The organism is Pseudomonas sp. SCT, assembly GCF_003864275.1.
Lineage (GTDB): Bacteria > Pseudomonadota > Gammaproteobacteria > Pseudomonadales > Pseudomonadaceae > Stutzerimonas > Stutzerimonas stutzeri_AE.
This window is the reverse complement of record NZ_BDJA01000001.1, coordinates 625225-681595: the sequence shown is the minus strand read 5'-3', so window position 1 is coordinate 681595 and position 56371 is coordinate 625225. Positions and strand designations below refer to the sequence as shown.

Annotated in this window: 55 protein-coding genes (2 of these 55 running past the window's edge); 43 read left to right on the top strand and 12 right to left on the bottom strand. The window is 65.1% G+C overall.

The annotated features are described in order from the left end of the window. The 5 genes from BHD08_RS03150 to dxs all read left to right on the top strand — a co-directional run. On the top strand, positions 1-265 hold the final stretch of the coding sequence (locus BHD08_RS03150; protein WP_125020782.1) for an IucA/IucC family siderophore biosynthesis protein. It extends 1544 nt beyond the left edge of the window; only the last 265 of its 1809 coding nucleotides appear in the window; its start codon lies beyond the left edge, outside the window; it ends in the stop codon at positions 263-265. Further along, positions 249-1010, top strand: coding sequence for a siderophore ferric iron reductase (locus BHD08_RS03145; protein WP_125020781.1), 762 nt, complete (start codon positions 249-251; stop codon positions 1008-1010). Before BHD08_RS03150 ends, BHD08_RS03145 begins: the two co-directional genes overlap by 17 nt. 138 nt (positions 1011-1148) lie before the next feature. Continuing rightward, entirely contained in the window at positions 1149-1391 is a 243-nt protein-coding gene (locus tag BHD08_RS03140) for an exodeoxyribonuclease VII small subunit (protein WP_003283056.1), read from the top strand. Then, positions 1391-2278: a polyprenyl synthetase family protein gene (locus BHD08_RS03135; RefSeq protein ID WP_041756883.1), complete on the top strand. Its 888-nt coding sequence runs from the start codon at positions 1391-1393 to the stop codon at positions 2276-2278. The genes BHD08_RS03140 and BHD08_RS03135 overlap by 1 nt, the downstream gene beginning before the upstream one ends. Before the next feature lie 109 nt (positions 2279-2387). After that, positions 2388-4286: a 1-deoxy-D-xylulose-5-phosphate synthase gene (gene dxs, locus BHD08_RS03130; RefSeq protein ID WP_125020780.1), complete on the top strand. Its 1899-nt coding sequence runs from the start codon at positions 2388-2390 to the stop codon at positions 4284-4286. A 203-nt stretch (positions 4287-4489) separates the two neighbouring features. Here the strand turns inward: dxs and BHD08_RS03125 are convergent, their stop codons facing one another. Then, positions 4490-4966: an NYN domain-containing protein gene (locus tag BHD08_RS03125; RefSeq protein WP_125020779.1), complete on the bottom strand. Its 477-nt coding sequence runs from the start codon at positions 4964-4966 to the stop codon at positions 4490-4492. A gap of 116 nt (positions 4967-5082) precedes the next feature. Here BHD08_RS03125 and BHD08_RS03120 point away from each other — a divergent pair, with 116 nt between their 5' ends. Continuing rightward, positions 5083-5763, top strand: a complete 681-nt coding sequence (locus tag BHD08_RS03120; RefSeq protein ID WP_125020778.1) for a YciC family protein — start codon at positions 5083-5085, stop codon at positions 5761-5763. Positions 5764-5839: 76 nt separating this feature from the next. Beyond that, positions 5840-6268, top strand: a complete 429-nt coding sequence (locus tag BHD08_RS03115) for a VOC family protein (protein ID WP_125020777.1) — start codon at positions 5840-5842, stop codon at positions 6266-6268. A 10-nt stretch (positions 6269-6278) separates the two neighbouring features. On the opposite strand, the gene BHD08_RS03110 is transcribed toward BHD08_RS03115, so the two are convergent. Next, positions 6279-7109: an SDR family oxidoreductase gene (locus tag BHD08_RS03110; RefSeq protein ID WP_015275587.1), complete on the bottom strand. Its 831-nt coding sequence runs from the start codon at positions 7107-7109 to the stop codon at positions 6279-6281. An 83-nt stretch (positions 7110-7192) separates the two neighbouring features. On the opposite strand from BHD08_RS03110, the gene BHD08_RS03105 reads away from it, so the two are divergent. Then, a complete protein-coding gene (locus BHD08_RS03105; protein ID WP_125020776.1) occupies positions 7193-8008 on the top strand; it encodes an ABC transporter substrate-binding protein in 816 nt (271 codons plus the stop codon). Positions 8009-8010: 2 nt separating this feature from the next. On the opposite strand, the gene hrpB is transcribed toward BHD08_RS03105, so the two are convergent. After that, positions 8011-10536, bottom strand: a complete 2526-nt coding sequence (gene hrpB, locus BHD08_RS03100) for an ATP-dependent helicase HrpB (protein WP_125020775.1) — start codon at positions 10534-10536, stop codon at positions 8011-8013. Between the two features lie 156 nt (positions 10537-10692). Between hrpB and BHD08_RS03095 the strand changes: the two genes are divergently transcribed. From BHD08_RS03095 to BHD08_RS03075, 5 genes are all read left to right on the top strand, one after another. Then, positions 10693-11109 (top strand): hypothetical protein, encoded by a 417-nt coding sequence (locus BHD08_RS03095; protein WP_015275562.1) that lies wholly within the window; start codon positions 10693-10695, stop codon positions 11107-11109. 25 nt (positions 11110-11134) lie between these two features. Then, a complete protein-coding gene (locus BHD08_RS03090; protein ID WP_015275561.1) occupies positions 11135-12025 on the top strand; it encodes a cation diffusion facilitator family transporter in 891 nt (296 codons plus the stop codon). A 544-nt stretch (positions 12026-12569) separates the two neighbouring features. Next, the gene (locus BHD08_RS03085) at positions 12570-13049 is read left to right on the top strand and encodes an Lrp/AsnC family transcriptional regulator (RefSeq protein ID WP_015275560.1); all 480 of its coding nucleotides are present in this window, start codon (positions 12570-12572) and stop codon (positions 13047-13049) included. 160 nt (positions 13050-13209) lie between these two features. Further along, positions 13210-13602, top strand: a complete 393-nt coding sequence (locus BHD08_RS03080; protein WP_015275559.1) for a globin — start codon at positions 13210-13212, stop codon at positions 13600-13602. Positions 13603-13776: 174 nt separating this feature from the next. Further along, a complete protein-coding gene (locus BHD08_RS03075) occupies positions 13777-13995 on the top strand; it encodes a DUF2788 domain-containing protein (RefSeq protein WP_003298283.1) in 219 nt (72 codons plus the stop codon). Between the two features lie 21 nt (positions 13996-14016). On the opposite strand, the gene BHD08_RS03070 is transcribed toward BHD08_RS03075, so the two are convergent. Then, the gene (locus tag BHD08_RS03070; protein ID WP_125020774.1) at positions 14017-14646 is read right to left on the bottom strand and encodes a pseudouridine synthase; all 630 of its coding nucleotides are present in this window, start codon (positions 14644-14646) and stop codon (positions 14017-14019) included. Between the two features lie 319 nt (positions 14647-14965). On the opposite strand from BHD08_RS03070, the gene urtA reads away from it, so the two are divergent. The 14 genes from urtA to BHD08_RS03000 all read left to right on the top strand — a co-directional run bounded on the left by urtA (position 14966) and on the right by BHD08_RS03000 (position 32737). After that, positions 14966-16234, top strand: a complete 1269-nt coding sequence (gene urtA / locus BHD08_RS03065; protein ID WP_125020773.1) for an urea ABC transporter substrate-binding protein — start codon at positions 14966-14968, stop codon at positions 16232-16234. Between the two features lie 178 nt (positions 16235-16412). Beyond that, on the top strand, positions 16413-17984 hold the full coding sequence (gene urtB / locus BHD08_RS03060) for an urea ABC transporter permease subunit UrtB (protein WP_125020772.1): 1572 nt from the start codon (positions 16413-16415) through the stop codon (positions 17982-17984). Further along, positions 17981-19060 (top strand): urea ABC transporter permease subunit UrtC, encoded by a 1080-nt coding sequence (gene urtC, locus BHD08_RS03055; protein WP_125020771.1) that lies wholly within the window; start codon positions 17981-17983, stop codon positions 19058-19060. The genes urtB and urtC overlap by 4 nt, the downstream gene beginning before the upstream one ends. After that, positions 19057-19908: an urea ABC transporter ATP-binding protein UrtD gene (urtD, locus tag BHD08_RS03050; RefSeq protein WP_125020770.1), complete on the top strand. Its 852-nt coding sequence runs from the start codon at positions 19057-19059 to the stop codon at positions 19906-19908. Before urtC ends, urtD begins: the two co-directional genes overlap by 4 nt. A 158-nt stretch (positions 19909-20066) precedes the next feature. After that, on the top strand, positions 20067-20765 hold the full coding sequence (gene urtE, locus BHD08_RS03045; protein WP_125020769.1) for an urea ABC transporter ATP-binding subunit UrtE: 699 nt from the start codon (positions 20067-20069) through the stop codon (positions 20763-20765). 105 nt (positions 20766-20870) lie between these two features. Further along, positions 20871-24419 carry a magnesium-translocating P-type ATPase gene (mgtA, locus tag BHD08_RS03040; RefSeq protein WP_125020768.1) on the top strand — a complete coding sequence of 1183 codons (3549 nt, stop codon included), beginning with the start codon at positions 20871-20873 and terminating at the stop codon, positions 24417-24419. A gap of 204 nt (positions 24420-24623) precedes the next feature. After that, a complete protein-coding gene (locus BHD08_RS03035) occupies positions 24624-25457 on the top strand; it encodes an urease accessory protein UreD (protein ID WP_125020767.1) in 834 nt (277 codons plus the stop codon). 140 nt (positions 25458-25597) lie between these two features. Continuing rightward, a complete protein-coding gene (gene ureA / locus BHD08_RS03030; RefSeq protein WP_125020766.1) occupies positions 25598-25900 on the top strand; it encodes an urease subunit gamma in 303 nt (100 codons plus the stop codon). A 1-nt stretch (position 25901) separates the two neighbouring features. Further along, positions 25902-26465, top strand: coding sequence for a GNAT family N-acetyltransferase (locus tag BHD08_RS03025; protein ID WP_177412620.1), 564 nt, complete (start codon positions 25902-25904; stop codon positions 26463-26465). Continuing rightward, positions 26462-26767: an urease subunit beta gene (locus BHD08_RS03020; RefSeq protein ID WP_015275548.1), complete on the top strand. Its 306-nt coding sequence runs from the start codon at positions 26462-26464 to the stop codon at positions 26765-26767. The genes BHD08_RS03025 and BHD08_RS03020 overlap by 4 nt, the downstream gene beginning before the upstream one ends. Positions 26768-26883: 116 nt before the next feature. Beyond that, positions 26884-28584, top strand: a complete 1701-nt coding sequence (gene ureC, locus BHD08_RS03015; RefSeq protein WP_125020764.1) for an urease subunit alpha — start codon at positions 26884-26886, stop codon at positions 28582-28584. A gap of 371 nt (positions 28585-28955) precedes the next feature. Further along, a complete protein-coding gene (locus BHD08_RS03010) occupies positions 28956-29684 on the top strand; it encodes a hypothetical protein (RefSeq protein WP_125020763.1) in 729 nt (242 codons plus the stop codon). A gap of 330 nt (positions 29685-30014) precedes the next feature. Continuing rightward, entirely contained in the window at positions 30015-31487 is a 1473-nt protein-coding gene (locus BHD08_RS03005) for an NCS1 family nucleobase:cation symporter-1 (protein WP_125020762.1), read from the top strand. 68 nt (positions 31488-31555) lie between these two features. Next, the gene (locus tag BHD08_RS03000; RefSeq protein WP_125020761.1) at positions 31556-32737 is read left to right on the top strand and encodes a GAF domain-containing sensor histidine kinase; all 1182 of its coding nucleotides are present in this window, start codon (positions 31556-31558) and stop codon (positions 32735-32737) included. Here the strand turns inward: BHD08_RS03000 and BHD08_RS02995 are convergent, their stop codons facing one another. After that, positions 32738-33004: a DksA/TraR family C4-type zinc finger protein gene (locus BHD08_RS02995; protein WP_125020760.1), complete on the bottom strand. Its 267-nt coding sequence runs from the start codon at positions 33002-33004 to the stop codon at positions 32738-32740. Positions 33005-33308: 304 nt separating this feature from the next. Here BHD08_RS02995 and BHD08_RS02990 point away from each other — a divergent pair, with 304 nt between their 5' ends. Further along, the gene (locus BHD08_RS02990; protein ID WP_125020759.1) at positions 33309-34028 is read left to right on the top strand and encodes a TorF family putative porin; all 720 of its coding nucleotides are present in this window, start codon (positions 33309-33311) and stop codon (positions 34026-34028) included. Positions 34029-34115: 87 nt separating this feature from the next. Here the strand turns inward: BHD08_RS02990 and BHD08_RS02985 are convergent, their stop codons facing one another. Together BHD08_RS02985 and BHD08_RS02980 are read right to left on the bottom strand one after the other, a co-directional pair. Further along, positions 34116-34979, bottom strand: a complete 864-nt coding sequence (locus BHD08_RS02985) for an oxaloacetate decarboxylase (RefSeq protein WP_015275541.1) — start codon at positions 34977-34979, stop codon at positions 34116-34118. Positions 34980-35079: 100 nt separating this feature from the next. Beyond that, complete coding sequence (locus BHD08_RS02980) at positions 35080-35952, bottom strand: DMT family transporter (RefSeq protein WP_015275540.1); 873 nt, start codon at positions 35950-35952, stop codon at positions 35080-35082. 277 nt (positions 35953-36229) lie between these two features. Between BHD08_RS02980 and BHD08_RS02975 the strand changes: the two genes are divergently transcribed. The 5 genes from BHD08_RS02975 to BHD08_RS02955 all read left to right on the top strand — a co-directional run bounded on the left by BHD08_RS02975 (position 36230) and on the right by BHD08_RS02955 (position 40030). After that, positions 36230-36715, top strand: a complete 486-nt coding sequence (locus BHD08_RS02975) for a GNAT family N-acetyltransferase (RefSeq protein ID WP_125020953.1) — start codon at positions 36230-36232, stop codon at positions 36713-36715. Between the two features lie 162 nt (positions 36716-36877). After that, complete coding sequence (gene ureE, locus BHD08_RS02970; protein WP_125020758.1) at positions 36878-37378, top strand: urease accessory protein UreE; 501 nt, start codon at positions 36878-36880, stop codon at positions 37376-37378. After that, the gene (locus BHD08_RS02965; protein ID WP_125020757.1) at positions 37375-38067 is read left to right on the top strand and encodes an urease accessory protein UreF; all 693 of its coding nucleotides are present in this window, start codon (positions 37375-37377) and stop codon (positions 38065-38067) included. The genes ureE and BHD08_RS02965 overlap by 4 nt, the downstream gene beginning before the upstream one ends. 670 nt (positions 38068-38737) lie before the next feature. Next, on the top strand, positions 38738-39352 hold the full coding sequence (gene ureG, locus BHD08_RS02960) for an urease accessory protein UreG (RefSeq protein ID WP_125020756.1): 615 nt from the start codon (positions 38738-38740) through the stop codon (positions 39350-39352). Positions 39353-39457: 105 nt separating this feature from the next. Next, complete coding sequence (locus BHD08_RS02955) at positions 39458-40030, top strand: HupE/UreJ family protein (RefSeq protein ID WP_125020755.1); 573 nt, start codon at positions 39458-39460, stop codon at positions 40028-40030. Between the two features lie 19 nt (positions 40031-40049). On the opposite strand, the gene BHD08_RS02950 is transcribed toward BHD08_RS02955, so the two are convergent. From BHD08_RS02950 to BHD08_RS02940, 3 genes are all read right to left on the bottom strand, one after another. Then, on the bottom strand, positions 40050-40292 hold the full coding sequence (locus BHD08_RS02950; RefSeq protein ID WP_125020754.1) for a DUF2789 domain-containing protein: 243 nt from the start codon (positions 40290-40292) through the stop codon (positions 40050-40052). A gap of 80 nt (positions 40293-40372) precedes the next feature. Then, positions 40373-41848 carry an AMP nucleosidase gene (gene amn, locus BHD08_RS02945; protein WP_106157491.1) on the bottom strand — a complete coding sequence of 492 codons (1476 nt, stop codon included), beginning with the start codon at positions 41846-41848 and terminating at the stop codon, positions 40373-40375. Between the two features lie 220 nt (positions 41849-42068). Continuing rightward, a complete protein-coding gene (locus tag BHD08_RS02940; RefSeq protein WP_125020753.1) occupies positions 42069-43580 on the bottom strand; it encodes a succinate CoA transferase in 1512 nt (503 codons plus the stop codon). Positions 43581-44103: 523 nt separating this feature from the next. Between BHD08_RS02940 and BHD08_RS02935 the strand changes: the two genes are divergently transcribed. Beyond that, positions 44104-44946, top strand: a complete 843-nt coding sequence (locus BHD08_RS02935) for an ion transporter (RefSeq protein WP_125020752.1) — start codon at positions 44104-44106, stop codon at positions 44944-44946. Positions 44947-44966: 20 nt separating this feature from the next. Here the strand turns inward: BHD08_RS02935 and BHD08_RS02930 are convergent, their stop codons facing one another. Both BHD08_RS02930 and BHD08_RS02925 read right to left on the bottom strand, forming a co-directional pair. After that, positions 44967-46613 carry an acyl-CoA dehydrogenase family protein gene (locus BHD08_RS02930; protein WP_125020751.1) on the bottom strand — a complete coding sequence of 549 codons (1647 nt, stop codon included), beginning with the start codon at positions 46611-46613 and terminating at the stop codon, positions 44967-44969. 130 nt (positions 46614-46743) lie between these two features. Further along, on the bottom strand, positions 46744-48744 hold the full coding sequence (locus BHD08_RS02925; protein ID WP_125020750.1) for a hybrid sensor histidine kinase/response regulator: 2001 nt from the start codon (positions 48742-48744) through the stop codon (positions 46744-46746). Positions 48745-48966: 222 nt separating this feature from the next. Between BHD08_RS02925 and BHD08_RS02920 the strand changes: the two genes are divergently transcribed. From BHD08_RS02920 to BHD08_RS02880, 9 genes are all read left to right on the top strand, one after another. Further along, entirely contained in the window at positions 48967-49761 is a 795-nt protein-coding gene (locus tag BHD08_RS02920; protein WP_125020749.1) for a hydroxymethylpyrimidine/phosphomethylpyrimidine kinase, read from the top strand. A gap of 14 nt (positions 49762-49775) precedes the next feature. Continuing rightward, positions 49776-50417, top strand: a complete 642-nt coding sequence (gene thiE / locus BHD08_RS02915) for a thiamine phosphate synthase (protein ID WP_015275526.1) — start codon at positions 49776-49778, stop codon at positions 50415-50417. Positions 50418-50472: 55 nt separating this feature from the next. Next, positions 50473-51756, top strand: coding sequence for a glutamate-1-semialdehyde 2,1-aminomutase (gene hemL / locus BHD08_RS02910; protein WP_125020748.1), 1284 nt, complete (start codon positions 50473-50475; stop codon positions 51754-51756). A gap of 8 nt (positions 51757-51764) precedes the next feature. After that, entirely contained in the window at positions 51765-52388 is a 624-nt protein-coding gene (locus tag BHD08_RS02905; RefSeq protein WP_125020747.1) for a hypothetical protein, read from the top strand. Between the two features lie 117 nt (positions 52389-52505). Continuing rightward, complete coding sequence (locus BHD08_RS02900) at positions 52506-53042, top strand: tetratricopeptide repeat protein (RefSeq protein ID WP_015275523.1); 537 nt, start codon at positions 52506-52508, stop codon at positions 53040-53042. A gap of 95 nt (positions 53043-53137) precedes the next feature. Further along, positions 53138-54451 carry a tRNA (N6-isopentenyl adenosine(37)-C2)-methylthiotransferase MiaB gene (gene miaB, locus BHD08_RS02895; protein ID WP_106157481.1) on the top strand — a complete coding sequence of 438 codons (1314 nt, stop codon included), beginning with the start codon at positions 53138-53140 and terminating at the stop codon, positions 54449-54451. Between the two features lie 118 nt (positions 54452-54569). Beyond that, positions 54570-55577, top strand: a complete 1008-nt coding sequence (locus BHD08_RS02890; protein WP_106157480.1) for a PhoH family protein — start codon at positions 54570-54572, stop codon at positions 55575-55577. Further along, positions 55570-56052: an rRNA maturation RNase YbeY gene (gene ybeY, locus BHD08_RS02885; protein WP_125020746.1), complete on the top strand. Its 483-nt coding sequence runs from the start codon at positions 55570-55572 to the stop codon at positions 56050-56052. The genes BHD08_RS02890 and ybeY overlap by 8 nt, the downstream gene beginning before the upstream one ends. A gap of 9 nt (positions 56053-56061) precedes the next feature. Beyond that, on the top strand, positions 56062-56371 hold the 5' portion of the coding sequence (locus BHD08_RS02880; protein WP_015275519.1) for an HlyC/CorC family transporter. Its footprint extends 533 nt past the window's final position; the window shows 310 of its 843 coding nt (coding positions 1-310); it begins with the start codon at positions 56062-56064; its stop codon lies off the right edge, out of view.

Sequence of the window (56371 nt, the reverse complement as noted above, 5' to 3'; positions counted from 1 at the left end):
TCTCGATGAGCAAGTCGGCCTGCCGGAACAGCGCTTCTGGCAACAGGTGGCCGACTGCATCGCCGACTATCAGGCCAGCCAGCCGCAGCTGCGCGACAAGTTCGCCCGCTACGACCTGTTCGCCGAGGAATTCGCCCGCTCCTGCCTGAACCGCCTGCAGCTGGGCAATAACCGGCAGATGCTGGATCTGGCCGATCCGGCCGGTGCGCTGAAATTCGCCGGCACCCTGAAAAACCCCGTCGCGCCCTATGCGCCGGAACGCTGAAACCCAATGGGCGGATGACGAGGCGCTGAACGACCTGCTGCTGCGGGTGCGCAGCGCCCTGCCCGGATTGGACGGTCGCATCGGCTCGCCAAGACCCGACGAGCTGATGCTGGATCGCCCGCAGTCGCTGGCCGCCCTGCTGGCGCACTGGCAGGCGGCGCATCCGGAAGCGGGCCGGCACTACTGGGCGGCGCGCTGCTGGACGCTGCTGGTCTGGCAGCCGATCTATCTGCAGGTGCTGGCCGTACAGCTCGATGGCCAGGCACCCGAGCTGGACGGCATGGCGCAAGGTCTGCAGCAGGGCTTCGTCGCCGGTTTCTGCCTGCCGGCGCACCAGCCGCTGCATGCCGACGCTCAACGGCTGCTGCGGCATGCCGGGCAACAGATCCGCCAGTTCTGCGCCCAGGCCCATGCGGCCTGCGGCGCGTTGCTCGGCCTGCATCCGAAGCTCGCGCAGCGTCTCGCTGCGGACTGCGTGCTGGCCGCGCTGCTGCACGCGCAACGGACCGAAGGTTGCGGCAACCTGCAGCTGTGCCGGCGCGCCGATGCCTGGCTGGACGCCTGCGGCATGCCGGGTGCCAGCGGCCTGTTGGCGGTGCAGCTGGCCAATGGCAGCACCCGCCTCGGCTTGCAGCGAAAGGCCTGCTGCCAGCATTTCCGCCGCGCCGACGGTGAGCTCTGCGACAGTTGCCCGAAGCTGCCGCTCGCCGAGCGCACTCGACGCCTGCGCGAGCAGCATGGTTAGCGCTCGCTGACCTCAGGCAGCATCCCGACACCTTACGCAGCTGGATACACATCACGCGGGCGAACCTTGTGGCTGCCGCGGGCGTTTCTTTGCTAATGTCGCGCCCGTTTCCGACTGCCGCCGACGACAGGTTCCCGCATGGCCCGCAAGAAAGCTGCCCTCGATTTCGAACAATCCCTCGCCGAGCTGCAACAGCTGGTCGAGCGCCTGGAAAGCGGCGAGTTGTCGCTGGAAGATTCGCTGACCTGCTTCGAACAGGGCATCGGCCTGACCCGCGATTGCCAGGCGGCGCTGAGCCAGGCCGAGCAGAAGGTACAGATCCTGCTGGAACGCGACGGCAGTCTGCAGGAAGCCCCCTTCGAGTCGGACCCCGAAGCATGATGATCGGCGACTACCAGAAAAGCTGTCAGCAGCGCGTCGACGGCTGCCTCGAAACGCTCTTCGTCGCGCCGCTGCCGCAGCTCGAGCGGCTCTACCAGGCCATGCGCTACAGCGTGATGAACGGCGGCAAGCGGGTCCGCCCACTGCTGGTCTACGCCGCCTGCGAAGCACTGAACGGCGACAAGGCCAGCGCTGACGGCGCGGCCTGCGCCGTCGAGCTGATCCACGCTTACTCGCTGGTGCACGACGACCTGCCGGCCATGGACGACGACGACCTGCGCCGCGGCCAACCCACCACGCACAAGGCGTTCGACGAGGCCTGCGCCATCCTCGCCGGCGACGGCCTGCAGAGTCTCGCTTTCGAGGCCATGGCCCAGGCCGCGCACAACCCGCAGGACGCCACGCTGCGCCTGCGCATGTTCGCCGTGCTGGCCCGCGCCGCCGGACCGGCCGGTATGGTCGGCGGGCAAGCCATCGACCTCGGTTCGGTCGGCCTCAAGCTCGATCGCGACGCGCTGGAGCTGATGCACCGGCACAAGACCGGCGCGCTGATCGAAGCCAGCGTGCAGCTCGGCGCCCTCGCCAGTGGCCGTGCCGATGCCGACAACCTCGCCTCGCTGAGCCAGTACGCCCGCGCCATCGGCCTGGCCTTTCAGGTCCAGGACGACATTCTCGACGTCGAAAGCGACACCGCGACCCTCGGCAAACACCAGGGCGCCGATATCGCCAGGGACAAACCGACCTACCCGGCGCTGCTCGGCATGGACGCGGCCAAGGCCTATGCGCTGGAGCTACGCGACCAGGCGCTGCACGCGCTGCGGCCATTCGATATCGCCGCCGAGCCGCTGCGCGAGCTGGCGCGCTACATCGTCGAACGACGCAACTGAGCGTTTTCGCGTCGAACGCAGTCAAACCCCTAGCGGACCCAGGGCCGTTCTTATCGAAGGGCCCATCGGGTAAACTGCCGCTCTTTTTTCAACGACAACGATCCGCCTGATGCCCAAGACTTTTCACGAGATCCCTCGGGTTCGCCCCACGACGCCCGTTCTTGACCGAGCGGCGACTCCCGAACAGCTGCGTCGACTGGGCGAAGCGGAACTCGAAGAGCTTGCCAACGAATTGCGCCAGGAGCTGCTGTACAGCGTCGGCCGCACCGGCGGGCACTTCGGTGCCGGCCTCGGCGTGATCGAGCTGACCATCGCCCTGCACTACGTCTACGACACACCGGACGACCGGCTGGTGTGGGATGTGGGCCATCAGGCCTATCCGCACAAGATCCTCACCGGCCGCCGTGAGCGCATGGGTACGCTGCGCCAGAAGGAAGGCCTGGCCGCCTTCCCGCGCCGCTCGGAGAGCGAATACGACACCTTCGGCGTCGGCCATTCCAGCACCTCGATCAGCGCCGCCCTGGGCATGGCGGTCGCCGCCCGTCTGAAAGGCGAGCAGCGCAAGTCCATCGCGGTGATCGGCGATGGCGCCCTGACCGCCGGCATGGCCTTCGAGGCGCTCAACCACGCCCCGGAAGTCGGCGCCAACATGCTGGTGGTGCTCAACGACAACGACATGTCGATCTCGCGCAACGTCGGCGGGCTGTCCAACTACCTGGCCAAGATTCTCTCCAGCCGCACCTATTCGAGCATGCGCGAAGGCAGCAAGAAGATCCTCTCGCGCCTGCCGGGCGCCTGGGAAATCGCCCGCCGCACCGAGGAGTACGCCAAGGGCATGCTCGTGCCCGGCACGCTGTTCGAGGAGCTGGGCTGGAATTACATCGGCCCCATCGACGGCCATGACCTGCCGACGCTGATCGCCACCCTGCGCAACATGCGCGACCTCGACGGCCCGCAGTTCCTACATGTCGTGACGAAGAAGGGCAAGGGTTTCGCCCCGGCCGAAGCCGATCCGATCACCTGGCATGCGATCAGCAAGCTGGAACCGGTCGGTGCGCCGCCGGCACCGAAGAAGCCTGCGGGGCCGAAGTATTCCAACGTCTTTGGCCAGTGGCTGTGCGACATGGCCGCCGCCGACCCGCGCCTGACCGGCATCACCCCGGCGATGAAGGAAGGTTCGGACCTGGTGGCCTTCAGCGAGCGCTATCCGCAGCGTTACTTCGACGTCGCCATCGCTGAGCAACACGCGGTGACGCTGGCGGCCGGCATGGCCTGCGAAGGCATGAAGCCGGTGGTGGCGATCTACTCGACCTTCCTCCAGCGCGCCTACGATCAGCTGATCCACGACGTCGCGGTGCAGAATCTCGACGTGCTGTTCGCCATCGACCGTGCCGGACTGGTCGGCGAAGACGGCCCGACCCACGCCGGCAGCTTCGATCTGTCCTACCTGCGCTGCATCCCCGGCATGCTGGTGATGACGCCCAGCGACGAGAACGAGATGCGCCGCATGCTCACCACCGGCTACCACTTCGAAGGCCCGGCCGCGGTGCGCTACCCGCGCGGTAGCGGCCCCAACGCCGCCATCGAGCCCAGGCTGGAACCGCTGGAGATCGGCAAGGCTGTAGTCCGCCGCCAGGGCAGCAAGATCGCCTTGCTGGTATTCGGCGTGCAGCTGCCGGAGGCAATGCAGGTCGGCGAGGCGCTGGACGCCACGGTGGTCGACATGCGGTTCGTCAAACCACTGGACGAAGCCCTGCTACGCGAACTGGCGGGCAGCCACGAGCTGCTGGTGACGGTCGAGGAAAACAGCATCATGGGCGGTGCCGGCAGCGCAGTCGCCGAGTTCCTCACCGGCGAAAGCATTCTCAAACCGTTGCTGCATCTAGGCCTGCCGGACTACTACGTCGAACACGCCAAACCCAGCGAAATGCTCGCCGAGTGCGGCCTGGATGCGGCCGGCATCGAAGCGGCGGTGCGCAAGCGCCTGGCGGCACTCGGCAAAGCCTAACCTCGTTTTGGTGGATGGGTGGAGCGTCATCCACCCTACGATCACAGCGCCGCTGAGTGGGAGGCGCAGGGTGGAAAACTGCGAAGCATTTTCCACGCGGCGTGGCTCCGCTGCGGTGGATGGGTGGAACGTCATCCACCCTACACTGGCCACTCCGAGTCGCCCCGTTGGCAGCCAATCCCGTTCTCTCAAAGCGGCGGATTTCAGCTACGCAACAACAAATCACCCTCGATCGGCACGTAACGCGTTGCGGCACGGATCAGCGATTGGGCGGTGAGCCCCGGCACGCCATAGGCGGTCGCTTCGGCGCCGCCGGCACGCACTCGCTCGAGCAGCAGGTCGAAATCACCGTCACCGGACGCCAGCACCACTTCGTCGACCCGTGACGCCGCGTCCAGCACATCGATGGTAATGCCCACGTCCCAGTCGCCCTTGGCCGAGCCGTCGCTGCGCTGGATGTAGGGCTTGAGCTTCACCGTGAAGCCAAGGTTGCGCAGGATCTGCTGGAACTGCTGCTGCCGCGCATCGCCACGCTCGATGGCGTAGGCATAGGCTTCGACGATAGTGCCGCGGCGGCTGACGTCGGCCCACAGCGCCGAGTAATTGAAGTGGCAGCCATGGGCCTGACGCACGGTGTAGTAGAGGTTCTGCACATCGGCGAACAGGGCAATCTTCTTCACGAGGCAGCCTGGATCTGGAATGGGCCACCAGTATGGACGGCGAAATCGCGCATGTCCCGCCCCGACCACATCCGTTACAGTGGCGCCCCGAATCGATCCCTCACTTTCGGTCTGCAATGAACGTTCTTGCCATCCTGCGCGACGCCTGGTTCTTCTACTCCCGCCATTTCCTGACCATCGTCCGGCTCTGCCTGCCGCTGATCCTGCTGGAAAGCCTCACCCGCGTGGCACTCGATCACTGGCTCGGCAACGACGCACCGCCCGCCCTGGACCTGCTGGTAGGCCTGATTTTCTACCCGCTGTACGTGGGCGCACTGATCCTCTTTCTCGACGCGCGCAGCCGTGGTCATGATCCGGCGCTAGGCGCGGTCTATGCCCGGGCATTGCCACTGTGGCCAGCATTGGCCGTGCTTTCGGGGCTGGGCTCGCTGCTGATCCTGCTCGGCGCCTCGCTGTTCGTGCTGCCGGGCATCTGGGTGATGGTCAAGATCGCCTTCGCCGAGTACCTGCTGGTACTGCGCGGTCTGTCGCCACTGGCGGCACTGAAGCAGAGCTTTGTCATGAGCCGAGGGCATTTCCTGCTGGTACTCGGCTGCGTGATGACCGTGCTGTTGCCGGTCTGGATACTCGAAGTCTGGATCGCCGCCCAGCTGTTCGCCGACGAGACACCACCGCTGTTGCCGCGAATGCTGCTGGATGGCGTCGTCGGCCTGCTGCAGCTGCTGCCAACGATCATGCTGTTCCGCTGCTTCATGCTCTGTAGCGAGCCGAGCGTGCGGGAAACGGACGCTGGCTGAGCCCCGTTCGGCTGACACCCTGGCCAGGCGCCCGGCGACTGCTAGGCTTGCTCCCGCCACATCAGGAGACAGCGTCATGGCCGACACGAACCCAAGCATCCTTTCGCACATTTCCCTGGGCAGCAACCGCTTCGACGAAGCGGTTGCGTTCTATGACCAGGTCCTCGCCACCCTTGGTTGCAAGCGCATCCTCGAACACCCCGGCGCAGTTTCCTGGGGGCGCGAATTTCCGGAGTTCTGGATTCAGCGACCCTTCGACGGCGGCACGGCATCCGTGGGCAACGGCACCCATGTCGGCTTCTTTGCCGCGAACTCGGCGGAGGTGGACGCCTTCCATCGGGCGGCAATTGCCGCAGGGGGCATCGATGAAGGCGCGCCCGGCCCACGTCCGGAATATGGCGAGCCTTACTATGGCTGTTTCGTTCGCGATCTGGACGGCCACAAGATCGAGGCGTCGTATTGGGATATGGCATTGATGCAGCAGCTCTACGGTACCGCAGGCTAATCGAGACAGGTCACGACGCGCGGCTGCCCAGCAGCCGCGGCAACAGCAGGTTCTGGTACAGCCGCGGGAAGCAGCGGGCCAGCAATCGGGCCTTCCAGTCGAGGTTGGAGAGCACCAGCAGGCGCTTGCGGCGCAACGCGCCCTGATAGATCGCCTCGGCCACATCCTGCGCCGAGGCTACCCGACCGATATCCAGCACCGGAGAAGGCGCCGTGGAGCCATCGCCGACCAACACATGTTTGCGCAGGTCTGTAGCGGTATAGCCGGGACACACCAGCATGACGCTTACCTCGGTATCACTCAGCTCGCCGCGCAGCGTTTCGAACAAGCCGTGCAGTGCGTGTTTGCTGGCGTTGTAGGCCGCGCGATTAGGCACCGGGGCGTATTGCGACAGCGAGCTGAGCACGATGACCTGCCCGTTGCGCGCGATCAGGCTCGGTAGCGCGGCCTGGGTGCAATGCAGCGCGCCGTAGAAGTTGACTGCCATGACCCGCTGAAACACCGCCAGGCTGGTGCTGGCCACCGGACTGCGATGGGTGATGCCGGCATTGTTGATCAGCACATCGATACCGCCGAAACGTTCCACCACCAGCGCGATAGCACGCTGCACCGCCTCGGCATCGCTGACGTCGCAACAAAGACCCAGCGCTTCGGCATTGTGGTGGTCGGCCAGATGCTGCACCAGACCATCCAGCGCGTCCTGCTGCAGATCGAAGATCACCAGCCGTGCACCGGCCTGGGCCATGCGCACCGCCAGGGCGCGGCCGATGCCGGCACAACCTCCGGTAATCACCACCAGCTTGCGGTCGAATACCTTGCGATCGAATACCTTGCGCTGCATGCCGTTCTCCTGATTGGCGCATTCTTCACGTCTTGCTCTGAGCATAGGTCGATATAGGCGGACATTCCTCACACCGCAACAAGATGGTGCATGGACAACCGGACTGCGTCTGCGCATCCTTGCCAGAACAGCGCAAGGCAGCGATCGATCCATTGAAAGCATTTCTGTATCTGGCCCTGGTCACCGTCCTTGGCCTCCCTGCCGGAGCCATGGCCGACCCCGGCGCGCAGCGAATCCTCAACGTCGGCTATTACGAATTCGCTCCGGCCATCTACACCGATGGCTATGGCACGGCGCGTGGCGAACTGGCCGAGCTGACCCGGCGCGTCGCCCGCCAGGCCGGCTATGGCGTGCGCTTTCGCGCGCTGCCCAGCGCACGACTGTACGCCGCGCTGGAGAATGGCAACATCGATCTCTGGCCTGGCGCCCACGGCAAACCCGAGCTAGCCGCCCATACGCTGGAGGGTCGGCATACCCTCAGTCAGATCAACCTCAACCTGTACCACCGCGCAGGTACACCGGCGCCGCGCATTCCCGACGATCTGGCCGGCAAGTCGCTGATTCTGATCGGCGGCTACAGCTACTGGCCGAACATCAACGCGCTGCTCGACGATGCGGCGCTCGACCTGCGCCTGCTGCGCACCAGCAATCATCTTTCTGCGCTGGAAATGCTGCGGCGCAAGCGTGGCGACTATCTGCTGGACTATCAGATTCCCGTGGAGCAGGCCCGCCAACGGCTGCAGATGGAAGAGCTGCCCTACCTGCGCCTGACCCAGGTGCCGATCCACTTCATCGTTTCGCGCCATACCCGCGAAGCCGAGGCCGTCGTGACGGCACTGGACCAGGCCTACGAAGCATTGCGTGCGGCAGGCGAGGACCTCAGCCTGCCATCGGACTGAGCCTACTGCCCGCGCGGCTTGGCTCGCGCGGTGGGCTCGGCGATCAGCGGGTCGTCCGGCCAGTAGTGCTTGGGGTAGCGCCCTTTCAGATCCTTCTTCACCTCGGCATAGGTGTTGGCCCAGAAACTCGCCAGGTCCTGGGTGACCTGCACTGGCCGCCGCGCCGGCGAAAGCAGGTGCAGCTTGACGACCTGCCGGCCAGCGGCGATGCGCGGCGTGTCGGCCAGGCCGAACAGCTCCTGCAGACGCACCGCCAGCACCGGCGGCTGCTCACTGTAGTCCAGGCGAATGCGCGAACCGGACGGCACCGTCACGGCAACCGGTGCCTGCTCCTCCAGCCGCTGCGGCAACGGCCAGGGCAGCAGCGTGGCGAGCATCGCGGCGAGATCCAGCTGGGCGAAATGCGCCAGCCGCGTGACCTTGCCCAGATAGGGCAGCAGCCAGTCATCCAGCCGTTCCAGCAGCGCGGCGTCACTGACGTCCGGCCATTCGCTGTCGTTGCCAGGGGCCAGATCGAGCTGACGCAGCAGGCCGATGCGCGCCTGCCACTGGCGCAGCTCCGGCGTCCAGGGCAGCAGCTCCAGACCCTTGCGCCGCACCAGGCCAAGCAGCGCACGGCCGCGTGCCTCCTCATCCAGCGATGGCAGCGGCTCGCTGCTCAGCACCAGCTCACCCACCCGCCGCTGCCGCTCGGCACGCAGCACACCCTCACGCTCATCCCATTCCAGCTCGTCGCGCAGAGCGACCTGCTCGGCCAGCGGGCCATCGAATAGCATCGGGTCCAGCGCCACGGCGCGATAGATACGTTCCTCGCGCTGACCCTGATGACTGCCCAGCTCGGCAATCACCAGCCAGGGCTCCTTCATCAGCGCATCCGGCTCGCCGAACTGCGCCGCGCGGCCGTTGGCCAGCCGATAGCCCCCGCCGCCCTCACGGCGCTGCCGGGCGACGCGGTCCGGATAGGCGAAGGCCAGCAGCGCGGCCAGGGCCTGTCGCTCATCGAGTTCGGCCGTTGGTGCCGCCGCGGCACCACGCAGCAAGCTGCGAAACTGCCGAGCCAGTTGCCGGACGCGCTGTACCCCAGCACCACGGCCATCCTGCAACTGATGCAGGCGCAGGGCGAGATCGGCTCCGCCGCCGCGCTGGCCGCCGGATTGAATGTCACGCTCGACCAGCAACGCCGCCACGTCGGCAGCCAACACAGCCACCCCCATGACCTGCCCGCGCAACAGCATGTGCGCCAGGCGCGGGTGCGCCGGCAGCTCGGCCATGGCCTGGCCGTGACTGGTCAGTTGCCAGCTGCCGCGCTGATTGCGCAGCAGGGCGCCGAGGCGCTCCAGCAGCGCCTGGGACTGGGCGTAGGCCGCAGTCGGCGGACGGTCGAGCCAGGCCAACTCGTCCGGCTCGACGCCCCAGCGTGCCAGTTGCAGCGCGACGCCGGCCAGATCAGCCTGAAGGATTTCCGCCTCGCCATAGGCTGCCAGCTGGGCGTGCTGGTCTTCGGACCACAGCCGATAGCAGATACCCGGCTCCAGACGCCCGGCGCGACCGGCGCGCTGCGTGGCCGAGGCGCGGGAGATACGCCGCGTCTCCAGGCGCGTCATGCCGCTGCCCGGATCGAAGCGCGGCACCCGCGCCAATCCGGCATCCACCACCACGCGCACGCCTTCGATGGTCAGGCTGGTCTCGGCGATGTTGGTCGCCAGCACCACCTTGCGCATACCGCTCGGTGCCGGCTCGATGGCCGCGCGCTGCTGCGCCAGTTCCAGCTCGCCATGCAGCGGGCAGAGCAGGATGTCGCTGCGCCCCGACAGCTGATCGGCGAGCGCCTCGTTGACCCGACGGATCTCGCCCTGCCCCGGCAGAAACACCAGCACACTGCCGTGCTCCTCTTCCAGCGCCTGCAGCACTGTCTGCACCACCCGCGGTTCGATGCGCTCGCCCGGTGCCAGCTGGCGTCCCCAGCGCTGCGCCACCGGGTGCATACGCCCCTCGCTGCGCACCACCGGCGCGTCGTCGAGCAAAGCCGAGACGCGCTGGCCCTCCAGAGTTGCCGACATCAGCAGCAGCTTCAGCGGCACATCGCGCAGCAATTGCCGCGCATTGAGCGTCAGTGCGAGAGCCAGGTCGGCATCCAGGCTGCGCTCGTGGAATTCGTCGAAGATCACCAGGCCGACGCCTTCCAGCGCCGGGTCGTCTTGCAGACGACGCGCGAGAATGCCTTCGGTGACCACCTCGATGCGGGTATTCGGCCCGACCTTGCTGTCCAGGCGGATGCGGTAGCCGACGGTTTCGCCGACGCGCTCGCCCAGCTCGCTGGCCAATCGCTCCGCCGCGGCCCGGGCCGCCAGTCGGCGCGGTTCCAGCATGATGATGGTCTGCCCGCCCAGCCAGGCCTCGCCGAGCAGCGCCAGCGGTACGCGGGTGGTCTTGCCAGCGCCGGGCGGCGCTTCGAGCACAGCTTCGTCGCGCTGCTGCAGGGCCTGGCGCAACGCCGGCAGGGCTTCGTCGATAGGTAGGCTGATCATGTCGGCTCCGATTGCGGCCGCCGATTATATCGAGGCGACCGCTTCGAAAGCGGACCGGCGAGTTTTTGCGAACAGTGGCGCGGCTCGGGCGGTCTGATGTCGAGAAAACATCATCCAGCCCTTGTATAGTTGCGCCACTTTTTCCAGGAGGTCCTTATGCGTACTCGTAACCGAATCATCGGCGGCGTGTTGGCCGTTTCCCTGTTCACCCAGCTGACCGCGTGCGGCACGCTGTTCTACCCGGATCGCCGCGGGCAGATCGAAGGCCGCATCGACCCAGCTGTAGCCGTGCTCAACGCCGTCGGCCTGCTGTTCTATGTCATTCCGGGCCTGATCGCCTTCGGAATCGACTTCGCCACCGGCGCGATCTACCTGCCTGACAATCAGTACTCCATGGCGCCGGAAAAGCTGCAGGAAGCCATTGGTGCCGACGGCCAGATCGATCAGGCGCGCCTGAAGGCCATCATCGAGAAGGAAATCGGCCGCAGCCTGCCGCTGGACGACCCGCGTCTGATCCAGCACAACGGCAGCATGGAGCAGCTCGCGGCCTTCGGTCTGCGCCCCGCTGCCTGATGACGAAAACGAGTAGCAGGCATCGATGAGCATCAACCGCGACCACGCCCGGCTTATGCGCCGGGCCACCGCCGCCGCGCTGGCGACTGCAATCGTCCTGGCGCTGAGCAAGGCGGTGGCCTGGTGGCTGAGCGGCTCGGTGAGTCTGCTCGCCGGGCTGACCGACTCGCTGCTCGATGGCGCCGCATCGCTGCTCAACCTGCTGGCGGTGCACTATTCGTTGCGCCCGGCCGACGACGACCATCGCTACGGCCACGGCAAGGCCGAAGCATTGGCAGGGCTCGGCCAGGCCGCCTTCATCTGCGTCAGCGCGATTCTGGTCGGCGTGCAGGGCGTCGACCGCCTGCTGCACCCGCAACCACTGGGCGCCCAGGGCGTGGGCATCGCGGTGATGCTCTTTTCCCTGGTGATGACCGCCGTGCTGCTGAGCTATCAGCACCATGTGGTCAAGGTGACAGGCTCCACCGCCATCCGCGCCGATTCGCTGCACTACCGCTCCGACCTGCTGCTCAATACCAGCATCCTGGTTGCCCTGATCCTCGCCGGCTTCGGCTGGGAGCGACTGGATGCGCTGTTCGGCATCGGTATCGCGCTGTACATCTTCTGGAGCGCCATCACCATCGTCCGCGAGGCCGGTGCGGTGCTGATGGATACCGAACTGTCACCGGAAATCAGCGAGCAGATGCAGCAACTGGTCTGCGAGGTTCCGGGTGTGCATGGCTGTCACGACTTCCGCACCCGTATTTCCGGCACCCGCTGGTTCGTCCAGCTGCACCTGGAGCTGCCGGGCGAGCTGCCGCTGTCGCAGGCGCATGATCTGTGCGTGGCAGTGGAGAACGCGATTCACGATCGCTATCCGAATGCGGAGGTGCTGGTGCATGCCGATCCGCTTGAGGTGGCGCCGCCGAAGCGGTGATTGGCGTTTTCGGATTCCATTCCAATGGCCGATTTTTGGCGCTGTCTGATGGCTTCGTTTCGCCCTAGGGCGATCAGGCAACGCCAAACGCGCCTTCAGTGTAGGGCAAGACTTTTTGGTTCCGTTTGGCGGGGCCGGCCATCCGGGCTACGGCCAAAAGGAACTCGCCCAGCAGGGCGAAACCAAGCCATCAGCCAACTCGACAACCGGCTTTGGCTCGACACCCAAACCACCACAACACCCAAAACGAAAAAGACCACGCCTGGGCGTGGTCTCTTCGATTCGTCTGGCCGATGGTAACGGCTGCTTCGCGCGGCGCCTCGTGAGCACCGGGGGCCCGGACCGTCGACCTTGGTAAGGCCTTCGGTGGTCACGGCGGGGATCCTGTGCCGTGTCCGTTTCTGCCGGGGGCTGAAGTTGAGATAAAGCTTACGCTGCCGACTCCAGCACAGGATTGCGAAGATTGCTCAAATAAGCACCACTTGCGCAACTGCAAGCTATTAATCCATCATCCAGCGCAACCATAACCCGCACGAGCCGGAAGATGAGCAAACTCGACCGTTACGACCTGCGCATCCTCGCCGAATTGCAGCACGATGCCCGCATCTCCAATCAGGAACTGGCCGAACGCATCGGTCTGTCGCCCTCGCCCTGCTCCCGCCGCGTCAAGCAACTCGAAGATGATGGTTATATCGCCCGCCAGGTCGCCCTGCTCGACCGCAAGAAGCTCGGCCTGACGCTGACCGCCTACGTCCTGATCGGCATGGACCGCCACACACCGGAACGCTTTGAGCACTTCGAGGGGATCATCGGCAAATGCCCGGAGGTGCTCGAATGCAGCCTGGTCACCGGCATGGATGCGGACTACCAGCTCAAGGTCGTGGTACCCGACATGGAGCACTACCAGCAGTTTCTGCTCGGCACCCTGACGCGCATCGAAGGCGTCTCCAGCGTGCGTTCCAGCTTCGTCCTGCGCCAGGTGGCGTCGAGTACCGAGCTGCCACTGGAGCATTTGCGCAGCTGAGACACAGCGCACAACCTGCACCCTACTTTTCGCAGGGTTACTGCCTATAATCCGCGCCCTTCATTCCGCGCCGCGGTGGACCACCGCAGGTAGCCGGTCGCAAGCGCGTCGCCCCACGCAGGCGTCGCCACGCAAGCCTTCGTTGCAAAGGAAATGCCCCATGAAAGACACCAATCGCGTCATGCAGAGCTATGGCCGCTGCTGCGCGAGCTCCAGCTTCTTCGACGACTTCTACGTTGCCTTCCTCGCCAGTTCGCCGGCGATCAGGGAAAAATTCGTCCGCACCGACATGACGGCGCAGAAGCAGCTGCTGCGCGCCGGCATCCTCAACCTGGTGCTGTTCGCCCGCGGCATGCCGGACACCAAGCTCCGCGCACTGGGCCAGAGTCACTCACGCGAGCGTTTGAATATCCACCCGGAACTCTATGACCTGTGGATCGCGGCGCTACTGAAGACCATCAGCCAGCATGACGACGAGCTGCAAGCGCAGGACCTGCAGGCGTGGCGCGCCGTGCTGAACAAGGGCATCGACGTGATCAAGGCGGGCTACTGACGCAGGTGAGGCATTTCGTCGCAGCAGCACCCGGTCGGCTCGATACGAACGCTTTCCGAGCACCGCCGTCCAACCAGCGGTGGCACACGCGCCGCTTGCTGCCGGCGTATACTGCCGCGCTTTCGCGCCCGGCCTGCCACGGGCGCATTCGTCGAAGTCAGTCAGGAGATCCCTGTGGAGCCCGAAGTTTTCGAAAAGTGGATGATGATCGTGCTCGTCGGTGGGCTGATGGCCTTCATGGCGTTCATCATCTGGGACCTGGCCAAGAAGTCGAAGGCCGGCCGCCTCGGCACCGCCATCCTGTTTCTCGGTCTCGGCCTGTGTCTGTTCGCCTTTCTCGCCAAGCCTGTCATCGGTTACGTCATCGAAGTCACTCAGGGCATCCCGCACTGAGTTGATGCACCGGCCGGCGCGCTACAGCTGCGCCGGCACTTCCCGCCACTCGCCCGGCTGCAGGCCATCGAGCGCCCAGGGCCCGATGCGCACCCGCACCAGACGCAGGGTCGGCAACCCGACCGCCGCCGTCATGCGTCTGACCTGGCGATTACGCCCCTCGCGGATCACCAATTCCAGCCAGCTGGTCGGCACGCTCTTGCGAAAACGCACCGGCGGGTTGCGCGGCCAGAGCTCGGGCTCTTCCAGCTGCCGCGCTTCGGCGGGCAGGGTCATGCCGTCATTGAGTTCGACGCCATCACGCAGGCGCTGCAGCTGCTCGGCGCTGACCTCGCCTTCCACCTGTACCCAATAGGTCTTGGGCAGCTTGTGCTTCGGGTCGGCGATACGCGCCTGCAACTGGCCGTCGTTGGTCAAGAGCAGCAGGCCTTCGCTGTCACGATCGAGGCGCCCTGCCGGGTAGACGCCGGGCACCTCGACGAAGTCCTTCAGCGTGGCGCGGCCATCGGCATCGTTGAATTGGGTGAGCACGTCGAAGGGCTTGTTCAGCAGTAGCAAGCGCGGCTCGGCCGGCGGTGCCTTGGCGACTCGCCGGGATGGTGTACGCGCCGCGGCGGCGCGCGGTGGGCGGGGACGAGAAATGCGCGGCATGAAAGCTCCCAGAACAGGCCGGCCATGCTAGGGCGCAGCGATGAGGCCCGCAAGCCGCCCACCGTCACCCACGTAATCACAACAATCGGCGGCGGATGTTTCGCACCACAAGCGTGCAACGCGCTGCCCCATCACGTGCAGGCCGCCCCGTTTTCGCACTGCGCCAGCGCAGCGCCCCGTCAAGGCGCATCGGGCGCACTGCCAGCAAAGCCGCGCACGCAAAGGGCTCCAGCGAAATTGGCACGGATGCTGCGATAGGCCTCCCAGTCCCCAAGGACCAACCCACAGTTGCGCACGGACAGCCAAGGAGCCGCCCACAATGAAACGCCGTCCCCTGTTGAAGTCCACCCTCGCCGCCAGTGCCCTGATGCTCAGCGGCCTGTTCCCGTTCACCCTGCAGGCTGCCGAAACCATCAAGGTCGGGATTCTGCATTCGCTGTCCGGCACCATGGCCATTTCGGAAACGTCACTGAAAGACATGGCGCTGATGACCATCGACGAGATCAACGCCAAGGGCGGCGTGCTCGGCAAGCAGCTCGAGCCGGTGGTGGTCGACCCGGCGTCCAACTGGCCGCTGTTCGCCGAGAAAGGCCGTCAGCTGCTGACCCAGGACAAGGTGGCTGTGACCTTCGGTTGCTGGACCTCGGTGTCGCGCAAGTCCGTGCTGCCGGTCTATGAAGAACTCGACGGCCTGCTGTTCTACCCGGTGCAGTACGAGGGCGAGGAACTGTCGCCCAACGTCTTCTACACCGGCGCCGCGCCAAACCAGCAGGCCATCCCGGCCGTCGAGTACCTGATGAGCGAAGACGGCGGCAGCGCCGAGCGCTTCTTCCTGCTCGGCACCGATTACGTCTACCCGCGCACCACCAACAAGATCCTGCGCGCCTTCCTGATCAGCAAGGGCGTACCGGAATCGAGCATCGAAGAGGTCTACACCCCGTTCGGCCACAGCGATTACCAGACCATCGTCGCCAACATCAAGAAGTTCTCCGCTGGCGGCAAGACAGCGGTGGTGTCGACCATCAACGGCGACTCCAACGTGCCCTTCTACAAGGAACTGGCCAACCAGGGCCTGGAAGCCACTGACGTTCCGGTTGTCGCCTTCTCGGTCGGCGAGGAAGAGCTGCGCGGCATCGACACCAAGCCGCTGGTTGGCCACCTGGCCGCCTGGAACTACTTCCAGTCGGTGGAAAACCCGGTCAACGAAGCCTTCGTCAGCAAGTGGAAGGCCTACGCCAAGGCCAAGAACCTGCCGGGCGCCGACAAGGCCGTGACCAACGACCCGATGGAAGCCACCTACGTCGGCATCCACATGTGGGCGCAGGCGGTCGAGAAAGCCGGCACCACCGACGTCGGCAAGGTACGCGATGCCCTCGCCGGACAGACCTTCGAGGCACCGAGCGGCTACACCCTGACCATGGACGAAAAGAACCACCACCTGCACAAGCCGGTAATGATCGGCGAAGTCCAGGAGGACGGTCAGTTCTCGGTGGTCTGGGAAACCGAAAGCCCGGTCCGCGCGCAACCGTGGAGCCCGTATATCCCGGGTAACGACAAGAAGCCGGATTACGCGGTGAAGTCGAACTAAGCGCTGCGGTCGTCGCGATGGATGGGTGACGCGCGCCGAGTCCGCGTCCCGATCCACCCCACGATCACTCGGCTTTCGTCAGGCGGATCGGGACACGTAGTCGAGACGTTCTCATCCGCCTGCCCACCGCCGCCACCTCCATCAAGAGAGCCCGCGGCGCCCCCTGGGGAATTCACGAATGAACACTGCCCTGCACCGATTATTGCTGCTGCTCCTGCTCGCGCTGCCCTGGGCGGCACAGGCCGGAGACGCGGCCGACTACGCCAAGGCCAGCCCGGCCAAACAGGCCAGGCTGCTGGAAAGCTGGGCCGCCGCGCCCGCGCCTGAGCGCCTCGAATTGATCGAAGCGCTGCGCGCCAATCGCGTGGCCATCGACCAGAACAAGACGCCCTTTATCGAGGAAAACGGGACCTACCGTGCCCTCGCAGGTGATGCCGAGCCGGTCGGCACGCCGAAGAAGCTGCGCCTGAACAACCGCCTGCGCGGCCTGCTCAACACCGCCCTGGCGAGCCACCAGCTGTCCGCCGAAGACCCCGCGCAGCGCCTCGCCGCGGCCAAGCGCCTGCAGCGCAGCGGCCAACCGGAACAGCTCGAGCTGCTCCAGCAGCGCCTGGACGCCGAGGACGATGCCGCCGTCAGCGAAGCGCTGACCCTGGCGCTGGCCAACCTGCAGCTGACCGCAAGCGACCCCGCAGTACGCCTCGCCGCGGTGCGCCTGCTCGGCGAAACCGGCGCGCCCATGGCGCGGGTGCGCCTGGAGAACCTGCTCGCCGACGAGGCAGAAACCGACGCCAACGTGCGCAAAGCCGCCGAGACCAGCCTGGCTCAGGTCAAGCGCAAGCTCCTGATCGGCGAGCTGCTCGGCCAGGCCTTCAGCGGCCTGTCGCTGGGCTCGATCCTGCTGCTCGCCGCCCTCGGCCTGGCGATCACCTTCGGCCTGCTCGGGGTGATCAACATGGCCCACGGCGAGATGCTCATGCTCGGCGCCTACACCACTTACATGGTGCAGGTGCTGATGGCGCGGCTCGCCCCGGAAGCCCTCGCCTTGTACCCGCTGGTGGCGTTGCCGGTGGCCTTCTTCGTCACCGCCGCTATCGGCATGGCGCTGGAACGCACGGTGATCCGCCACCTCTACGGCCGCCCGCTGGAAACCCTGCTGGCGACCTGGGGCATCAGCCTGATCCTGATCCAGCTGGTGCGCGTCTTGTTCGGTGCGCAGAACGTCGAGGTCGCCAACCCGGCCTGGCTGTCCGGCGGTTGGCAGGTGCTGCCCAATCTGGTGCTGCCATACAACCGCATGGTGATCATCGGCTTCGCGTTGTTCGTGGTGCTGCTGACCTGGCTCTTGCTGAACAAGACGCGCCTAGGCCTCAACGTGCGCGCGGTAACGCAGAACCGCAACATGGCCGCCTGCTGCGGGGTGCCCACCGGGCGCATCGACATGCTGGCCTTCGGGCTGGGCTCCGGCATCGCCGGCCTCGGCGGCGTGGCCCTGAGCCAGATAGGCAACGTCGGCCCGGACCTCGGCCAGAGCTACATCATCGACTCCTTCCTGGTCGTCGTGCTCGGCGGTGTCGGCCAGCTGGCCGGCAGCATCTTCGCCGCCTTCGGCCTCGGCATCGCCAACAAGATCCTCGAACCGCAGATCGGCGCCGTGCTGGGCAAGATCCTCATCCTCGCGTTGATCATCCTCTTCATCCAGAAGCGTCCGCAGGGACTCTTCGCTCTCAAGGGGAGGGTCATCGATTGAACCAGCCACTTACCCTCACCGCCGCGCAGAAAGCCGGGCCAAAACTCACCGCCGTCGCCCTCGGTATCGCTCTGGTCGTGTTGCTGGCCATGCCGCTGCTGCACCTGCTGCCGGCCGAGCATGCCCTGCACGTTTCGGCCTACACCCTGACCCTGGTGGGCAAGATCCTCTGCTACGCCATCGTCGCCCTGGCGCTGGATCTGGTCTGGGGTTACGCGGGGCTCTTGTCCCTCGGCCACGGCCTGTTCTTCGCCCTCGGCGGTTATGCCATGGGCATGTACCTGATGCGCCAGAGCGCCGGTGACGGCCTGCCGGCGTTCATGAGCTTCCTCGCCTGGAATGAGCTGCCCTGGTACTGGTACGGCACGTCGAGCTTCCTCTGGGCCATGTGCCTGGTGGTGCTGGTGCCCGGCGTGCTGGCCTTCGTCTTCGGCTTCTTCGCCTTCCGCTCGCGAATCAAGGGCGTGTACTTCTCGATCATGACCCAGGCGCTGACCTTCGCCGGCATGCTGCTGTTCTTCCGCAACGAGACCGGCTTTGGCGGCAACAACGGCTTTACCGATTTCAAGACCATCCTCGGTTTCTCGATCTCGGCGCCGGCGACCCGCGCCACGCTGTTTCTCGCCACCGTGGCGCTCCTGGCCGGCAGCCTGTACCTGGGCTTCCGCCTGGCGCGCAGCAAGTTCGGCCGGGTGCTCACCGCCCTGCGCGATGCCGAGAACCGGCTGATGTTCTGCGGCTACGATCCGCGCGGCTACAAGCTGTTCATCTGGACGCTGTCGGCAATGCTCTGCGGCCTGGCCGGTGCGCTCTATGTGCCGCAGGTGGGGATCATCAACCCCAGCGAAATGGCGCCGACGCAATCCATCGAGGCTGCTGTCTGGGTTGCCCTCGGTGGACGCGGCACGCTGATCGGCCCGCTGCTCGGCGCCGGCATCGTCAACGGCATGAAGAGCTGGTTCACCGTGGCCTTCCCCGAATACTGGCTGTTCGCCCTCGGCGCGCTGTTCATCGTCGTCACCCTGTACCTGCCCAAGGGCGTCATCGGCCTTATCAAGCGGAGGGGCGAACAATGAAAACCGTACCCTGCAGCGCCGTCATCGACGGTTTCGACCCCACCGGCGGCGGCCTGACCCGCGATGCCATCGGCCTTGGCCGGGTCGCCGAGAAAGGCCTGGACGTACGCCACGGCACCATCCTCAGCCTGGAAGACATCAACGTCAGCTTCGACGGCTTCAAGGCGCTGACGGACCTCAGCCTTTACATCGGCGTCGGCGAGCTGCGCTGCATCATCGGCCCCAACGGCGCCGGCAAGACCACCATGATGGACGTCATCACCGGCAAGACACGCCCCACCAGCGGCAGCGCGTATTTCGGCGAAACCCTGGACCTGACCCGCATGAGCGAGGTGGACATCGCCCAGGCCGGCATCGGCCGCAAGTTCCAGAAGCCCACGGTGTTCGAGGCGCTCTCGGTATTCGAGAACCTGGAGCTGGCGCAGAAGACCGACAAGTCGGTGTGGGCGAGCTTGAAAGCCAAACTCTCTGGCGAGCAAAAGGACCGCATCGACGAAGTGCTGGAAACCATCCGCCTCGGACAGTCACGCCATCGCCCGGCCGGGCTGCTGTCCCACGGGCAGAAGCAATTCCTCGAGATCGGCATGCTGCTGATGCAATCGCCACAACTGTTGCTGCTCGACGAGCCGGTGGCCGGCATGACCGATGCCGAAACCGAGTTCACCGCCGAGCTGTTCAAGTCGCTGGCGCGCAAGCATTCGCTGATGGTGGTCGAGCACGACATGGGCTTCGTCGAGACCATCGCCGACCACGTCACCGTGCTGCACCAGGGCCAGGTGCTGGCCGAGGGTTCGCTGCAACAGGTGCAGGCGGATGAGCGGGTGATCGAGGTGTATCTGGGGCGTTGAGCGGTTTGACGCCGTTTAGCCCCCGATGGCGCTTCACGGTGGATGGGTAAAGCGTCATCCACCCTACGTCCGCCGAACGCCCATGCCCGCATCAACGCAAAACCTAATCGTAGGGTGGATAACGCCAGCGGCTTATCCACCAAGTGAAGGAGTCGCACATGCTGCAAGTCCAGCAACTGCATCAGTACTACGGCGGCAGCCATATCCTGCGCGGCCTCTCGTTCGAGGCGAAGGTCGGCGAAGTCACCTGCCTGCTCGGGCGCAACGGCGTCGGCAAAACCACCCTGCTCAAATGCCTGATGGGCCTGATTCCGGCCAAGGAAGGCGCAGTGAACTGGGAAGGCAAGCCGATCACCGGCTTCAAGCCGCACCAGCGCGTGCACGCCGGTATCGCCTACGTGCCGCAGGGGCGCGAGATCTTCGGCCGCCTGACCGTCGAGGAAAACCTGCTGATGGGCCTGTCCCGCTTCAGCGCCAGCGAAGCCAAGGAAGTACCCGAGTTCATCTACGAGTTGTTCCCGGTTCTAAAGGAAATGAAGCATCGCCGCGGCGGCGACCTCTCCGGCGGCCAGCAACAGCAGCTGGCCATCGGCCGAGCGCTGGCAAGCAAGCCGCGCCTCTTGATCCTCGACGAACCCACCGAAGGCATCCAGCCCTCGGTGATCAAGGAGATCGGCGCGGTGATCAGGAAACTCGCCGCCCGCGGCGACATGGCGATCCTCTTGGTGGAGCAGTTCTACGACTTCGCCGCCGAGCTGGCCGACCAGTACCTGGTGATGAGCCGCGGCGAGATCATTCAGCAAGGGCGCGGCGAAAACATGGCCGCCGAGGGTGTACAACGCCTGGTAGCGATCTAGCCTTGCTGCAGCGGCCCGCGAAGCCTGGCTGACCGGCGTCAATGCCGCGTCGCGTTCGCAGGACGAGTATCGAAAGCTGTTGATCTCCTTCATCGGATGCACCGCATGCACGATGTACTCGGTTCCACCAGCTCGACCGCGCACGCCAGACAGCTGGTCTGGTTCTCCTGGCTGCTGGGCGCGGCCGTGCTCGGCGCGCTGGTGGCCGGTGTGCTGCAGCTGTCCGATGCCAGCCATTTCGAGCTGCTTCTCAGCCAGGCCGAGCCGGGCTGGCTGCTGCTGGCCATTGCCTTGCAGGGGTTGACTTACATCGCGCAGGGTCAGCTCTACCGCATGGTGCTGAAGGCCTCGGGCGCGGCGCTGCCGCTATGGGATGCGACGAAGCTCAGCCTGGCCAAATTGTTCGTCGACCAGGCGTTACCCTCGTCGGGGTTCAGCGGCGCAGTGACCGTTGTCGCCTTGCTGCAGCGGCGCGGCATTGGTCTGTCGCAGGTTTCGAGCTGCTTCATCATCAGCGTCTCGGCCTACTTCGCGGCTTATCTGCTGGCGCTCGGTGCAGCGCTGGTTATCGCCATCGGCAGCGGGCATGGCGGCCTCGCGGTGATCGCAACCAGTGCCGCCTTCATGCTGTTCTGCGGGCTGATGGCCGTCGCCGCGCCACTGATCGCCGGGTTGCCGCAGAGCCGCCTGGCCAGCCGAATGCAGAACGTTCGCTGGATGCAGCGACTCCTGGCGATGGTGTTTGCTGCCGAACCGCGCCTGACACGAAGCCCCGCGCTGCTGGTGCGGGCGACCGGCTATTCGCTGGCTATCGTCCTGCTCGATGCGCTGACCATGTGGGTCCTGCTCTACGCCATCGGCCATGCCGCCCCCTTCGCCGGTATCTTCGCCAGTTTCATGCTCGCCAGCGTGCTGCGCAGCGTCGGCATCGTGCCGGGCGGGCTCGGCGCGTTCGAGGCCGCGGCGGTAACGACCCTCAGTTGGGCCGGTGTGCCGCTGGCGGCAGGCCTGTCGGCGACCCTGCTGTTCCGTGCGCTGAGCTTCTGGCTGCCGATGCTGCCCGGTTTCTGGCTTTCCCGTTCGGCGTTGCGCAGCCAGTCCGAGGGTTCCCGCGAAACGCCGTCCATGGCGTTCTGGAGCGAGCCACTGGATCAGCTTTATGGCCGGCTGCAGGCGGCCCCTGGCGGCTTGCGCAGCGACGAAGCCGCCGCGCGCCAACCGTCTGTCCTGCGAGCCCACCGCCCCCATCTGGCGGGAATGGTCGTCGCCTCGCTGGGGCGCCAGCTGTCCAGTCCGCTGGTGCTGATCCTGCTGATCGGCGCGGCGGTGGCGCTGGTGGTGCACGACTGGCTGGACGCTCTGATCGTCCTGGCCATCGTGCTGGCCAGCGCGCTGGTGGGCTGCGCGCATGAAGTCCGCTCCAACCGCGCGATCGATCGCCTGCGCGGACAGGTGGCCAGTCGCGCCGATGTCTGGCGCGACGGCCGTATCCAGAGCATCCCTGCCAGCGACGTGGTACCCGGCGATATCGTCGAGCTCTCGGCCGGCAGCCTGATCCCCGCGGACGGTCGGCTGGTGGACGCCCGCGACTGTTTCGTCAATCAGGCGCTGCTGACGGGCGAAACCTTCCCGGTTCACAAGGAGGCCGGCCAGGTTGCGCCTGACGCAAGCCTCGCGCAGCGCGACAACTGCCTGTTCCGCGGCACCTCGCTGCGCAGCGGCACAGCTCGCTTGCTGGCCGTGAACTGCGGCGTGCAGACCGAGCTCGGCCATATCGAACGGTCGCTGGTGCTGCGGCCGCCGGAAACCGAATTCGAGCGCGGTCTGCGCCATTTCGGCGGGCTGCTATTGCGCGTCATGCTGGTCATGGTGACCGCCGTGCTGGGCCTCAACCTGTTCCTCGAGCGCCCGCCGCTGGAAACCCTGATGTTCGCCATCGCCCTGGCCGTCGGGCTGTCGCCGGAGCTGTTGCCGGCGATCCTCAGTGCCACGCTATCGGCCGGTGCGCGGCGGATGGCTGCGCGCGGCGTGATCGTGCGTCATCTCAATGCCATCGAGAACCTCGGCGCGATGGACACCCTGTGCACCGACAAAACCGGCACCCTGACCCGCGGCGTGGTCGCGCTCGACGGTGCGCTGGATGTCGATGGCCAGCCCAGCCGGACGGTATTGCGCCTAGCCTGGCTCAACGCCTCGCTGCAGACAGGTCTGCGCAATCCGCTGGACGAGGCGATCGGCGATTACGCTCGCGACCAGGAGCCAGCCATGCCAGGCGCCGAAAAGCTCGACGAGATTCCCTACGACTTCGTCCGCAAGCGCCTGAGCGTGCTGCTGCGTGAGGCAGACCAGCCTACGCCGCGACTGATCTGCAAGGGCGCACTGGACAATGTGCTGCACGTATCGGCGTCCGTGCAGCAGGGCGATGCTGTGCTGCCGCTCACCGCGGCCCGGCGCGAGGCGCTGAACGCCCGCTTCGCCGCCTGGAGCGCGGCCGGTTATCGGGTACTCGGCATTGCCTACCGCTTTCTCGATCACGACGGCTGCAGCGCCGAGGACGAACAGGAACTGACCTTCGCCGGCTTTCTGCTGTTCTTCGACCCGCCCGAACCCGGCGTGCGCGAGGAGCTGAGCGCCCTGCACGAACTGGGCGTGACCGTGAAGGTCATCACCGGCGATAACCGTCTGGTCGCCCGGCATGTTGCCGAAAGCGTCGGCATTCCGGTCGAGCAGATCATCACCGGCGCCGAGCTTAGCCAGATGCGCGACGAGGCGCTGATCAACCTGGCGCCTCGTATCAGCCTGTTCGCCGAAGTCGATCCCAACCAGAAGGAACGCATCATCCGCGCGTTGCAGAAGACCGGCCACGTGGTGGGCTTTCTCGGCGACGGCATCAACGATGCACCGGCGCTGCACACCGCGGACGTCGGCATCTCGGTGGACAACGCGGTGGACGTGGCCAAGGAGGCGGCCGACTTCGTCCTGCTGCGCCACGAGTTGGGCCTGGTGCGCGAGGGCATCGACGAAGGCCGGCGTACCTTCGCCAATACCCTCAAGTACATCTTTCTCACCACCAGCGCCAACTTCGGCAACATGATCAGCATGGCCGTGGCCTCGTTCTTCCTGCCGTTTCTACCGCTGCTGGCCAAGCAGATCCTGCTCAACAACTTTCTCTCCGACATTCCGGCCATCGGCATCGCCAGCGACCGCGTCGACGCCGACTGGTCGCGTACGCCGCATCGCTGGGACATCGGCGAGGTCAGGCGCTTCATGATCACTTTCGGCCTGATCAGCTCAGCCTTCGACCTGCTGACCTTCGGCGTGCTGCTCTACCTGGTCGGCGAGCAGCCGGAGCTGTTTCGCAGCGGCTGGTTCGTCGAATCGCTGATCACCGAACTGGCGATAATTTTCGTGGTGCGCACGCACAAGCCGTTTTACCGCAGCCGTCCCGGTCGCTTCCTGCTGGCAAGCGCGATCGGTGTCGGGCTGCTTGCTGTCCTGCTGCCCTACACGCCCGTAGGCGCCTGGTTCGCCTTGCAGCCGCTGCCGGCAGCGGTTCTGGGCGCGGTACTGCTGATCACGCTGCTCTATGCAGCTTGCTCGGAATGGGCCAAACAACGTTTTTTCGCCCGGCTCAGCGCAGCCCGCCAGCCCTGACGCGACTGAAATGCACCATTTGCGAGCGCCGCATATTGCGAGCCCTCGCTTCGCACCTAAACGGTGCAGCGGCTTGACGTTTCCATCATCGAAACCAGCCTGCTTACGCCAGCACTTCGGCTGTACGCGCCGATGCTGCGCATCGCGCCGGGTAGAGGCACGACTATTGCTGTCTGCCCAGTCAATTACGACTGGCAGCTGCGCATGACCGTTCTGACGCAACTCTTCACCCCGCATTGGCATGCCGAGCTGGAACTCGGTTATGCGCTGTGCGCCGGCGCCACGCGGCCGGTACTGCGCCGCCACAGCGGGCCGCTACGGGTGCAGAAGCATCTGTATCCCGAGGGGCCGGAGGTTTGCCAGCACATCATCGTGCACCCGCCCGGCGGCATCGCCGGCGGTGATCGGCTGGATATCTGCGCCTCGGTTGGTGCCGGTGCCTGGGCGCAGCTGACCAGCCCCGGCGCGGCCAAGTGGTATCGCGCGGCGGGCCCGGCGTATCAGGACTTGCGCTTGCGCGTCGAAGCCGGCGCCACGCTGGAATGGCTACCGCAGGAGACCATCATCTACTCCGCGGCACAGGCCGAGCTGAGCACGGTCATCGAGCTGGAAGGCGACGCGCGGCTGTTCTACTGGGACATGGTTGCATTGGGGCGACCGGCCGCGGGCGAGCGCTTCGACGCCGGGCATTTTCAGGCGCGCCTGGATATTCGCCGCGATGGTCAATTGCTCTGGCACGAGCGCCAGCGCATCGCCGGCGGCGACGGCCTGCTGGACTCGCCGATCGGCCTCGACGGCCGTTCGGTGTTTGCCACCCTGATCGTCAGCGGCGAGATCGATGCCGACCTGATGGAACGCTGCCGTGACTTGCCCAGCCGCGTACGCGGTGACCTGACCCAGCTGCCCGGCCTGGTGGTAGCGCGCTGCCTGGCCGACGAAGCGCTGCATGCGCGCGCCTGGCTGATCGACCTATGGCGACTGTTGCGCCCTGAACTGCTGGGCCGCGAGGCCGTTCCACCACGAATCTGGAGTACCTGAATGATCGGCGGGCAAGGCTACGCCGTTGCCTTCCATACCTGGCGCGCCTGCGTGCACGCTGCCCTGAATGACGCTGCGTGGTTTGCCGCCACGAGCCGGTGGATGTGAAAAGCGACATCCACCCCACGACTGGAGCTGTTATGGATCTGTCACCACGAGAGAAGGACAAGCTACTGATCTTCACCGCCGGCCTGGTGGCCGAGCGCCGCCTGGGGCGCGGGGTGAAGCTCAACTACCCGGAGGCCGTGGCCTATATCTCCGCCGCACTGCTCGAAGGCGCGCGCGACGGCCAGACGGTCGCCGATCTGATGCATTACGGCACCACGTTGCTGAGCCGCGAACAGGTGATGGAAGGCGTGCCGGAGATGATCCCGGAAATTCAGGTCGAGGCGACCTTCCCGGACGGCACCAAGCTGGTCACCGTGCATCAACCAATCGCCTGAAATGTCGGTCAATGTCTACTGCGAAGACCCCAGACCCGCTTTGAAGGAACTCAACGTGCAGATACGTGACGCCCTGGACGCCGATCTCGAAGGCATCCTGCATATCTACAACGACGCGGTGCTGAACAGCACGGCGATCTGGAACGACCACACGGTCGACCTCGACAACCGCCGCGCCTGGCTGGCCGAGCGTCACGCGCAGCATTACCCGGTGCTGGTGGCCATCGACGAGCAGGGCCGCGTGGCCGGCTATGCCTCGTTCGGCCCGTGGCGACCCCATGACGGCTTTCGCCATACCGTGGAGAACTCGGTTTACGTCAGCCCCGACCATCGTGGCAGCGGCATCGGCCGCAGCCTGATGAAGGCGCTGATCGAGCGCGCCCGCATGCTCGAGAAGCATGTGATGGTCGCCTTCATCGAAAGCGAGAACCGCGCCTCGGTGCATATGCACCAGCAGCTCGGCTTCATCCATGTCGGCCAGATGCGCCAGGTCGGCTGCAAGTTCGGTCGCTGGCTGGACCTGACCATGATGCAACTGACCCTCAACAGGACGTCCAATCCATGATCCCCGGCGAATACCAGATCCAGGACGGCGAGATCGAGCTCAACGTCGGCCGCCGCACCCTGACGATTACCGTGGCCAACAGCGGCGACCGGCCGATCCAGGTCGGCTCGCACTACCACTTCTTCGAAACCAACGATGCACTGGCCTTCGAGCGTGCCGCCGCCCGCGGCATGCGCCTGAACATTCCGGCGGGCACCGCGGTGCGCTTCGAACCGGGACAGAGCCGCGAGGTGGAGCTGGTCGAACTAGCCGGCGAGCGCCGGGTGTTCGGCTTTGCCGGACGGGTGATGGGCGCGCTCTGATTACAGATTCGTAGGGTGGATGGCCACCCCGTGGAAAAGCCACAGGCTTTTCCACCACCCAGATTGCCGGTGGACAAGCTTCGCGTTGTCCACCCTACGGACAAGGATGAGATTCGATGAAAATTTCCCGCCAAGCCTACGCCGACATGTTCGGCCCCACGGTCGGCGACAAGGTGCGCCTGGCCGACACCGAGCTGTGGATCGAGGTCGAAAAGGACTTCACCACCTATGGCGAGGAAGTGAAATTCGGCGGCGGCAAGGTGATCCGCGACGGCATGGGCCAGGGCCAGCTGTGCGCCGCGGACGTGGTCGACACCCTGATCACCAACGCGCTGATCCTCGACCACTGGGGTATCGTCAAGGCGGACGTGGGTTTGAAGGATGGCCGCATCGCCGCCATCGGCAAGGCCGGCAACCCGGATATCCAGCCCGACGTGACCATCGCCATCGGCGCCAGCACCGAAGTCATCGCCGGCGAAGGCATGATCCTCACCGCCGGCGGCATCGACTCGCACATCCATTTCATCTGCCCGCAGCAGATCGAAGAAGCCTTGATGAGCGGCGTCACCACCATGATTGGCGGCGGCACCGGGCCGGCCACCGGCACCAACGCCACCACGGTCACGCCCGGCCCCTGGCACATGGCGATGATGCTCAAGGCCGCCGACGCCTTTCCGATGAATATCGGCTTCACCGGCAAGGGCAATGCCTCGCTGCCCGAGCCGCTGATCGAGCAGGTCAAGGCCGGCGCCATCGGCCTCAAGCTGCACGAGGACTGGGGCACCACCCCGGCGGCCATCGACAACTGTCTCAGCGTGGCGGACCAGTACGATGTGCAGGTCGCGATCCATACCGACACGCTGAACGAATCTGGCTTCGTCGAGACGACCCTCGGCGCGTTCAAGGGCCGCACCATCCACACCTACCACACCGAGGGTGCCGGCGGCGGCCACGCGCCGGACATCATCAAGGCCTGCGGCTTCCCAAATGTGCTGCCGAGCTCCACCAACCCGACGCGGCCGTTCACCCGCAACACCATCGACGAGCATCTGGACATGCTGATGGTCTGCCACCACCTCGACCCGAGCATCGCCGAGGACGTGGCCTTTGCCGAGAGCCGTATCCGTCGCGAGACCATCGCTGCCGAAGACATCCTGCATGATCTCGGCGCGTTCTCGATGATCAGCTCCGATAGCCAGGCCATGGGCCGCGTCGGCGAAGTGATCACCCGCACCTGGCAGACCGCCGACAAGATGAAGAAGCAGCGCGGCGCTCTGCCCAGTGATGGCGCCGGCAACGACAACTTCCGCGCCAAGCGCTACATCGCCAAGTACACCATCAACCCGGCGATCACCCACGGCGTCAGCCACGAGGTGGGCTCGATCGAAGTCGGCAAATGGGCCGATCTGGTGCTCTGGCGCCCGGCGTTCTTCGGCGTGAAGCCGACGCTGATCCTCAAAGGCGGTGCGATTGCCGCGAGCCTGATGGGCGACGCCAACGCATCAATCCCGACCCCTCAGCCGGTGCATTACCGGCCGATGTTCGCCAGCTACGGCGGATCGCTGCATGCATCGAGTTTCACCTTCATCAGCCAGGCCGCCTTCGAAGCCGGCTTGCCTGAGCAGCTGGGCCTGAAGAAGAAGATCGGCGTGGTAAAGGGCTGCCGCTCGGTGCAGAAGAAGGACCTGATCCACAACGACTACACGCCGGATATTCAGGTCGATCCGCAGAACTATCAGGTCCGCGCCGACGGCCAGCTGCTCTGGTGCGAACCCGCCGAGGTGCTGCCGATGGCGCAGCGATACTTCCTGTTCTGAGTTCTGCGCGGCGCTGCAGCCAGCCTGGCAGCTCAGCCAAATGGCATGCGCCTTCACGGGCGCATCCAGCTGATCGGCCGCCCTCTGAAACAGGGCGCTCGACCATCTCCTCACCGCCACTCAGCGCGGTGCACTTCGTCGGTTCACGAATGAATCAACCGTTCGACGGATTGGGAATACCCGGCAGGTATTTACCTTCTGCGTACCCAAGCGCGACGCCCCGCTCTAGGACGCATGGATGCGAAGCGGCCACTGGCGCCAAAGCCCAAGGCAGGCATTGCTGGTACCGCTCTCGGGAGGGTGTGCGTTTGTCGGGTAACCGCGCCAGCTGATACGGCTGTGCGACTGACTGAATCCACGGAGAAACATCGATGTTCAAAATCAACGCGCTTTTCGCTGCTGTACTCGCTGTATCCGCTACCCAGGCTTTTGCGGCCAGCAGTGAAGCGGTTATCGAACAAAATGGTTTTGACCAGGTTGCCGACGTCTATCAGGAAGGTGTCGGCCAGGCTTCGTACATCTACCAGACCGGTGCATCGCAGCAGAATGCTGCCACCACCACGCAAACGGGCCAGGACAACTTTTCCGAGGTGACCCAGCAAGGTGCATTGCATCAGGCAGACGTCATCCAGACCGGCGTCGAAGGCCGGGTCATCATCAGCCAGTACGATGTCAACAACAGCACGCTCGTCGAACAGGCAGGCCTCGCGAACAGCGCCGACATCACCCAGGACGGGTTGAACAACGATGTGGTGCTGATTCAGGACAACGCCTTCAACGATACCGTCGTCGATCAGTTCGGCGAAGGCAACGAAGCGCTGATCTCGCAGACTGGCCAGGAGGGCATCATCGACGTGAGCCAGGCGGGCAACATGAACGTCGCCGATATCGCTCAAGAGGGCGTGGCCAACTCCGTGGACCTGATGCAACAGGGCGACGGCAACCTTGCATTGGTCGATCAGTTCGGTGAAGCGAATCAGGCCGTGGTCATGCAGAACGGCATGGACAACTTCGCCAACGTTACCCAGGCTGGCTTCGCTGATTACGCCAACATCAGCCAGACCGGCAGCAACAATACCGCGATCATTACCCAGCAATAAGCGCGTCCACCGGCCGATTCGGTCGGAGAAGCCAGGCCCCCACGCAGGGCCTGGCTTTTTTATGCGCCACCGGAACGCACCCTGCTGGTGCGCAGTGCGTTCCGAGGCCCTCGAGCGGCGCATTCGTAGACAGCTTTCGCGCTCGAGTATGGCTAAATTCGCCCCGCCTTCTGTATACAAACAATCCAAGCACCCGGCCTGAGAGCGCCTAGAATCCTGGGATCGCTGACGCGATGCGCTACGCCACGTCCGATTAATTCGCGAGCTCTGCCTTACGCGGAACAAGAACTGCATACAAAAAATACGCAGTCTTGCTCAGAGCGCCCTCCCATGAATCATGACGATTTCCAGATCAAGCAGATCGATCCCAGCCTGTATAACGCCGATCTCGCTCCACTCGCCCCGGCGGAGCGCAAATGGGGCTGGTTCGAGATATTCAATGTGTGGTCCAACGATATCCAGAGCCTGTTCGGCTACACCCTCGCCGCCACCCTGTTCATCAGCTACGGCCTCAATGGCTGGGCAGTGCTGGCGGGCATCGTGCTGGCCGGTTTCATCGTCATGGGTCTGGTGCAGCTCACCGGCAAACCCAGCGTGAAGTACGGCATCCCCTTCCCGGTAATGGCGCGGGCGAGCATGGGCGTGCGCGGCGCGAACTTCCCGGCGATGGTGCGCGGCATTGTCGCGATTTTCTGGTACGGCGTGCAGACCTACTTCGCGTCGACCGCGGTGGCGCTGTTGCTGCGCACGCTGCTCGGCAGCGAGCCACAGGCCGCAACACTGCTCGGCCTGACGGCCATCGACTGGGCCGCCTACGTGATCGTCTGCGTGTTCCAGGTGGCGCTGTTCGTCCGTGGCGTCGACTGGGTGACGCGCTTTCTCAACTGGGCCGGCCCGCTGGTCTATCTGGTGATGATCGTGCTGATGATCGCCATCTGGTATCAGGCCGGCCCGAGCCTGCTCGGCGCGCTGGGCGATATCTTCAGTGGCAGCGGCGAGCACGCCGGCGGGCCGATTGCTGCGTTCGCCGCGGTGGTCGGCACCATGGTCGCCTACTTCGCCGCGGTGGTGATCAACTACGGCGACTTCGCCCGCTTCGTGAAGAGCGAACGGCAGATGCGCATCGGCAACTTCCTCGGCCTGCCGGTGAGCCTGGCGATCTTCTCGCTGATCGCGCTGGTGATCACCGCCGGGACCGTGGTGGTGTTCGGTGAAACGCTGACCAACCCCACCGACATCGTCGCGCGTATCGACAACGTCACCCTGACGGTGGTCGCCGCCATCACCTTCTTCGCCGCCACGGTGGGCATCAACCTGGTCGCCAACTTCATCCCGCCGGCCTATGACATCGCCAACCTGGCGCCAGCCAGGATCAGCGCGCGCACCGGCGGTTTCATCACTGCGGCCATCGCCTTCTTTATCGGCGCGCTGTGGGTAGCCTTCATCAGCGAAGTGGGTATCGCCGCCTTCGTCGATACGCTCGGTGCGGTGCTGGCGCCGCTGTACGGCATCATCGTCGCCGACTACTACCTGGTTCGCCGCCAACGCCTCGATCTGCAGCAGCTGTTCTCTGCCGCACGCAGCGGGATCTATCACTTCAATGCCGGCTGGAACCGCAAGGCCATGATCGCCTTCGGCGTCAGCGCGCTGTTTTCGGTGGCCTCGGTGTGGGTGCCTGGGCTGGAAAATCTGTCCGGCTTCGCCTGGCTGCTGGGCGCCCTGTTCGGCGGGGTGCTGCACTACGGACTGATGCGCAACCAGTCGCTGCCGGCCAGGGCGGCACAACCCGCTCCGCTCGGCTGACCGCAGGCTGAAGAACAGGTCGGCCATGTTAAAGTGGCCGGCCTTTTTCCGCCGCTCAGGGCCTGCAGATGGCGCGATCCATCCTCGACGACCTGCTCACCGTCCAACGCATCAGCGCCGTCCCGGCCATTCTGCAAGTGGTCAGCGAAACAACTGGATTGCGCTTCGCGGCGGTCGCTCGGGTTACCGAAGATTCCTGGACGGCCTGCGCCGTGCTCGACCGCATCGAGTTCGGTCTGAAGGTTGGCGGTGAACTCGACGTGACCACTACGCTGTGCAGCGAAATCCACGCTTCGCAGCAGCCGATCATCATCAGCCAGGTCAGCGCCGACCCCGACTACTGCAACCATCACACACCGCAGATGTACGGCTTCGAAAGCTATATCTCGGTGCCGGTGCTGCGCGCCGACGGCAGTTTCTTCGGCACGCTCTGTGCGCTCGACCCGCTGCCACGCGACCTGTCGAGCCCGGCGACGCCGGCGATGTTCGAGTCCTTTGCGCGGCTGCTGACGCTGCAGATCGAAGCCGAGGAGCAACAGCAGGCCACGCGTGCGGCGCTAGCCGATGAGCGCATCACCGGCCACCAGCGCGAACAGTTCATCGCCCTGCTCGGCCATGATCTGCGCACCCCACTGGCATCGATCCAGGCGGCCAGCGATCTGTTGGTCCGGCGCTCCACGGATCCCGGTACGCAACGACTCGCCGAGCATGTGCGCGCGTCCAGCCAGCGCGCCTCACGAATGGTCGATGATCTGCTGGATTTCGCCCGCGGCCAGCTGGGCAACGGCATACCGCTGAACTGGACGGCCTCGGCCAACTTGCATCTTGTTCTATCGCAGGTGGTCAACGAGCTGCGTACCGCCTATCCAAGCCGGGTGTTGCTTGAGCAACTGCCGGAGCTGCCGGTATTCGAGTGCGACCCGGACCGGATCGCCCAACTGCTGGCCAACCTGATCACCAACGCGCTGCACCATGGCGCCAGTACCGGCCCGGTGATCGTGAACGCCGAAGTGGTCGACGGGCATTTCCAGCTATCGGTACGCAACCGCGGCACGCCGATCCCAGCTGAGCGGCTGGAACAGCTGTTCCATGCCTATTCCCAGGAAGACGACACCTCGCGCAACGGATTGGGGCTCGGGCTGTTTATCGTCGAGCAGGTGGCGAAGGCCCATGGCGGCCTTATGCAGGTGAACTCCAGCGCCGATGCCGGCACCACCTTCACCTTCTCGATGCCAGTGCGCCGCGACTGATCAACGCAGCTGGCTGTCCTTGCTGCCACGGCGGTTGTAGCCGCTGGACGTGGCCTCTTCCTTGTCCCGCTCGACCTGGCATTTGATGCATAGCCGCACGCCAGGAACTGCCTGACGCCGGGCTTCGGGGATCTTTTCCCCGCATTCTTCGCAGTGGCTCAGACTCTCGCCACGGCCGAGTCGGCTACGTGCGCGCTGCACGGCATCCTCGACGGTGCTGTCGATCTGGTCCTGCACCGCGCCATCCCCTGCCCAACCGGTAGCCATCGCAACCTCCTCGTTCTGTCCGAACCGTCGCATCTTCGGATATCTCATTCGAACGGCATTTGCGGCAAGCGTTTCCAACAATGCAAACAAAGCGCGCCGGAATTCCGCCTCGCCTGTGGACGGCACCGCCTGTCGATCTACTGGCGCCAAATCGACGAGCGGGGCTCGCCGGCAGATTGCATTGACTATCCTCGGCCCGATATCGGGAAAGCTCATGTGCCGCTGCGCTGGAGCGCTCTGGCTCGGCCTTCCCATCCGTGGTCGTCACTGGTCGGCCTGTCACACATCACCAGTGAAGCGGTGTATGGACAACAGATATCTCATAGCACTGGCCGTCGTGCTTGGCGGTTGTGCCAGCCAACCGGAGGTGGTCGAGCGCGAAATCGGGCAGTTCGATCTCAAGCTCGGCACGGCGCCCACGCGCAGCATGGCCCAGGGCCTGGTACAGCCGATTACCGCCAGCACCTTTCGCGGCGGCCTGGATCTGACCCACGACAGCGGCGTGTATGTCGGGCAGTGGTCGCCCAGCGTCGGTCTGTTCGACGGCAGCCAGCTGGAGCTCAACAGCTACGTCGGCTATGCCCAACCACGGCTCGACGATTCGATGGGCTATGAGCTGGGCGTGATCCGCTACAGCTTTCCCGAAGTCGAGACGCGAAACCGCGAGGAGTACTACGCCGGCATCAACCTCGGCAGCAGCCGCCTCGGCGGCGCGATGAGCAGCTCGCTGGGACGCACCGACAGCACGCTATTTCTCGAGCTGGGCGCGCTGCAGCCGTTCGATGTCGGGGTACGGATGAAGTACGCCAGCCACTCGATGGACAGCCCGATGTATCACCCCGGCGGCAGCGTGCGGGTGTTCAACGACTGGTCGCTGAACCTTTCCCGCCGGCTGCTCGGCATGCAGATGGACCTGTCCTACAGCGACTCGAGCCTGCGCGGCGCGCAGTGCGGCGTGTACTCGGGGCAGAACGCCTATTGCGAAGGCTTCATGATGTTCAAGGCCGAGCGCTCGTTCTTCTGAGCTCGGCCGCAACGCAAACACGGCGCGCTCGACAAGCGCTGACGGATCACTCGACAGCCAACGGGGCGAGCGTCAGCTCGCGGAGGCTCACTCCTTGACCTGCATATACTCCTCGGCCCAGACGACGTACTCATCGGCCGTGGAGTATTTGACCGACAGCTGCGAGGCATTCAGGTCCAGTGCATCGACCTGGCGCTGCTCGCGCAGGCAATCGTAGGTTGCCTTGATCGCGGCGAAGTAGGCGGCGTGGCCATTGACCACGATGCGCACGCCGAGCGACGCCAGCCGCGCGTTGTCGCGCAGGTTGGGGTTGCCGTAGGTGACCAGCATCAGCGGCTTGCTCAACTGACTGGCGATGCTCTCCAGGTGGTCGAAATCCTCGATGCCGACCAGGCAGATGGCATCGGCGCCGGCCTTCTCGTAGGCCTGGGCGCGGGCGATGACTTCCTCGAAGCCGATCACGCCGGCATTGGTACGGCCGATGATGGCCATTTCCGGGTCGACCCGCGCCTCCAGCGCCGCACGGATCTTGCCGACCGCCTCGAACATGCCGATGAGGTCAGTGGAGCGCCGGCCGAATTTGGGCGGCAGCAGGGTATCTTCGATGGTCAGCGCGGATATCCCGGCGCGCTCCAGTTCGGAAACGGTGCGCATCACGTTCAGCGCGTTGCCGTAGCCGTGGTCGGCATCAGCCAGCACCGGCAGCTGGGCGACGCGGCAGATACGCGTGGCCTGCTCGACGAACTCGCTCAAGGTAATGAGGTTGAAGTCCGGCGCGGCGAGGACCTGCAGCGAGGCTACCGAGCCACCGAGGATGCCCACTTCGAAGCCGAGGTCGGCGGCGATGCGCGCGGACATCGGATCGAACACCGAAGCGGTGTGGAAGCAGCGGTCGGCGTTCAGCAGCTCGCGAAAGTTGCGGCGCAGGTCGTGATGAGAGAGTCGCGGCATATAGGCTCCATGAGTGCACGCAAGGGTCGATTCGCCCTGTCTTTTCATTTCAGTGTTGTTGAGAAGCTGCCTGGTCGGCCGGATGGCACATTTTCGCCGTTTATCCCTCGACCGGCCCCTGGCGGCGCTGCACATAAGCCATGCACAGGCCGCTGGCGATGATCACCGCCATGCCGATCAGCGCCCCTGCATCCGGCGCGTGATCGAAGGCGACGTAGCCGACCACCCCGGCAAAGACGATCTGGCCGTAGGTGAACGGCGCCAGCGTCGCCGCGCTGGCGAAGCGGAAGGCATTGGTCAGCAGCAGGTGGCCGAGCATTGCCATGCCGCCGAGCGCGCCCATCAGCAGCGCGTCGTGCAGCGTTGGCGTGCGCCAGTTGAAGACCACCAGCACGCTCAGGGTCACGCAGCCGACCAGACTGGTCAGGTAGTTGCTGGTCACCGGGTGGTCGGTGCCGGCCAGGCGCCGGGTCACCAGCTGATACACGGTGAACGACAGCGCCGCGCCGAAGGGCAACAGCACCGCCGGGGTGAACAGCGCCGAACCGGGACGCACGATGATCAGCACCCCGAGCAGGCCAAAGCCCACGGCGAGCCACTGGCTGCGGCTGACCCGCTCGCCCAGCAACGCCGAGGCGATGGTCACCAGCACCGGGGTCAGAAAGATCACCGCGGTGGCTTCGGCCAGCGGGATGAAATGCAGGCCGTTGATGAACAGCAGACTGACGCTGACCAGGCTGAGCCCACGCAGCAGCTGCGGCCACGGGCGCAGGGTGCGAAACACGCGCTGGCCCATGCGCGGCACGAACAGCGCGGTCATCAGCACCGTCTGCGCGACGTAACGAGCCCAGATGACCAGGAACACCGGGTAGATTTCCGAGAGGTGCTTGGCCAGCCCGTCATGACTGGCCAGCAACAGACCCGACAGCAATATCAGCAGAACGCCGTAGAGCGGGTGATGGTGATCGTTCAACGCAGGCCTCAACCACCTGTTAGCAGGCTAACCATTATGCCTGTCATCTTGTCGCACCGCTGCACCAATCAGCTGAAACCTTTCAGCCGGGCCAGGACCGGGGCGCCGCTGCCCTGCCGGTCCTGCTGAGTGCGCTGACGGAGCGCTGACGGAGCGCGGACGCGCCGCCCAGCGGCAAGCGAAACGCTGGCATTTCGCGTATGATCGCCGGCTTTTTGCCGAGCCGCGCGGCGTTTCGCGGCGTTCGAGTGTAGTCGTGATGTACCAGTTGAGAGCGATGCAGGAGCGCGATATCCCTGCCGTCCTGGCGATCCAGGAAGAATCCTATGCAGCCGAGGTCCTGGAAGACGAAGTGGTGATCCGCTCGCGGCTGGCAGCGTTCCCGCAACAGGCGTGGGTGGCCGAGGATGGCGAGGGCGTTTGCGCCTACCTGTTCGCCTACCACTCGCGCCTGGGCAAGGTGACGCCGCTGGACGGGGAGTTCTCCAGCGACGGCGACGCCGATTGTCTCTATCTGCATGACCTGGCCGTGACCGGACGCGCCGCGGGACGCGGTATCGGCCCGGCACTGGTACGGCACAACCTGCAGCAGGCCAGCGCGGCGAGCCTGCGCTATTCGGCACTGGTCTCGGTGCAGGATTCCACCGGCTTCTGGTCGCGCCTGGGCTACCAAGCCCATGACGACCTTGACCCGCCACAGGCGGGCAACCTGGCCAGCTACCAGATCCCGGCGGTATATATGGTGCGTAGCCTGCACCAATAAAGCTCACAGCTTTTCTCTCACCCAGACTGGCGCACCACAGTGGTGCGCCAGCAGCCCCAATATCAGGCATGAGCGTCCGCCAGCCGCCGCCAGCGGTGCCCATCGCCCTGGTTGGCAAGCCACTTGCTCTTGTTCCGGAAATGATCCGACCGGAACCTGCCCATGCTGGTGATACGCCAACGCATCGAAGCCCGCCCCGAGTGGCAGGCCGAACTTGAACTGACCTACGACGCACGCAGCAAAAGCCGCCTGCGCTGCTTCAGCAAGAGCGGCGAGGAAGTCGGCCTGTTCCTCGAACGCGGCCAGCAACCGTTGCACGATGGCGAATGCCTGCTCGCCGGTGATGGCCGCGTGGTACGCGTCTGCGCCCGCCCCGAGCAGCTGCTGCATGTTACCTGCGCCAGCGCCTTCGAGCTGACCCGCGCCGCCTATCACCTGGGCAACCGCCATGTCGCCCTGCAGGTCGGCGACGGCTGGCTGCGCCTGCTCGACGACTATGTGCTCAAAGACATGCTGCTGCAGCTGGGCGCCAGCGTCGAACACATCGAAGCGCCGTTCCAGCCGGAGCATGGTGCCTACGGTGGCGGCCATCACCATTCCCACGCCGGCGAGGCGGAGTTCAGCTACGCACCGCGCCTGCACCAGTTCGGCGTGCGAACGTGAACGCCACGGCCGCTCCCAACTCGGTCTGGGCGCTGCTCCGGCTGGCCAGCCCGCAGCTGCCGATCGGCGGCTACAGCTATTCCCAGGGGCTGGAGATGGCGGTGGAGAACGGCCGGGTAAGCAACCCGGACAGCGCCCGGCGTTGGCTTGAGGATCAACTACTGCTGAACCTCGCTCGCTTCGAGGCGCCGCTGCTGCTCGCGCATTGCGAAGCGGCGGCACGGGACGACTTTCCACGCCTGTTGCAGCTCGCCGCCGAGCACCGCGCCAGCCGCGAAACCCGCGAGCTGCAACTGGAAAGCCGGCAGATGGGCTATTCCCTGACGCAGCTGCTCGACGGCCTGCCGGAACTCGACCAACCCGCCCGCGATTGTCTCGCTGCCGCTGGCGAGCCCGGCCTGGCCATGGCCTGGGCATTCGCCGCCCGCACCTGGCAGATCACACCCTCCGGCGCTCTCGCCGCCTGGCTGTGGGGCTGGCTGGAAAACCAGCTGGCGGTGCTGATGAAGACGCTGCCGCTGGGACAGCAGGCGGCGCAGCGCTTGACCTCGCAGTTGTTGCCGACTCTGACTCAGGCGCAGCAGCTCGCCAGCGAGCTGCCGGTGCGGGACTGGGGCAGCGCGCCGTTTGGACTGGCGCTGACCAGCATGGCGCATGAGCGGCAGTACAGTCGGTTGTTTAGGTCATGAGGAGGGTGCGTTTCGCTTTATCGTGCGGGTCTGTAGGTGCGAGTGTGCTCACGGATGGAGCGTGCGCACGTGACGATTGGTTTGGTTGGTTCCAGACCGCTGCATTCTCGCCTGCCCTTGATATGGCGCGCCCTAACAACGGCTTGCTGGCGCTGGCCTGGGAATCTCGGGCTAATATGCGAGCTGGCCAATGCATTGGTTTCGCCCTGCTGGGCGAGTCACTTTTTCCAAACGCCGAAAAAGTAACCAAAAACGCTTGCCCCTCCATCCGGGGCTCGCTTCGCCCGACTTCCCTCACTCCATCCCCGCTCCGGGGATCGGCGCACAAGGGCCATCCATGGCCCTTTATCGCGGGGACGCCCAGTCCTCTCGCGGCATTCATGCCGCTCGCTCCCCTCCGCGCGGATTCCATTCGGCCTGCTGAAAGGGGCGATTGGAGGTGCCTGCTAGGCCGTGCCAGTAAGAGCGACGTAGGGTGGAAAACTGCGCAGCATTTTCCACCGCAAGCTACAAGCAAGCCCTTGCCGCGCCATGGCCGATTACTTTTCAAAACGGTGGGTAAGCTTCGCGTTACCCACCCTACGGACTTCGCGTCCCTCCGCGCACCCCGTCAGCACGCCCTTCGCATCAACCCCAAGGCAGTCACACCGCCTTCCAGAGGAGAACACCCATGAATACCCAACCCCTGCGCGTCGGCATTGGTGGGCCGGTCGGTTCCGGCAAGACCGCCCTGACCCTCGCTCTGTGCCAGGCCCTGCGCAATCGCTACAACCTCGCCGTGGTGACCAACGACATCTACACCCAGGAAGACGCCCAGTTCCTCGTGCGTAACGAGGCCCTGGAGCCCGAGCGGATCATCGGTGTGGAAACCGGCGGCTGCCCGCACACGGCGATCCGCGAGGACGCCTCGATCAACCTCGAGGCCGTCGAGCAGCTCAACCGACGCTTTCCCGGCCTGGACCTGATCATCGTCGAGTCCGGCGGCGACAACCTCTCGGCCACGTTCAGCCCGGAGCTGTCGGACCTGACCATCTACGTGATCGACGTGTCCGCCGGCGACAAGTTGCCGCGCAAGGGCGGTCCGGGCATCTGCAAGTCCGACCTGCTGGTGATCAACAAGATCGACCTGGCGCCGATGGTCGGAGCCTCGCTGGAGGTGATGGATCGCGACGCCCGCAAGATGCGCGGCGAGCGGCCGTTCGTTTTCAGCAACCAGAAGGTCGGCCACGGCCTCGACGAGATCATCGCCTTTATCGAGAAACAGGGAATGCTCAGCGCTGCCTGACCAGCGCAGTACCGGCGCGAGGACGCGTGGCCTCGCCCACCTACGGAAACCGACCGAGCGACGCCTTATCGGTCCAGCTTTAGCCATGCAACCAGAGGAAATCGCATGAACGTTCAGAAAATCCTGGTCACCTCCGCCCTGCTGCTCAGCCCCGCGCTGGCCCTGGCTCATCCCGGGCATGACCATGCCGGCGTGATGTCCGGCATCGCCCACCCGATCTTTGGTCTCGACCATCTGCTGGCCATGCTCGCGGTCGGACTGTGGGCCGCGCAACAGCAAGGCACCGCACGCTGGGCGCTACCGCTGACCTTCGTCGCGACCATGCTGTTCGGTGGGCTGGCCGGCTTTGCCGGGATCGAGATGCCGCTGATGGAAACCGGCATTGCCGGCTCGGTACTAGCCCTAGGCCTGCTGGTTGCCCTGGCGGTGCGCCCACCGCTGGTAGTGGCGGCCGCACTGACCGCGCTGTTCGCCGCCAGCCACGGCGTCGCCCACGGCCTGGAACTGCCAGAGCTGTCCAGCCCGTGGGGTTATGCCGCCGGCTTCGTTGTCGCCACTGCCGCTCTGCATGCCGCCGGTTACGCACTGGTGCGCTTGCTGCCGCAAGCCGCGGCGCCGCTGGTGCGTGTCGCCGGTGCTGCCTCGGCACTCACCGGCGCCTGGTTGCTGGCCAGCTGAGCGAGCCCACCGCAGCGCCTCAGTGATAGCGCCGACGCAGCGCCACATTGAGGCGATCGACCACTTCGGCCCAGTCGGCATCCTCGAGAATTTCCTCGCGCAGGAAGGCCGCCTGGGCCGGCGTCCAGAACGACGCGTCGGCCAGGTAGACGTCCTCGGCTAGCAGCGAATGGGTTTCGATAAAGCGCCTGATCGAGACATCGTCGTTGGGCAGACCCAACTGTTCGAACAGGTTATGGAAGGCGTGGATCGACTGTTCCATGTTGACCTCCGGTGCTGTCGCGGGAATGAACGCTATGAGTATCGTCCATTCCCACGAAAGCGCCGGCAGCACATGCTGATTCAGCGGAACGGCGGCTCGTCGAAGCTGCGCAGCTTGCGCGAGTGCAGCGAGTTGAGCTGGCTGCGCAGCAGTTCCAGCGCGGTGATACCGATTTTCAGGTGCTGGGTCACGGCCCGCTCGTAGAACGCATTGGCCGAGCCGGGCAGCTTGATCTCGCTGTGCAGCGGCTTGTCCGATACGCAGAGCAAGGTGCCGTACGGCACCCGCAGGCGGTAGCCCTGGGCGGCAATGGTGCCGCTTTCCATGTCCACCGCCACGGCACGTGACAGATTGATCAGCGGCCGCTCCTGCGCCCAGCGCAGCTCCCAGTTGCGGTCGTCGTAGGTCAGCACGGTGCCGGTACGCAAACGCTTCTTCAGCGCTTCGCCCTGTTCGCCGGTGACCGTCGCGGCGGCATCCTGCAGCGCCTGCTGCACCTCGGCCAGTGCCGGCAGCGGGATATGCGGCGGCAGTACGCGATCGAGGATGCCATCGCGGCGCATGTAGGCGTGGGCCAGCACGTAGTCGCCGATGGATTGCGACTGCCGCAACCCGCCGCAGTGGCCGATCATCAGCCAGCAGTGCGGGCGCAGCACGGCGAGGTGGTCGGTGATGTTCTTCGCGTTGGATGGGCCGACGCCGATGTTGACCAGCGTGATGCCGTGGCCGTCCTCGGCGATCAGGTGATAGGCCGGCATCTGGTAGCGGTGCCACATCACGCCACCGATGATCGCCTGCGCCTCGCCCTCTTCCATGCCCCGTTCGATAACCACGTTGCCCGGCAGCACCATGCGCACGAAGCGGGTTTCGTCGCGCAGCATGTCCAGGCCGTGGCGGATGAACTGGTCGACGTAGCGGTGGTAGTTGGTCAGCAGAATCCATGGCTGCACGTGGCGCCAGTCACTGCCGGTGTAGTGCACCAGGCGGCGCAGCGAGAAATCCACCCGCGCGCCGTCGAACAGCGCCAGCGGATAGGGATCGGCGTGCTCCCAGTCGTAGAGCCCGTCGGCGATGTCATCGGTGGCCGCGGACAGGTCGGTGCTGGGGAAAACCCGCGCCAGCTCGGCGGCGGTCACGCCGGTGCCGGCCAGCTCGTCGCCCTGCTCGATCACGTAGGGATAGGGAATGTTGCGGTCGCTCATGCCGACCTCAACGGTGACGTTGAAGTCCTGAATCAGCGGCTTCAGCTGATCGAGCAGGTAGGCGCGGAAGGCGGCCGGGTGGGTCACGGTGACGCTGTACACCCCAGGCGCCTGCACCTTGGCATAGGCGCGGGTCGAGGCCGGCACTTCGCCGTGGCACTCGTAGGTCAGGCGCAGCTGCGGGTAGCGGAACAGACTGCGTTCCTGCAGGCTCGGCTCGGTACGGCTGGTGACGTAGCGCTTGAGCGCCTGGTTCAGCGCCGCGGTGGCCTGCGCGTGCAGCTCGGCCAGCTTATCGACCGCCTCCTCAGCGCGGGTGGCGACGGTGAAGGATCTGGATTCGTTGGAAGTCATGGCTAATCCTGGCTTAACACTCCGCTCTATCTTGGCTGCATTTGGTGACGGATGTATACGCAGCAGAGCGGATGGAGCCGCACCCGAGACGTCCGCACGTTGCAAATTCGGCCGTCATCTGGCGAAAAAAATCCGACGCCAGAGCCTGGCGTCGGATTCTTGCACCGCTTCGAGCCCGCTGCCGACGCATCGCTGCATCAGCCGCACAGGCTCCTATCGATTACTTGTCCAGCAGCATGGTGCCGTTCTTGGCGAAGTTGGCGTGCCAGGAGAAGGCTTTTTCCAGCACGTGCGGGGTGTGACCACCACGCTGTTTGGCTTCTTCGAGGTAGGCGAGCGCCTGGGCCTTGTAGTCCGGGTGCATGCAGTTCTCGATGATCCGCGCCGCCGCCTCGATGGGCGCCAGCCCGCGCAGATCGGCATAGCCCTGCTCGGTGATGATCACGTCGACGTCATGGTTGGTGTGATCCACATGGGTGACGAACGGCACGATGGAGGAAATCTTGCCGTCCTTCGCCGTCGAGGTTGTCACGAAGATGCTGATACGTGCGTTGCGGGCGAAGTCACCCGAGCCGCCGATACCATTCATCATGTGGGTGCCGTTGACGTGGGTGGAGTTCACGTTGCCGTAGATATCGACTTCCAGCGCGGTATTGAAGGAGATGATGCCCAGACGACGGATCACTTCCGGATGGTTGGAGATCTCCTGCGGACGGAACACCACCTTGCCGGCGTACTTGGCGAGGTCCGAGGCCAGGTTGTCCACGCGCTTCTTCGACAGGGAGAAGGCGGTGGCGGCGGCGAACTTCACCACCCCGGCGTCGATCAGGTCGAACACGCCGTCCTGCAGCACTTCGGAAGCGACGGTCAGATCCTTGAACTCGGAGGTCTTCATGCCGGCCAGCACCGCGTTGGCCACCGAGCCGACACCGGACTGCAGCGGAGCCAGGCTATTGGTCAGGCGTCCCAGCTTCACTTCCTCGCGCAGGAAGTCCAGCAGGTTGTCGGCGATCTTCTGGGTTTCGGCGTTCGGCTCGAACAGCGGGGAAGGAATGTCCGGCTCGCTGGACAGCACGATGCCGCGCACCTTGGCCGGATCGACCGGAATACCGATCGAGCCGATGCGCTTGCTGACGTTGTAGACCGGGATGTCCTTGCGCGAATCCTCACCGGCGGGGCCGGGAATGTAGATGTCGTGCATGCCTTCGTACTCGCGTGGAGCAGAAGTGTTCAGCTCGATGATCACGTGCTTGGCGTTCTGCACGAAGATCGGCGAGTTACCGACCGAACCGGTCGGGATGATCTGACCGTCCTCGGTGATCGCAGCCGCCTCGATGATGGCGTAGTCGACCTGCGGCAGCACGCCCTGACGCAGCAGCTCGGCGGTGTGCGACAGGTGCTGATCGATGTAGAGCACCTCGCCGGCGTTGATCTTCTTGCGCTGTACCGCGTTGCCCTGGTACGGGATGCGCTTGTTGATGATGCCGGCTTCGGCCATCGACTGGTCGGCCGCCGGCCCCATGGACGCGCCGGTGAACAGGTTGACCTTGAATTTCTCGCGCTGGCCGCGCTCGGACAGTGCCTTCGGAAACACCTTCGGCTCCCCGAACAGGGTGAAGCCGCTCATGCCCAGCGTCATGCCGTCCTCGATCCACGACGCGGCCTCTTCTGCCGAGACGACCTTGTCGAGAAACGCTGCGTTGCGGATGTACTTGTTTAGATCGGTTGCCATGAACTCACCTCAGAAACTCATCGAATGCTCGTCCGTGAAGGCTCTGCAAAGAAATTCGCCAGGCCTGACGAGGCAGGGAGACGGCCACTTGATGTCCGGAGACAAAGCGCCCATGTCTTTTGCCGCTCAATATCTGAACCTCAAAAAATCATGCGGCACTTGCAACCCCGTAACGTAGTCGCTGGCCCCATTCTAGGAGCACCAGCTCGTTTGGCTGTTATACAAAGGTACTAGCAGGCCGCCGCACAGGAGAGGTCATAGCCGGTATCCGCGCCCAGCGCAACCACGACCGGCCAGCTGCGAGGCGCTCGCTGGCCCTCGCACGCGGTGGAACCGGGGCGCCCGGTCTGTCGCCGCGCTCAAAGCGCCGCCCGATCCCTGTCAAATCGGGAAACGAACCGGGCACCGCTGTCACTTCCCCGCGCAGGTCTTCGCCGCCATACTCGCGCCCGCCCGGCCGAGTACAGCGGTAACCTCCCGCGGTCGCGGGCAGGGCGATGATCGAAACAGACAGGTAGGCATCATGCAGGCAACCCCCGTGGAAACGAGCACTCGTAGTCGGCTCAAGCAGCTCATTGAGCGGCCAGCCGTTCAGCGCGGCATTCTGCTGCTGATCGTGATCAACGCGGCCATCCTCGGCATGCAGACCTCGCCGTCACTGGTGGCCAGCTGGGGCGAGTTCCTCAGAGCCCTCGACATGCTGATCCTCGGCGTGTTCGTGGTGGAAATCGCAGCGCGCATCTACGTTCATCGCGCGGCGTTCTTCCGTGATCCCTGGAGCCTGTTCGATTTCACCGTGGTGGCCATCGCGCTGGTACCCGCCAGCGGCCCGTTCAGCGTTCTGCGCGCCCTGCGCGTGCTGCGGGTGATGCGCATGGTCACCATGGTGCCATCGATGCGCCGCGTGGTCGGAGCGCTGCTGTCAGCCATTCCCGGCCTGGGCTCGATTGCCATGGTGCTGGCGCTGGTCTTCTACGTGTCCGCAGTGATCGCCACCGGGCTGTTCGGCGCCGACTTCCCCGAGTGGTTCGGCAACCTCGGCCGTTCGGTCTACACACTGTTCCAGGTGATGACGCTGGAAAGCTGGTCGATGGGCATCGTGCGCCCGCTGATGGACGTGTTCCCCTATGCCTGGGTGTTCTTCATCCCGTTCATCCTGATCGCCACCTTCACCATGCTCAACCTGTTCATCGCGATCATCGTCAACGCGATGCAGACGGTTACCGATGCTGACCACGAAGCCACTCAGGCAACCATCGAGGCGGCACGCGAGCACATCGAGGCCGACCTGCATGAAGAGGTCCGCGCCCTGCGTGGCGAAATCGCCGAACTCAAGGAACTGCTACGCGGGCAGGCTCGCCGCTAGCCGATACCACCTGCCACGAGTCACAGCTGCGGCGCACTGCGCGCGAGCAGCGCGTCGATGTCCAGCCCGCGCGGCAAGGTGCCATAGACGCGCCCCTGCCCCTCCAGGCGGCTGGCAATGAACGCATCGGAAACGGCTGCGTTGCCGGCTTCGAGCAGCAACTTGGCCTGCAGGCCGATGGCCACGTCTTCGGTGAGCTGCCGGGCGCGGTACTGGATGTCCTCGGTATCGCCAAAGGCCACCTTCAGTCGCTGGATGTGCGCCTTCAGCCGCGCATCACCGTGACCGTCGCCGAGCTCGGTGAACAGCACCTCCAGCACGCCGGGCTCCTTGGACAGCGCGCGCAGCACGTCCAGGCACTGCACATTGCCGGAGCCCTCCCAGATGGAATTCACCGGCGCCTCGCGGTACAGCCGCGGCAGGATGGTTTCCTCGACGTAGCCAGCGCCACCCAGGCATTCGCTGGCCTCGGCGATCATGTTCGGCGCGCGCTTGCAGATCCAGTATTTGCCGACGGCGGTGACCAGACGGGCGAACTTGTCTTCGTGCTCGTCATGGCGATTGTCCTGGGCGCGGCCCATGCGCAGGGTCAGCGCCAGCGCCGCCTCGCTTTCCAGGGCAAGGTCGGCCAGCACGTTCTGCATCAGCGGCTGCTCCAGCAGGACGCGGCCGCCGACCAAGCGGTGCGCGCAGTGGTGCATGGCCTGGGTCAGCGCCTGACGCATCAGCGAGCTGGAGCCGATCATGCAGTCGAAGCGGGTCGAGGAGACCATCTCGATGATGGTCGGCACGCCGCGCCCATCTTCACCGACCATCCAGGCCAGCGCACCGCGGTATTCGACTTCGCTGGAGGCGTTGGCCCAGTTGCCCAGCTTGTTCTTCAGGCGCTGGATATAGAACTGGTTGCGCGTGCCATCCGGGCGATGGCGCGGCAGCAGGAAGCAGGACAGGCCCTTGTCGGTCTGCGCCAGGGTGAGGAAGGCATCGCACATCGGCGCCGAGCAGAACCACTTGTGCCCGATCAGCTCGTAGGCCTGGCCCGGCCCACCGGCACCAACCGGATAGGCGCGGGTGCTGTTGGCGCGCACGTCGGTGCCACCCTGCTTCTCGGTCATGGCCATGCCGATGGTGACGCCGGCCTTCTGCTCCATCGGCAGGTTGCGCGGGTCATATTCGCGGGCAAGGATCTTCGGCAGCCAGCGCTCGGCAAGATCCGGCTGCAGGCGCAGCGCCGGCACGCTGGCGTAGGTCATGGTCAGCGGGCAGCTGCTGCCGGCCTCGGCCTGGTTGTGCAGGTACATCAGGGCGGCACGTGCCACCTGTGCGCCGGACTGCGGCTCGCTCCAGGGCAGCGACGGAATACCGTGCTCGACGGCGGCACGCATCAGTTCGTGATAAGCGGGGTGAAACTCCACCAGATCGATGCGATGGCCGTAGCGGTCATGACTTTTGAACAGCGGCCTGTTCTCGTTGGCGAGAAAGCCGGCCTGCATCAGCGGCCCGCCGGCGAGCGCGCCGTAACGGTCCAGTCGATCTTCCGCCCAGCCGGCGTGGTAGCGCTGTACCCACTGCTGCAATGGCAGGTCGATACGGTAGAGGTTGGCGCCATCCAGCGGCGGCACCTGATTGGTGACCTCATGGGTTTCGGCGCAGGTCTGCAGGTTCATCTAGCGTCCTCCTTCGATACCGATGCCGCGGCGGTTGCCAGCAAGCATAGTCGGCGCTGGCGATGGATCAGCAGTGAACCATGCTGTCATGCGGCGGTTGAAGCGAGGTATCGGCCAAAAGGTCCGCGCGTCAGGCAATCGGCGCGGATGGCGGAACGGCAGACGAGGAGTCGGAGGCAGGCCCATCCGAAGGATTCAGCGCAAAGCGCAGATGAATGCCGAAGCGGCTGCCCAGGCCCGGCCGTGACTGCTGCTCCAGCCGCCCGCCGAGCAGTTCGATCAGGCCGCGACTGATGGCCAGACCGATGCCGAGGCCGCCATAGCGCCGCGTCATCGAACCGTCCACCTGGCGGAACTGGTGATAGAGGAAGGCCTGGTCGGCATCGCTGAAGCCGATGCCGCTGTCGATGACTTCGACGTTCAGCTGCAGCTGGCGCGGCTCGACCGCACCCGTGAAGCGCAGGTTCACCGCCCCGCGAGCGGTGAATTTGACCGCGTTGTCGAGCAGATGGCAGATGCACTGCTCAAGCTTTTCGGCATCGCCGTAAACACGATCCGGCAGCTGTTCGTCGAAGTCGAGATCGAAGGCGAGCCCTTTTTCGCGGGCCAAGGGCGCGAACTGCTGGTGCAATCGTGCTGCGGTCTCGCGAAGACTGAACCGCTGATCCTGCAGGCGCAGCTTGCCGGCACGCAGCTCGCTGAGCACCAGGATGTTATTCACCAGACGCATCATGTCGCGCGCCGATCCGGTGGCGATGTTCTGATACTGCTGCAGCTCTTCCGGTGTTTCGGAGGCGGGCAGCAGCTCCAGCGCGCCCATCACGCCCATCATCGGCGTGCGCAGCTCATGGCTGATGTTGGAGAGAAATTCATCCTTCAGCCGGTTGCTCTCGGCCAGCTCACGGTTGAGCTGTTCCAAGTCGGAGCGGGCGCTCTCCAGAATCTTCGCCCGCTCGTCCTTGAGCGCATTGATACGATCGGCCAGCGCCATCGACAGCAGCACCACTTCCAGCGCGGCGCCCAGCTGACTGGCATACATGGTCAGGAAATTGTGCGGCAGATGGCCAAGCACCATCAGCGTGTTGATCTGCCCACCGATAAGCAGCGCACTCCAGGCGATGATGAAGTAGCGCGCCACCCGCATGCCGCGCAGCCAGGCGAGGATGCCGGCGGCAAACACCGCCAGGGTGAACAGCAGCGCCAATGCAGTCGCCAGGCGCAGCGACAGGCCGTAATCGGTGGTCAGCGCCAGCACCATCACCACCACGGAGAAGCCGATGATCAGCCGCAGCAGCCAGTCCATCCAGCGGCTGTGCTCGGCGGTGCGCAGGAAGCTGCGCGTGAACAGGCAGCCGAACAGCCCGGTGGCACCGATCAGCAACGGCGTGGCAGCGTTGGCCCACCAGGGCCGATCAGGCCAGAGAAACTGCACCCCGGCACCGTTCACCGAGACCTGGTAGAGGCCGAACGCGGCGATGTAGAGGATGTAGAACAGATAGCTCTGGTCGCGGATGCTGATATAGATGAACAGGTTGTAGACCAGCATCGCCAGCAACACGCCGTAGATCATGCCCAGCACATAGATGCGCCCGGGCTGCGCCTCGAGGTACGCATGCTGCGACCAGAGGCTCAGCGGCACCTGGATCGACCCCTCGCTCGCAACGCGTAGATAGGCCCGTTGCGGCTGGTTAGGCTGCAGCTCGATCTCGAACAGGTAGTTGCCCTGGCGGATTTCGCGGCTGGCCCAAGGCTTGGTATCGCCGGTATCCCCGGCCAGGCGGTAGCCGCCCTGGCCATCGGCCAGATACAGCTGCAGGCTGTCCAGCGGCGGATAGGCCACTTCCAGCAACCAGCGCCGCGCTCCCTGCACCGTCTGTGGCCGGTAGTTCAGGTCGACCCGCACCCAATGCACCGAGCGGGAATAGCCGGCATTGAACACGGCGTTCTGATGAGGCTGAAAGCGGCTTTCGAAAGCCGTCGAGGTGATGTCTTCTATGCGCGCTTCGCCGAGCGGGTCCTCGAACACCTGCATGACCTGGCCCAGCGGCAGGTGACGGGTGTGCTCGTCGAGTTCGACAGCACTGGTCACTACAGGCAGAAGAGCCAGGAAAAAGAGGAAGACGTACCGCATGATGCCTCGTGCAGACCGGGCGGCGAATGCGAATTCACGCCCGTGAACCCCGCCGCTGCGTCCGAAAATCAAAGTGCCAGCAATCTACCACAGCGCTCGTTCTCGCCGGAAAGGCGAATCGCTCGCGCCTGGATTAGCCGATGGCCGGCAATCGCAGCGATGGCGGATCGACACACAACTGCCGCGTCCCGCCAGCGCGGTTTGGTGATAAGCTCGCACGCCATGAAAAACCCTACTTCACGCCCCGTCGTCCTCTGTCTTTCCGGCCATGACCCCAGTGGTGGAGCCGGTTTGCAGGCGGACATCGAAGCCCTGCTGGCGCAGGCCTGCCACGCCGCGCCGACCGTCACCGCACTGACCGTGCAGGATACCGTCAACGTCTCCGACTTCCGCGTGCTCGACCGCGAGTGGGTGCTCGCCCAGGCCAATGCGGTGACCGCCGACCTGCCCATCGCAGCGGTCAAGCTGGGCATGCTCGGCTCGGTGGAGATGGTCGAAACCGTCCTCGAGATCATGAGCAAGCTGCCCGGCGTGCCACTGGTCTGCGACCCGGTGCTGCGCGCCGGTGGCGGCGGCGCACTGGGCAAGGATGATGTCGGCTATGCCATGCGCGAGCGGCTGTTTCCGGTGTCGACCATCGCCACGCCGAACCTGCCGGAAGCGCGCATCCTCGCCGAGCTGCCCGAGGGCAGCGCGGACGAATGCGCCGAACGCCTGCTGCCGCATATCCGCCACCTGTTGATTACCGGTGGACACGGCGACGAAAGCCAAGTGCACAATCGTCTGTACTGCCGCGGTGGCAGTCGCCACGATTTCACCTGCGCGCGCCTGCCGGGCAGTTACCACGGCTCCGGCTGCACACTGGCCAGCGCCCTCGCCGGCCGCCTGGCCCTGGGTGAGGAGCTGACCAGCGCAGTCCGGTCCGCACTCGATTACACCTGGCGCACCCTGCGCGACGCCGAGGCGCCCGGCCACGGGCAATACATTCCCCGGCGCCTGCCGCTGGACCTGGCCTGACTGGAGAGCAGCGCATGAAGGACTCGACTCGCCTGCGCGGCCTGTACGCCATCACCGACAGCAAGCTGCTCGCCGACGGTCGCCTGCTGCCCTATGTCGAAGCAGCACTCAAAGGCGGCGCCCGGCTGCTGCAGTACCGCGACAAGTCCAGCGACGAGGCGCGTCGCTTGCGTGAAGCCGATGCGTTGCAGGAACTCTGTGCCCGTCATGGCGCGCAACTGATCATCAACGACGACGCCGAACTGGCGGCGCGACTGGGCGTCGGCCTGCACCTCGGCCAGGAGGATGGCTCGCTGGCCGTCGCCCGGGCCCTGCTCGGCCGCCAGGCAGTCATCGGCGCCACCTGTCATGCGCAGCTGCCGCTGGCCGAACAGGCCGCGCGTGACGGCGCCAGCTACGTCGCCTTTGGCCGTTTCTTCCAGTCGCAGACAAAGCCAGGTGCGCCTGCGGCCGATCCTCAGCTGCTGCGCGAGGCCCGCACCCGCATTGGCCTGCCGATTGTCGCTATCGGTGGCATCACGCCGGAAACGGCACCGAGTCTGCTCGCCGAGGGCGTGCAGATGATCGCCGTGGTGCACGCCCTGTTCGCCGCTGACAGCCCGGCCGAGGTCGAGCGCCGCGCCCGGGCGTTCAGCCAGTTGTTCAATACTCCCTGATTCCGCCACGGCTGACCCGCCCCACGGCGGTCAGCCCCTGTTTTGCGAGGCCCGCATGTCCCGTTCCGAAACCCTCTTCGCCAGCGCCCAGACCCACATCCCGGGCGGCGTCAATTCTCCTGTACGCGCCTTCCGCAGCGTCGGCGGCACCCCGCTGTTTCTCAAGCATGCCGCCGGCGCCTATGTGATCGACGAGGATGACAAGCGCTACGTCGACTATGTCGGCTCCTGGGGTCCGATGATCCTTGGCCACAGCCATCCCGAGGTGCTCGATGCCGTGCGTCGCCAGCTCGAACACGGGCTGTCCTACGGCGCGCCGACCGCCATGGAAACCGAGATGGCCGAGCTGGTCTGCCGCCTGGTGCCATCGATGGAGATGGTGCGCATGGTCAGCTCGGGCACCGAAGCGACCATGAGTGCGATCCGCCTCGCCCGTGGCTATACCGGCCGCGACGCCATCATCAAGTTCGAAGGCTGCTACCACGGTCACTCCGACAGCCTGCTGGTGAAAGCCGGCTCCGGCGCCCTGACCCAGGGTGTGCCGAGTTCGGCAGGCGTGCCGGCGGACTTCGCCAAGCACACCCTGACGCTGGCCTACAACGACCTCGCTGAAGTCGAAGCCACACTGAAGGAAAAGGGCGAGCAGGTCGCCTGCATCATCGTCGAGCCTGTGGCCGGCAACATGAACTGCGTGCCGCCAGCGCCGGGCTTCCTCGAAGGCCTGCGTAGCCTGTGCGACGCACACGGGGTAGTGCTGATCTTCGACGAAGTGATGACCGGTTTCCGCGTCGCCCTCGGCGGCGCCCAGGCCTACTACGGCGTGACGCCAGACCTGTCGACCTTCGGCAAGATCATCGGCGGCGGCATGCCGGTGGGCTGCTTCGGCGGCAAGCGCGCCATCATGGAACGCATCGCTCCGCTCGGCCCGGTCTATCAGGCCGGTACCCTGTCGGGCAATCCGCTGGCCATGGCCGCCGGCCTGACCACCCTTGGCCTGATCAGCCGTCCCGGCTTCCACGACGAGCTGAGCGCCTACACCAGCCGTATGCTGCAGGGCCTGCAGGACCGCGCCGATGCCGCCGGCATCCCGTTCGTCACCACCCAGGTGGGCGGCATGTTCGGCCTGTACTTCAGCGGCGCCGACGACATCGTGACCTTCGCCGATGTCATGGCCAGCGACGCCGATCGCTTCAAGCGCTTCTTCCATCTGATGCTCGAAGGCGGGGTCTACCTGGCGCCGAGTGCGTTCGAGGCCGGCTTCACCTCCATCGCCCATGGCGACACCGAGCTGGCAATCACCCTGGAGGCGGCCGAGCGCGCCTTCGCCAAGCTCAAGTGAGCGAGACGATGCAATTGCTGCAAGCGGTACTGCTGTTCCTGGCGGCGGGCGCCAGCGCGGTATGGATCGGCCGCAGCCGACGCCACTACGGCGAAGCGGATCAGCCGGCACTGTTCAGCGCGATGCTGGGTTTCATCCTCGCCGCGGCGAGCGGTGCATGCGCTGCGGCGAGCCTGATCGGCCTCGATCTTGAGGAAGCCCAGCAGTGGCTGGAGCGCGCCACCTTGCTGCTCGGCCTGCCACTGATTGCACTGGCGGCGCTGACCCTGGCACGACGCTGGACTTGGAGCCGACCGAACTGGGGACGCGTGGTGCTGGGGCTGTGCGTGTTCTTCGAGCTGGCGCGGCAGCTTGGCTGGAGCGAGCCCTACGCGCTCGGGCTGATGCTGACCAGCGCGCTGCTGATCATCTACGCCGGCGCACTGCAATGGCCGGCGAGTCTGCCGGCCGCTGCCGGAGTGGTCGCTGGCATGCTGCTCCTGGCCTCGGCACCGCTGCCGGCAGGCATCCTGATGGACAATCCGCTCAGCGAGCTGCGCCCACTGTTGCTGGCCATCGCCAGCCCGTTTATCGCCGCCCTGCTGGGACGCCTGCCGGGCAGCGCAGGCGGAGACCAGCCGGCAGCCGCATAAAAAGCCGGTGGCAGGCGGTTAAAGGCTTTGTAAGCAGACTGCAGCTTATCCATAATGTGACGGCTGGCTCGTTCCAGCCTTTCATTACCGCCCTGCTCCTCGAGGCGCCAGATTTTCATGATCCGCACCGGCCGCATCCTGTCTTTGGGCTGTCTGCTGCTTCTCTCGCCTCTCACGGCCATGGCCGGCGGGAACACTTTGCTGATCCCGGCGACTGCCCGCTGCGCGCTCGACACGCTCCCCGAAGAACTGCCGGAAGCCCTGCGCAGCTGCCAACAGGCTGCCAGCGAAGGCGACGTGCAAGCCGCTTACGAGCTGGGCGAGTTCCATTACGACGGTCGCCGTGCACCGCGCGATCTGGCCAAGGCGTTGTATTGGTTCGAACAGGCATCCCTGCGCGGCCATGCGGCGGCACAGCACCGGCTCGGCGTGATGTTCTTTCGTGGTGAGGGCGTCAAGGCCAACAACGTGCAGGCCTATATCGTGCTGAAGATGGCCGCGGTCAACGGCGAAGACGAAGCACTGGATACCGCCGACCGGGTTTCCGCGCAGATGCGCCGCGACGAGCTGGAGATTGCCACCCAGGTGCTCGGCCAGATTTTCCGCGACTACCTGATGCAACTGCAGGCCGCCGACGCGCCGCTGATCCCCTGAGCCGCAGAAACACTGCGGCATCCGTCCGCGCTTTCCCCTGCCCGGCCGTGGGCATATAATCGCCGGTCATTTTTTGCACAACGCCGGCCCGTAACATGACCCGCAAGCTTTTCATCGAAACCCATGGCTGCCAGATGAACGAGTACGACAGCTCGCGCATGGTGGATCTGCTGGGCGAACACCAGGCCTTGGAAATCACCGAGAACCCGGCTGAAGCCGACGTGATCCTCCTCAATACCTGCTCGATTCGCGAAAAGGCCCAGGAAAAGGTCTTCTCGCAACTGGGTCGCTGGCGCGAACTGAAACTGGATAATCCGCAGCTGGTGATCGGCGTTGGCGGCTGCGTCGCCAGTCAGGAAGGCGCGGCCATCCGCGACCGCGCCCCGTACGTCGACGTCGTATTCGGGCCGCAGACCCTGCATCGCCTGCCGGAAATGATCGACGCCGCGCGCACGACCAAGAAGCCGCAGGTGGACATCTCCTTCCCCGAGATCGAGAAATTCGACCGCCTGCCCGAGCCGCGCGTCGATGGCCCCAGCGCGTTCGTCTCGGTCATGGAAGGCTGCAGCAAGTACTGCACCTTCTGCGTGGTGCCCTATACCCGTGGCGAGGAAGTCAGCCGCCCGCTGGCCGACGTGCTGGCGGAAATCGTCCACCTCGCCGAGAACGGCGTGAAGGAAGTCACCCTGCTGGGACAGAACGTCAACGGCTACCGCCACGACGGGCATGATTTTGCCGACCTGCTGCACGCGGTCGCCGCGATCGAAGGCATCGGCCGGATTCGCTACACCACCAGCCACCCGTTGGAGTTCTCCGACGCCATCATCCAGGCACACGCCGACATTCCGCAGCTGGTCAAATACCTTCACCTGCCGGTGCAGGCCGGCTCCGACCGCATCCTCGCGGCGATGAAGCGCAACCACACCGCGCTGGAATACAAGTCGCGCATCCGTCGGTTGCGCGCGGCGGTACCGGATATCCTGATCAGCTCGGATTTCATCGTCGGCTTCCCCGGCGAGACCGACAAGGACTTCGAGCAGACCATGAAGCTGATCGAAGACGTCGGCTTCGATTTCTCCTACTCCTTCGTCTACAGCGCACGCCCCGGCACGCCGGCTGCGGACCTGATCGACGACACACCGGACGACGTGAAGAAGCAGCGGCTGGCTATCCTGCAGCAACGCATCAACCAGCAGGGTTTCGAGAACAGCCGGCGGATGGTGGGCACGACCCAGCGCATCCTTGTCAGCGATTACTCGAAGAAGGACCCGGGCATGCTGCAAGGCCGGACCGAGCACAACCGCATCGTCAATTTCCGCTGCGACAACCCTCGACTGATCGGCCAGTTCGTCGACGTGCACATCGACGATGCGCTGCCGCATTCGCTGCGTGGCAGCCTGCTGTCTTGAGAAACGCGACTGCGGCCCCTATATGGATTGGGGCCGCGACCACCTGCGCTTTCCGCTTTGCGCCCGCGGCGCTATTCTTCTCCCATCATTCCGCCGACCACGGCCACAAATAAAGCCCTTGAACGCACCCATAGAACCGCATCGCTTCACCCTCGAACCCTTTGAAGCCCGTCGCTTCGCCAACCTCTGCGGCCAATTCGATGAGCATCTGCGCCTGATCGAGCAGCGCCTGGAACTGGAAATCCGCAACCGCGGCAATCAGTTCGAGCTGATCGGCCCGGCCGACGTGGCCAAGTCTGCCGAGCAACTCTTGCGCCGGCTGTACCGGGAAACCAAGAACACCGAGCTCTCCCCCGACATGGTGCATCTGTACCTGCAGGAATCCGGGATGGAAGAGCTGGCCAATCCGAACGCGCACCAGGGCGTCGCCCTGCGCACCAAGAAAGGCATGATCCGTCCGCGCGGCGCCAATCAGCAGCGCTACGTCAAAGCCATCCTCGACAACGACATAAACTTCGGCGTCGGCCCGGCCGGTACCGGCAAGACCTACCTGGCAGTCGCCTGCGCGGTGGATGCGCTGGAGCGCGAGCAGGTACGGCGCATCCTGCTGGTACGCCCGGCAGTCGAGGCTGGCGAAAAGCTCGGCTTCCTGCCCGGCGACCTGGCGCAGAAGATCGATCCCTACCTGCGCCCGCTGTACGACGCCCTCTACGAGATGCTCGGCTTCGAGTATGTAGCGCGGCTGATCGAGAAGCAGGTGATCGAGATCGCTCCACTGGCCTACATGCGCGGGCGCACGCTGAACAACAGTTTCATCATCCTCGATGAGAGCCAGAACACCACCCAGGAGCAGATGAAGATGTTCCTCACGCGGATCGGCTTCGGCTCCACCGCGGTGATTACCGGCGACATCACCCAGGTCGACCTGCCCCGCGGCACCAAAAGCGGTCTGGCGCATGTCATCGAGGTACTGAAGGACGTCAACGGCATCAGCTTTACCCACTTCAAGCCCAAGGATGTGGTCCGCCATCCGCTGGTGCAGCGCATCGTCGAGGCCTACGAGTCCTTCGAGGATCGCCAGTCGCCGGCCAGCAAGCGCGCCGCGCAGGATGCCGCCGGTGATTGAGCTTGACCTGCAGTGCGCCAGCACTGGCGCGGCGCCGTCCCTCGCTGATCTGCAGCACTGGTGTGAACTGGCGCTACGTCAGCGCAGTGGCGACTCCGAACTGACCATTCGCCTGGTCGACAAGGAGGAAGGCCGTGAGCTCAATCGCACCTGGCGGCAGAAGGATTACGCGACCAACGTGCTGTCGTTCCCCGCCGACGTCCCCGACGAAATGCTGGATATTCCGCTGCTCGGCGACCTGGTCATCTGTGTGCCGGTGGTCGAGCGCGAGGCGGAGGAACAGGGCAAGGCGCTGACCGCACATTGGGCGCACCTGGTCATTCACGGCTGCCTGCATCTGCTTGGCTACGATCACATCGATGATGACGAAGCCGAGGAGATGGAAGATCTGGAACGTCAGCTGCTGGCCGAACTGGGTCATCCCGACCCCTATGCTGAAGAATCGCCCGCTTCGGGCACTTGCAAGGACTCTTGAGTCAACGACATGAGCGAAGATCGATCGATCAGCGGGCAAAAGACCTGGCTGGAAAGAATCACCCAGGCTTTTGCCCATGAACCCAAGAATCGCCAGGAGCTGCTGGAAGTCCTGCGCGAAGCCCATCAGAACAAGCTGCTCGACAACGAAGCACTGGCCATCGTCGAGGGCGCCATCCAGGTCGCCGACCTGCAGGTACGCGACATCATGGTGCCGCGCTCGCAGGTCATCAGCATCCGGGCCGACCAGTCGCCACGTGAATTCCTGCCAGCCATCATCGCCGCCGCGCATTCGCGCTATCCGGTCGTCGGTGAAAGCC

Bases quoted from the DNA above. Each gene is read 5' to 3' on its own strand.
- BHD08_RS03145 (WP_125020781.1), top strand. From the start codon at position 249: ATGCGCCGGAACGCTGAAACCCAATGGGCGGATGACGAGGCGCTGAAC.
- BHD08_RS03140 (WP_003283056.1), top strand. From the start codon at position 1,149: ATGGCCCGCAAGAAAGCTGCCCTCGATTTCGAACAATCCCTCGCCGAG.
- BHD08_RS03135 (WP_041756883.1), top strand. From the start codon at position 1,391: ATGATCGGCGACTACCAGAAAAGCTGTCAGCAGCGCGTCGACGGCTGC.
- dxs (WP_125020780.1), top strand. From the start codon at position 2,388: ATGCCCAAGACTTTTCACGAGATCCCTCGGGTTCGCCCCACGACGCCC.
- BHD08_RS03120 (WP_125020778.1), top strand. From the start codon at position 5,083: ATGAACGTTCTTGCCATCCTGCGCGACGCCTGGTTCTTCTACTCCCGC.
- BHD08_RS03115 (WP_125020777.1), top strand. From the start codon at position 5,840: ATGGCCGACACGAACCCAAGCATCCTTTCGCACATTTCCCTGGGCAGC.
- BHD08_RS03110 (WP_015275587.1), bottom strand. From the start codon at position 7,109: ATGCAGCGCAAGGTATTCGATCGCAAGGTATTCGACCGCAAGCTGGTG.
- BHD08_RS03105 (WP_125020776.1), top strand. From the start codon at position 7,193: ATGGTGCATGGACAACCGGACTGCGTCTGCGCATCCTTGCCAGAACAG.
- hrpB (WP_125020775.1), bottom strand. From the start codon at position 10,536: ATGATCAGCCTACCTATCGACGAAGCCCTGCCGGCGTTGCGCCAGGCC.
- BHD08_RS03095 (WP_015275562.1), top strand. From the start codon at position 10,693: ATGCGTACTCGTAACCGAATCATCGGCGGCGTGTTGGCCGTTTCCCTG.
- BHD08_RS03090 (WP_015275561.1), top strand. From the start codon at position 11,135: ATGAGCATCAACCGCGACCACGCCCGGCTTATGCGCCGGGCCACCGCC.
- BHD08_RS03085 (WP_015275560.1), top strand. From the start codon at position 12,570: ATGAGCAAACTCGACCGTTACGACCTGCGCATCCTCGCCGAATTGCAG.
- BHD08_RS03080 (WP_015275559.1), top strand. From the start codon at position 13,210: ATGAAAGACACCAATCGCGTCATGCAGAGCTATGGCCGCTGCTGCGCG.
- BHD08_RS03070 (WP_125020774.1), bottom strand. From the start codon at position 14,646: ATGCCGCGCATTTCTCGTCCCCGCCCACCGCGCGCCGCCGCGGCGCGT.
- urtA (WP_125020773.1), top strand. From the start codon at position 14,966: ATGAAACGCCGTCCCCTGTTGAAGTCCACCCTCGCCGCCAGTGCCCTG.
- urtB (WP_125020772.1), top strand. From the start codon at position 16,413: ATGAACACTGCCCTGCACCGATTATTGCTGCTGCTCCTGCTCGCGCTG.
- urtD (WP_125020770.1), top strand. From the start codon at position 19,057: ATGAAAACCGTACCCTGCAGCGCCGTCATCGACGGTTTCGACCCCACC.
- urtE (WP_125020769.1), top strand. From the start codon at position 20,067: ATGCTGCAAGTCCAGCAACTGCATCAGTACTACGGCGGCAGCCATATC.
- mgtA (WP_125020768.1), top strand. From the start codon at position 20,871: ATGCACGATGTACTCGGTTCCACCAGCTCGACCGCGCACGCCAGACAG.
- BHD08_RS03035 (WP_125020767.1), top strand. From the start codon at position 24,624: ATGACCGTTCTGACGCAACTCTTCACCCCGCATTGGCATGCCGAGCTG.
- ureA (WP_125020766.1), top strand. From the start codon at position 25,598: ATGGATCTGTCACCACGAGAGAAGGACAAGCTACTGATCTTCACCGCC.
- BHD08_RS03025 (WP_177412620.1), top strand. From the start codon at position 25,902: ATGTCGGTCAATGTCTACTGCGAAGACCCCAGACCCGCTTTGAAGGAA.
- BHD08_RS03020 (WP_015275548.1), top strand. From the start codon at position 26,462: ATGATCCCCGGCGAATACCAGATCCAGGACGGCGAGATCGAGCTCAAC.
- ureC (WP_125020764.1), top strand. From the start codon at position 26,884: ATGAAAATTTCCCGCCAAGCCTACGCCGACATGTTCGGCCCCACGGTC.
- BHD08_RS03010 (WP_125020763.1), top strand. From the start codon at position 28,956: ATGTTCAAAATCAACGCGCTTTTCGCTGCTGTACTCGCTGTATCCGCT.
- BHD08_RS03005 (WP_125020762.1), top strand. From the start codon at position 30,015: ATGAATCATGACGATTTCCAGATCAAGCAGATCGATCCCAGCCTGTAT.
- BHD08_RS03000 (WP_125020761.1), top strand. From the start codon at position 31,556: ATGGCGCGATCCATCCTCGACGACCTGCTCACCGTCCAACGCATCAGC.
- BHD08_RS02995 (WP_125020760.1), bottom strand. From the start codon at position 33,004: ATGGCTACCGGTTGGGCAGGGGATGGCGCGGTGCAGGACCAGATCGAC.
- BHD08_RS02990 (WP_125020759.1), top strand. From the start codon at position 33,309: ATGGACAACAGATATCTCATAGCACTGGCCGTCGTGCTTGGCGGTTGT.
- BHD08_RS02985 (WP_015275541.1), bottom strand. From the start codon at position 34,979: ATGCCGCGACTCTCTCATCACGACCTGCGCCGCAACTTTCGCGAGCTG.
- BHD08_RS02975 (WP_125020953.1), top strand. From the start codon at position 36,230: ATGCAGGAGCGCGATATCCCTGCCGTCCTGGCGATCCAGGAAGAATCC.
- ureE (WP_125020758.1), top strand. From the start codon at position 36,878: ATGCTGGTGATACGCCAACGCATCGAAGCCCGCCCCGAGTGGCAGGCC.
- ureG (WP_125020756.1), top strand. From the start codon at position 38,738: ATGAATACCCAACCCCTGCGCGTCGGCATTGGTGGGCCGGTCGGTTCC.
- BHD08_RS02955 (WP_125020755.1), top strand. From the start codon at position 39,458: ATGAACGTTCAGAAAATCCTGGTCACCTCCGCCCTGCTGCTCAGCCCC.
- BHD08_RS02950 (WP_125020754.1), bottom strand. From the start codon at position 40,292: ATGGAACAGTCGATCCACGCCTTCCATAACCTGTTCGAACAGTTGGGT.
- amn (WP_106157491.1), bottom strand. From the start codon at position 41,848: ATGACTTCCAACGAATCCAGATCCTTCACCGTCGCCACCCGCGCTGAG.
- BHD08_RS02940 (WP_125020753.1), bottom strand. From the start codon at position 43,580: ATGGCAACCGATCTAAACAAGTACATCCGCAACGCAGCGTTTCTCGAC.
- BHD08_RS02935 (WP_125020752.1), top strand. From the start codon at position 44,104: ATGCAGGCAACCCCCGTGGAAACGAGCACTCGTAGTCGGCTCAAGCAG.
- BHD08_RS02930 (WP_125020751.1), bottom strand. From the start codon at position 46,613: ATGAACCTGCAGACCTGCGCCGAAACCCATGAGGTCACCAATCAGGTG.
- BHD08_RS02925 (WP_125020750.1), bottom strand. From the start codon at position 48,744: ATGCGGTACGTCTTCCTCTTTTTCCTGGCTCTTCTGCCTGTAGTGACC.
- BHD08_RS02920 (WP_125020749.1), top strand. From the start codon at position 48,967: ATGAAAAACCCTACTTCACGCCCCGTCGTCCTCTGTCTTTCCGGCCAT.
- thiE (WP_015275526.1), top strand. From the start codon at position 49,776: ATGAAGGACTCGACTCGCCTGCGCGGCCTGTACGCCATCACCGACAGC.
- hemL (WP_125020748.1), top strand. From the start codon at position 50,473: ATGTCCCGTTCCGAAACCCTCTTCGCCAGCGCCCAGACCCACATCCCG.
- BHD08_RS02905 (WP_125020747.1), top strand. From the start codon at position 51,765: ATGCAATTGCTGCAAGCGGTACTGCTGTTCCTGGCGGCGGGCGCCAGC.
- BHD08_RS02900 (WP_015275523.1), top strand. From the start codon at position 52,506: ATGATCCGCACCGGCCGCATCCTGTCTTTGGGCTGTCTGCTGCTTCTC.
- miaB (WP_106157481.1), top strand. From the start codon at position 53,138: ATGACCCGCAAGCTTTTCATCGAAACCCATGGCTGCCAGATGAACGAG.